Annotated in this window: 50 protein-coding genes and 5 tRNA genes (2 of these 55 cut by a window edge); 39 read left to right on the forward strand and 16 right to left on the reverse strand. The window is 37.9% G+C overall.

All coding sequences use genetic code 11. The features are described from left to right. The 4 genes from HDE68_RS10055 to HDE68_RS10070 all read right to left on the reverse strand — a co-directional run. Positions 1-833 carry the start of a RagB/SusD family nutrient uptake outer membrane protein gene (locus HDE68_RS10055; RefSeq protein ID WP_183881415.1) on the reverse strand. The gene continues 955 nt to the left of window position 1, outside the view, so only the first 833 of its 1,788 coding nucleotides appear in the window; its start codon is at positions 831-833; its stop codon lies off the left edge, out of view. Between the two features lie 27 nt (positions 834-860). Next, positions 861-4,415 carry a TonB-dependent receptor gene (locus tag HDE68_RS10060; RefSeq protein ID WP_183881417.1) on the reverse strand — a complete coding sequence of 1,185 codons (3,555 nt, stop codon included), beginning with the start codon at positions 4,413-4,415 and terminating at the stop codon, positions 861-863. A gap of 176 nt (positions 4,416-4,591) precedes the next feature. After that, positions 4,592-5,641: a FecR family protein gene (locus HDE68_RS10065; RefSeq protein ID WP_183881419.1), complete on the reverse strand. Its 1,050-nt coding sequence runs from the start codon at positions 5,639-5,641 to the stop codon at positions 4,592-4,594. A gap of 67 nt (positions 5,642-5,708) precedes the next feature. Further along, positions 5,709-6,293, reverse strand: coding sequence for a sigma-70 family RNA polymerase sigma factor (locus HDE68_RS10070; RefSeq protein ID WP_183881421.1), 585 nt, complete (start codon positions 6,291-6,293; stop codon positions 5,709-5,711). 559 nt (positions 6,294-6,852) lie between these two features. Between HDE68_RS10070 and HDE68_RS10075 the strand changes: the two genes are divergently transcribed. Then, positions 6,853-7,605 (forward strand): hypothetical protein, encoded by a 753-nt coding sequence (locus tag HDE68_RS10075; RefSeq protein WP_183881423.1) that lies wholly within the window; start codon positions 6,853-6,855, stop codon positions 7,603-7,605. A 137-nt stretch (positions 7,606-7,742) separates the two neighbouring features. Beyond that, positions 7,743-8,495, forward strand: coding sequence for a hypothetical protein (locus HDE68_RS10080; protein ID WP_183881425.1), 753 nt, complete (start codon positions 7,743-7,745; stop codon positions 8,493-8,495). Positions 8,496-8,545: 50 nt separating this feature from the next. Here HDE68_RS10080 and HDE68_RS10085 read toward each other — a convergent pair whose 3' ends face one another. Beyond that, positions 8,546-8,812, reverse strand: coding sequence for a helix-turn-helix domain-containing protein (locus HDE68_RS10085; RefSeq protein WP_183881427.1), 267 nt, complete (start codon positions 8,810-8,812; stop codon positions 8,546-8,548). A 399-nt stretch (positions 8,813-9,211) separates the two neighbouring features. Between HDE68_RS10085 and HDE68_RS10090 the strand changes: the two genes are divergently transcribed. Then, entirely contained in the window at positions 9,212-10,738 is a 1,527-nt protein-coding gene (locus HDE68_RS10090) for a hypothetical protein (protein WP_183881429.1), read from the forward strand. Here HDE68_RS10090 and HDE68_RS10095 read toward each other — a convergent pair. Next, entirely contained in the window at positions 10,728-11,303 is a 576-nt protein-coding gene (locus tag HDE68_RS10095; RefSeq protein ID WP_183881431.1) for a thymidine kinase, read from the reverse strand. The genes HDE68_RS10090 and HDE68_RS10095 overlap by 11 nt on opposite strands. A gap of 101 nt (positions 11,304-11,404) precedes the next feature. On the opposite strand from HDE68_RS10095, the gene HDE68_RS10100 reads away from it, so the two are divergent. Beyond that, complete coding sequence (locus tag HDE68_RS10100) at positions 11,405-12,601, forward strand: hypothetical protein (protein WP_183881433.1); 1,197 nt, start codon at positions 11,405-11,407, stop codon at positions 12,599-12,601. Here the strand turns inward: HDE68_RS10100 and rodA are convergent. From rodA to HDE68_RS10140, 8 genes are all read right to left on the reverse strand, one after another. Continuing rightward, positions 12,594-13,859, reverse strand: coding sequence for a rod shape-determining protein RodA (gene rodA, locus HDE68_RS10105; RefSeq protein ID WP_183881435.1), 1,266 nt, complete (start codon positions 13,857-13,859; stop codon positions 12,594-12,596). The two genes, HDE68_RS10100 and rodA, sit on opposite strands and share 8 nt — an antisense overlap. A 4-nt stretch (positions 13,860-13,863) precedes the next feature. After that, positions 13,864-15,807 carry a penicillin-binding protein 2 gene (gene mrdA / locus HDE68_RS10110; RefSeq protein ID WP_183881437.1) on the reverse strand — a complete coding sequence of 648 codons (1,944 nt, stop codon included), beginning with the start codon at positions 15,805-15,807 and terminating at the stop codon, positions 13,864-13,866. Next, positions 15,807-16,322 (reverse strand): rod shape-determining protein MreD, encoded by a 516-nt coding sequence (locus tag HDE68_RS10115; protein WP_183881439.1) that lies wholly within the window; start codon positions 16,320-16,322, stop codon positions 15,807-15,809. The genes mrdA and HDE68_RS10115 overlap by 1 nt, the downstream gene beginning before the upstream one ends. Further along, complete coding sequence (gene mreC, locus HDE68_RS10120; protein WP_183881441.1) at positions 16,312-17,151, reverse strand: rod shape-determining protein MreC; 840 nt, start codon at positions 17,149-17,151, stop codon at positions 16,312-16,314. Before mreC ends, HDE68_RS10115 begins: the two co-directional genes overlap by 11 nt. 105 nt (positions 17,152-17,256) lie before the next feature. Further along, on the reverse strand, positions 17,257-18,279 hold the full coding sequence (locus HDE68_RS10125) for a rod shape-determining protein (RefSeq protein ID WP_037440490.1): 1,023 nt from the start codon (positions 18,277-18,279) through the stop codon (positions 17,257-17,259). An 85-nt stretch (positions 18,280-18,364) separates the two neighbouring features. Next, a complete protein-coding gene (purH, locus tag HDE68_RS10130) occupies positions 18,365-19,891 on the reverse strand; it encodes a bifunctional phosphoribosylaminoimidazolecarboxamide formyltransferase/IMP cyclohydrolase (protein WP_183881443.1) in 1,527 nt (508 codons plus the stop codon). A gap of 73 nt (positions 19,892-19,964) precedes the next feature. Then, complete coding sequence (gene purN, locus HDE68_RS10135; protein WP_183881445.1) at positions 19,965-20,543, reverse strand: phosphoribosylglycinamide formyltransferase; 579 nt, start codon at positions 20,541-20,543, stop codon at positions 19,965-19,967. 201 nt (positions 20,544-20,744) lie between these two features. After that, a complete protein-coding gene (locus HDE68_RS10140) occupies positions 20,745-22,145 on the reverse strand; it encodes an aldehyde dehydrogenase family protein (RefSeq protein WP_221300705.1) in 1,401 nt (466 codons plus the stop codon). 588 nt (positions 22,146-22,733) lie between these two features. On the opposite strand from HDE68_RS10140, the gene tssD (HDE68_RS10145) reads away from it, so the two are divergent. The 14 genes from tssD (HDE68_RS10145) to HDE68_RS10210 all read left to right on the forward strand — a co-directional run bounded on the left by tssD (HDE68_RS10145) (position 22,734) and on the right by HDE68_RS10210 (position 39,207). Next, on the forward strand, positions 22,734-23,129 hold the full coding sequence (gene tssD / locus HDE68_RS10145) for a type VI secretion system tube protein TssD (protein WP_183881447.1): 396 nt from the start codon (positions 22,734-22,736) through the stop codon (positions 23,127-23,129). Between the two features lie 34 nt (positions 23,130-23,163). Continuing rightward, the gene (gene tssD, locus HDE68_RS10150; RefSeq protein ID WP_041878824.1) at positions 23,164-23,559 is read left to right on the forward strand and encodes a type VI secretion system tube protein TssD; all 396 of its coding nucleotides are present in this window, start codon (positions 23,164-23,166) and stop codon (positions 23,557-23,559) included. Between the two features lie 78 nt (positions 23,560-23,637). After that, the gene (locus HDE68_RS10155) at positions 23,638-25,377 is read left to right on the forward strand and encodes a type VI secretion system Vgr family protein (protein WP_183881449.1); all 1,740 of its coding nucleotides are present in this window, start codon (positions 23,638-23,640) and stop codon (positions 25,375-25,377) included. 25 nt (positions 25,378-25,402) lie between these two features. After that, on the forward strand, positions 25,403-26,242 hold the full coding sequence (locus HDE68_RS10160; protein ID WP_183881451.1) for a hypothetical protein: 840 nt from the start codon (positions 25,403-25,405) through the stop codon (positions 26,240-26,242). Next, the gene (locus HDE68_RS10165) at positions 26,235-27,677 is read left to right on the forward strand and encodes a hypothetical protein (RefSeq protein WP_183881453.1); all 1,443 of its coding nucleotides are present in this window, start codon (positions 26,235-26,237) and stop codon (positions 27,675-27,677) included. Before HDE68_RS10160 ends, HDE68_RS10165 begins: the two co-directional genes overlap by 8 nt. A 10-nt stretch (positions 27,678-27,687) precedes the next feature. Then, complete coding sequence (locus HDE68_RS10170; protein ID WP_183881455.1) at positions 27,688-28,578, forward strand: hypothetical protein; 891 nt, start codon at positions 27,688-27,690, stop codon at positions 28,576-28,578. 377 nt (positions 28,579-28,955) lie between these two features. After that, positions 28,956-29,210 (forward strand): 30S ribosomal protein S20, encoded by a 255-nt coding sequence (gene rpsT, locus HDE68_RS10175; RefSeq protein WP_041878275.1) that lies wholly within the window; start codon positions 28,956-28,958, stop codon positions 29,208-29,210. A gap of 58 nt (positions 29,211-29,268) precedes the next feature. Beyond that, on the forward strand, positions 29,269-29,967 hold the full coding sequence (gene radC / locus HDE68_RS10180) for a RadC family protein (RefSeq protein ID WP_183881457.1): 699 nt from the start codon (positions 29,269-29,271) through the stop codon (positions 29,965-29,967). Positions 29,968-30,049: 82 nt separating this feature from the next. Continuing rightward, a complete protein-coding gene (pheT, locus tag HDE68_RS10185) occupies positions 30,050-32,449 on the forward strand; it encodes a phenylalanine--tRNA ligase subunit beta (protein ID WP_183881459.1) in 2,400 nt (799 codons plus the stop codon). A gap of 54 nt (positions 32,450-32,503) precedes the next feature. After that, complete coding sequence (locus tag HDE68_RS10190; RefSeq protein WP_183881461.1) at positions 32,504-32,794, forward strand: hypothetical protein; 291 nt, start codon at positions 32,504-32,506, stop codon at positions 32,792-32,794. A gap of 31 nt (positions 32,795-32,825) precedes the next feature. Further along, positions 32,826-33,116 carry a cell division protein ZapA gene (locus tag HDE68_RS10195; RefSeq protein WP_041878266.1) on the forward strand — a complete coding sequence of 97 codons (291 nt, stop codon included), beginning with the start codon at positions 32,826-32,828 and terminating at the stop codon, positions 33,114-33,116. 261 nt (positions 33,117-33,377) lie between these two features. Further along, complete coding sequence (rny, locus tag HDE68_RS10200) at positions 33,378-34,940, forward strand: ribonuclease Y (protein ID WP_183881463.1); 1,563 nt, start codon at positions 33,378-33,380, stop codon at positions 34,938-34,940. Between the two features lie 61 nt (positions 34,941-35,001). After that, the gene (locus HDE68_RS10205; RefSeq protein WP_183881465.1) at positions 35,002-35,526 is read left to right on the forward strand and encodes a DUF962 domain-containing protein; all 525 of its coding nucleotides are present in this window, start codon (positions 35,002-35,004) and stop codon (positions 35,524-35,526) included. Positions 35,527-35,877: 351 nt separating this feature from the next. After that, entirely contained in the window at positions 35,878-39,207 is a 3,330-nt protein-coding gene (locus HDE68_RS10210; RefSeq protein ID WP_183881466.1) for a TonB-dependent receptor, read from the forward strand. Positions 39,208-39,310: 103 nt separating this feature from the next. Here the strand turns inward: HDE68_RS10210 and HDE68_RS10215 are convergent, their stop codons facing one another. Beyond that, a complete protein-coding gene (locus HDE68_RS10215; protein WP_183881771.1) occupies positions 39,311-39,544 on the reverse strand; it encodes a DUF86 domain-containing protein in 234 nt (77 codons plus the stop codon). A 159-nt stretch (positions 39,545-39,703) separates the two neighbouring features. On the opposite strand from HDE68_RS10215, the gene HDE68_RS10220 reads away from it, so the two are divergent. Then, complete coding sequence (locus HDE68_RS10220; protein WP_183881468.1) at positions 39,704-40,843, forward strand: DUF4369 domain-containing protein; 1,140 nt, start codon at positions 39,704-39,706, stop codon at positions 40,841-40,843. A 168-nt stretch (positions 40,844-41,011) separates the two neighbouring features. Here HDE68_RS10220 and HDE68_RS10225 read toward each other — a convergent pair whose 3' ends face one another. Further along, positions 41,012-42,763 carry a lysophospholipid acyltransferase family protein gene (locus HDE68_RS10225; protein ID WP_183881470.1) on the reverse strand — a complete coding sequence of 584 codons (1,752 nt, stop codon included), beginning with the start codon at positions 42,761-42,763 and terminating at the stop codon, positions 41,012-41,014. Between the two features lie 112 nt (positions 42,764-42,875). Between HDE68_RS10225 and HDE68_RS10230 the strand changes: the two genes are divergently transcribed. The 20 genes from HDE68_RS10230 to rpoC all read left to right on the forward strand — a co-directional run. After that, complete coding sequence (locus HDE68_RS10230) at positions 42,876-43,766, forward strand: ComEA family DNA-binding protein (protein WP_183881472.1); 891 nt, start codon at positions 42,876-42,878, stop codon at positions 43,764-43,766. Positions 43,767-43,768: 2 nt separating this feature from the next. Next, positions 43,769-44,296 carry an adenine phosphoribosyltransferase gene (locus tag HDE68_RS10235; protein ID WP_183881474.1) on the forward strand — a complete coding sequence of 176 codons (528 nt, stop codon included), beginning with the start codon at positions 43,769-43,771 and terminating at the stop codon, positions 44,294-44,296. Between the two features lie 162 nt (positions 44,297-44,458). Then, the gene (locus HDE68_RS10240) at positions 44,459-45,631 is read left to right on the forward strand and encodes an acyl-CoA dehydrogenase family protein (RefSeq protein WP_221300706.1); all 1,173 of its coding nucleotides are present in this window, start codon (positions 44,459-44,461) and stop codon (positions 45,629-45,631) included. Between the two features lie 172 nt (positions 45,632-45,803). After that, a complete protein-coding gene (gene rpsU / locus HDE68_RS10245; protein ID WP_041878250.1) occupies positions 45,804-45,998 on the forward strand; it encodes a 30S ribosomal protein S21 in 195 nt (64 codons plus the stop codon). A 114-nt stretch (positions 45,999-46,112) separates the two neighbouring features. Further along, positions 46,113-46,997, forward strand: coding sequence for a tyrosine-type recombinase/integrase (locus HDE68_RS10250; protein ID WP_183881476.1), 885 nt, complete (start codon positions 46,113-46,115; stop codon positions 46,995-46,997). A gap of 15 nt (positions 46,998-47,012) precedes the next feature. Beyond that, positions 47,013-47,360: a ribosome hibernation-promoting factor, HPF/YfiA family gene (hpf, locus tag HDE68_RS10255; RefSeq protein WP_041878247.1), complete on the forward strand. Its 348-nt coding sequence runs from the start codon at positions 47,013-47,015 to the stop codon at positions 47,358-47,360. A gap of 173 nt (positions 47,361-47,533) precedes the next feature. After that, positions 47,534-47,606: transfer RNA gene (locus HDE68_RS10260), tRNA-Thr, on the forward strand. A 42-nt stretch (positions 47,607-47,648) separates the two neighbouring features. Continuing rightward, positions 47,649-47,731, forward strand: a tRNA-Tyr gene (locus tag HDE68_RS10265). Positions 47,732-47,747: 16 nt separating this feature from the next. Next, positions 47,748-47,820, forward strand: a tRNA-Gly gene (locus HDE68_RS10270). A gap of 78 nt (positions 47,821-47,898) precedes the next feature. Further along, positions 47,899-47,970 (forward strand) — tRNA-Thr (locus HDE68_RS10275). A 127-nt stretch (positions 47,971-48,097) separates the two neighbouring features. Further along, a complete protein-coding gene (tuf, locus tag HDE68_RS10280; protein ID WP_183881478.1) occupies positions 48,098-49,285 on the forward strand; it encodes an elongation factor Tu in 1,188 nt (395 codons plus the stop codon). 122 nt (positions 49,286-49,407) lie between these two features. Next, positions 49,408-49,478, forward strand: a tRNA-Trp gene (locus HDE68_RS10285). 13 nt (positions 49,479-49,491) lie between these two features. Then, positions 49,492-49,689 carry a preprotein translocase subunit SecE gene (gene secE, locus HDE68_RS10290; protein WP_183881480.1) on the forward strand — a complete coding sequence of 66 codons (198 nt, stop codon included), beginning with the start codon at positions 49,492-49,494 and terminating at the stop codon, positions 49,687-49,689. Positions 49,690-49,698: 9 nt separating this feature from the next. Continuing rightward, positions 49,699-50,241, forward strand: coding sequence for a transcription termination/antitermination protein NusG (gene nusG / locus HDE68_RS10295; RefSeq protein ID WP_041878241.1), 543 nt, complete (start codon positions 49,699-49,701; stop codon positions 50,239-50,241). 69 nt (positions 50,242-50,310) lie between these two features. After that, a complete protein-coding gene (rplK, locus tag HDE68_RS10300) occupies positions 50,311-50,754 on the forward strand; it encodes a 50S ribosomal protein L11 (RefSeq protein WP_037443979.1) in 444 nt (147 codons plus the stop codon). Positions 50,755-50,777: 23 nt separating this feature from the next. Next, positions 50,778-51,476 (forward strand): 50S ribosomal protein L1, encoded by a 699-nt coding sequence (rplA, locus tag HDE68_RS10305; protein ID WP_068403182.1) that lies wholly within the window; start codon positions 50,778-50,780, stop codon positions 51,474-51,476. Positions 51,477-51,478: 2 nt separating this feature from the next. After that, the gene (gene rplJ, locus HDE68_RS10310; protein WP_183865813.1) at positions 51,479-52,000 is read left to right on the forward strand and encodes a 50S ribosomal protein L10; all 522 of its coding nucleotides are present in this window, start codon (positions 51,479-51,481) and stop codon (positions 51,998-52,000) included. Between the two features lie 67 nt (positions 52,001-52,067). Then, positions 52,068-52,442: a 50S ribosomal protein L7/L12 gene (gene rplL / locus HDE68_RS10315; protein ID WP_183865812.1), complete on the forward strand. Its 375-nt coding sequence runs from the start codon at positions 52,068-52,070 to the stop codon at positions 52,440-52,442. Between the two features lie 153 nt (positions 52,443-52,595). Next, positions 52,596-56,399 carry a DNA-directed RNA polymerase subunit beta gene (gene rpoB / locus HDE68_RS10320; RefSeq protein ID WP_183881482.1) on the forward strand — a complete coding sequence of 1,268 codons (3,804 nt, stop codon included), beginning with the start codon at positions 52,596-52,598 and terminating at the stop codon, positions 56,397-56,399. An 87-nt stretch (positions 56,400-56,486) separates the two neighbouring features. Continuing rightward, on the forward strand, positions 56,487-57,671 hold the start of the coding sequence (gene rpoC / locus HDE68_RS10325) for a DNA-directed RNA polymerase subunit beta' (RefSeq protein WP_183881484.1). 3,108 nt of this gene lie beyond the right edge of the window; the window shows 1,185 of its 4,293 coding nt (coding positions 1-1,185); its start codon is at positions 56,487-56,489; the stop codon falls past the right edge of the window.

Below are 57,671 nucleotides of genomic sequence, written 5' to 3' on the forward strand. Positions count from 1 at the left end.
ACTTCTTCAGGATTGTTTTCTTTACTTGGCATGAAATTATCCTCAAAAGAAGGGTTCAGGTCGTATTTTTTGCCACCACTGGTTACCCCTGAAGGAATAACCACATCGAATATGGCTTTAGCATCTGCATATTTCTTCTGATATAAATAAGACTTGGCCAGGTAAGCTCCGGCGGCCCATTTATTTACCCGGCCTATTTCTCCCTGTGTTGCAGGTAGATTTTCATAGGCAAATTTGAAATCACCAGTAATTTTAGACCATAAATCAGTACTGACAGGCTGATTAAAATCTGTTGTAGTTTCATCAATCCAGGGTGCATTGTTCCAGAGTTTCTTAATTTCAAAATAGAAGTGGGCTCTTAGAAACCTTGCCTGTCCGGCAATTGTTTTTCCTTCCTCAGGAGTGATATCAGTTGCTTTCGCCAGAAACTTTAATACATTATTGGTACGGGAAACACCTTCGTATAATGCTTTCCATTTCCCGTTATAATAAGCATTATTAGGATCTGAATAGAAATTTGCAATAGGATCAATAGCTGGCTGATCAGAACCATCGCTACCTTTAGAAGCATCACCACCGGCAATAGATCCAAAAACCCAGTTGCTTGGTGAGCCCTGCCAGGCTTCACCGCCACCTAAACTCTGATTATTTCCCTGCATCCCATATAAGGCGGCATAAGAGCCAATCAATAAGGCGTTAACTCCGTTTTTATTAGCCACCAGTTCTTCAGATACAGAACCTAGAGGAGGCTGCTGTAATGCCTTTTTGCATGAATAGAATAATTGTCCTGTAAAGAGCAGTACAGTTAACAAAATAAATGTAGATTTCTTCATCTTTATATTTTTTAAACCAAAGGGTGATTAAAAGGATAAGTTTAAACCTAATAAGAAAGTACGCTGACTAGGGTAAGAACCATCATCTACTCCATAAGCAGTTTGCTGTCCTGTTTCGCTTGAAGTTCCAATTTCTGGGTCTACACCAGAATATTTGGTGATCGTGAATAAGTTAGCTCCCGACAGGTAAACCCTTAATTTGTTAATTCCTATTTTCTGCAATCTTGCCGAATTAAATGAGTAACCGATCTGTGCATTTTTCAATCTCAGATAAGAACCATTTTCAACAAAATAAGAGTTTGGAACAGCGTTAGTGCTAAAAGAATTTGCTGTTTCCTGAATAGGGGCCTTTGCGTTGTGGTTTTGCGGAGTCCACGAATCATATAAAGCCGTTTTGCTTTTTGCACCTCCAAATGATGGATTAAAATCAGTCCACCACTTTACCTGGTTCCAGATCGAATTTCCCTGAACACCATAGAAGAAAGCACTGAAGTCCCAGTTTTTGTAAGTTATCCCCAGGTTTAAGCCATAACTATAACTTGGGTTGGCATTACCGAGAAAAGTACGGTCATCTGCCGTAATACGGCCATCTCCATTGGTATCCGCATATTTGAAGCGTCCTACACCTATATCTGTCTGGTATACATCGTTCGGGTTACCGGTAGCTTGCTGAGCTTTTTTGTTAGCAGCATCAATTTCCTGTTGAGAATTCCAGAAACCATCTACTTTATAGCCAAAAAACTGGCTTATAGGATGGCCTACAGCATTACGGATAATGTTACTTCCGTCAAAACGACGGGCATCCACATCATAGTAATCAGAGCCGCCAGAAATCTTTTCAATCTCATTGTGATAGGTAGTAATGGTAGCAGTTGCATTCAATTTTACCGAGCTGCTTACTTGTGTGTTTCCTGAAACCGAGATGTCAAAACCATTATTTCTCATTTGGGCGATATTGACAAAAGGGACCTTTGCTGCGCCGCTTGTGGCGATCATCTCTGGATTATATAACAGATCTTTGATGTTTTTACGATAATAATCTGCAGAGATATCAATATGTCCGCCAAATAAAGTAGCATCAAAACCAAAATTTGAATTGATGTTTTTCTCCCATTTAGCCCCGGGATTACCAGTCTGGTTCTGATAAAATCCGGAAACAATATTATTGCCGCCACCAATTGCATAATAAGAAGTTCCTACAGCACTTCCAAATGTAGTAAAGGCATTCCCACCGCTTACATTCAACTGATTTCCCATAATACCATATCCACCTCTTACTTTCAGGTCGGTAATCCATTTAACATTTTTCAGGAAGTTTTCCTGAGATAGTCTCCACCCGGCACTAACTGCAGGGAACCAGCCATATACATGCTCCAGAAATTTAGAGGAACCATCCCGACGGATAGTAGCACCCAGTAAATATTTATCATTATAGCTATAATCAACTCTGCCTATCAGCGAGAATAAAGTATTTGCTGTTCTTGCACTGGTCGTCTTCATTGGACCGCTGCCTGTTGAAAGGTTGGTATAATCCGGGTCAAAAGAGAAATAGCCCTGATTAGATCCTGTAGACACATGTGTGCTCTCTCTGAAAAACTCTGTTCCGGCTACTGCTTTAATACGGTGTTTGCCAAATGACTTGTTAAAAGACAGGGTATTGGTCCAGCTATAATTATACCCATCCAAAGCAGATTCAGTATAAGAATTGATCGTTGAGTTTTCAGCATTCTCATACATCGGATAAACAAATGCGCGGGTAGCACCAGAATAATTTTCTCCTCCAAACTGTGATCTGAGCGTTAGAAAATCAGTCACATCGACCTCGGCAAAAATATTACCGAATAACCTGTTCTGTTGTGATCTGTTATCTTTAGTACGCTCCAGCATCGCTACCGGATTATAAGCATCGCCCAGGTTACCACCATAAGAGCCTGCAAAATTTCCCATAATATCTCTTACAGGGATGATTGGCTGTTCCCTGAAAGCATGACCAATAGCATTGTCTCCGCTTAATCCGGCAATCTGTGGATTATTAGTAATGGAATAAGCAAGGTTTTCACCTACCCTGATTCTTTTACTAATATTATACTGACTATTTGAACGAATGGTATATCTTTTCAGATAAGTATTTAAAAGTGTTCCCTGCTGATTGAAATAATTGGCAGAAAACAAATAGTTACCCTGATCAGATCCTCCGGTTATAGCGACATTCTGACTGGTGATTGACGCTGGTTTAAATATTTCATGATACCAGTCTGTACCTTCCTTATTGGCTTTGCTGATCCGATAAAAACTGTTGTATTCATTGGCTGAAGTATAAAAAGGTTTTAGTTTATAGAGCGCAGGATTTGCTCTTGGATCACCTTCTTTAGCACCTGCAGGCAGAATATAATCAGGCAGCACATAAGCAGGGCCACTTCCATACAAAGAATCCACAAAGTCGGTAGCCCCTGAATTTGTCATGGCCATATGCTTCAGATCTGCCATCTCCTGAGGGGTCAGGATATTCCATACGTTGCCGCCTTTAGGACGTTGAGTGCCATAATAGGCATCATAACTTACCGTTACTTTGCCTTTACCTTTTTTAGTGGTAATCACAATAACTCCGTTTGCAGCTCTCGATCCATAGATTGAAGCAGATCCTGCATCTTTTAAAACCTGCATGGTCTCAATATCATTCGGGTTTAAATCAGCAATGCTTTGCGTAGGCACACCATCTACGACATACAAAGGATTATTGTTCCCGAATGTATTGACACCTCTGATTCTTACCTGGGGTTCTTCTCCAGGCTGTCCTGAACCTAATACGGTTACGCCCGATGCCTGACCCTGTAAAAGATTGTTAACTGATGCGGTAGGTTGTTTGATCATAGACCCAACATTCACTACAGATACGGCGCTGGTCAGGTCCTTCTTTCTTTGTGTACCATAACCTACCACAACGACTTCCCCTAAAGAAGTCAGCTCTTCAACAAGCTGGACATTTAAAGTAGTACGTCCGTTTACAGGAACTTCTTTAGCTGTAAAGCCGATATAAGAGAATACCAGAACAGCATCTGCAGATGGTGCTGTAATGGCATAGCCACCATTGCCATCAGTAGTGGTACCAATTTTAGTACCTTTCACATTGACACTTACGCCGGGTAATGATTCGCCTTTATCGGATGAAACCTTTCCTTTGACAGTGATCTGGTTCACAGACAAGCCAGCTATTGCTGTAGTCTCTTTTTCATAAAGAAGTATCTGATCGTCTTCTACTTTATAATAAATGTTTAATGGACTTAATGCCTCGTCAAGTATCTGGCCTAAAGGTTTATTCACTGCATTCACCGTAACTTTACGCTGTGCTTTGATGACCGTTGAGCTGTATACAAAATTGACTTTGGTTAATTGTTGTATCTCGGTCAGTATCTGTCTGATCTGTCCCTGGTTAATATTAATGGATATTTCTCTATTTAATATTTCCTGCCCTCTGACATTCTTTGCGAATGAGGTGCAGGTGAATAAAATGCCAAGAAAAATTTGTGTCATGGATATCCGCATTGCTGTTTTGATTAAAGCAACAAATCGCTTTTTTTTCATACCTTTAGAAGTTTTTGTTCGTTAATGTGAAAATTTCGTACAGAGATTATTGGCTGGCAATGTTGGGGAACTTTGTCAGCCTTTTTTTTTGAAGAATTTGGTTAGTAAAGCTTCAATTGATCCATAGGCTATTTGATTTTGGTTATTAGTTCAGGTTGGTTAGGTTTGTTGATCGGTTATTTTGTTTTGATAATTATTTTAGTGCCTGATATTTCATAATGTGCTTTTATCGTATGGCACAGCAAGTCTAGTTTCTTATATAAATTCTGTTTGGAAATATCACCGGTGAAGGTATTATTGTAGAGCTCCTGGTCTTCAATAATGATTTCAATTCCATAAGAAGCCTGTAGTTGATTCAGAACCTCTGTCAGCGGTGCTTCGTCAAAAATATAATTTGATTTAGTCGCTTTTTTATCGCCTGCCGGACTTATTGGAATAGGATCTGCTACCAGTGTGGTCTTAAAATCGTCATTGTCCTTTGTATAGGTGGTTTTCTGATTTGGGGTTAATATCACCTTTTTCTCTTGGTCAAAGAGATGTTTAAGATGTAAATGCTGGTCTTCATTTCTGGAAACCATTACTTTTCCAGTTTTTACAATGACCTGTGTCTCTTCAGTATGCGGATTAGCTTTAATGATAAAACTTGTGCCGACTACCCTTGTGATCACATTTTTGTTATAAACGAAAAATGGTCTGTGCGGATTCTTGCTGATCAGAAAATAACCCTCTCCCGATAAAGATACTTCACGTGTTCCTGGCGAGAAGTGCTGCGGATAAGAAAGTGAAGAATTTGGCTGCAATATAACAATACTGCCATCTTCAAGTTTGATTTCTAAAGGAGTAGGGTTGTTATTTTTCTTTTCCAGCATATTAGCCAGAGACTGAAATTTTAAATATTGAGGATTCTGATGATTATATAAAAACAAGTATCCTGTGAACAGGGTAAGTATAGAAATGGCAGCAGCGGCAAACCAGATTATGGCTGGTAAGCGTTTTACTGGTTTTAATTCGTCTTCGAACGACATATCTTCATCACTGATACATGTTTCCAGATTGATCCTGTCCCAGAGCTTTTGTTCTAGTGTAGGTAATTCATTCGGATAAATCTCTTCCAGGTCATCTCTGTCAAGCATTCCGTACAGCTTTTCAATCACAATCAGTTCCTCGTCAGAACATTTGTTCTGAAGATATTTTTCTAATAAAGAATGAAGGGCCTGTCTTTTCATTTGGTTATGCCTTTAAAACTATATGTACGTTTAAAAGGCCCTGTCCCTAAAGAAAAATAAAATAAATTTAAAATTTATGCAGAAAGATGAAAGAAAGGAATAGAAAAAGATACTCTTTTAAATGAAAACGCATGCTTTTAATAGATTGTGTGATATGATATTCCACTGCTTTTTCAGATATATTCAATTGTTGGGAGATTTCTTTGGTAGAACGATTGTCAATCCGGCTCATTTTAAAGATTTCTCCGGTTTTTTTAGGTAATAAGGCAATTCCCTGGTTAAGTGCTTTGGAAAGATCATTTACCAGCACCAAATCATCAGTATTATTGGAGATACTTTGCTTCTGACCATTCATATGATCCTGGTATTTTTCTTTAACCAGTTGAGATTTGTAATGGTTAATGATACTATACTTCAGGCTTCCGTATAAATAACAATCCAAGGAATTTATAGTAATAGTTTCTCTTCTTCTCCAAAGATCTACAAAAAGGTTCTGCGTAAGTTCTTCTGCCAGCTCTTTATGATATGTTTTTATATAGGCGGCCTTGTAAATTCCCATCCAATAACGGGCATAAATTTCCTTAAAAGCTAATCCATCATTAGTTTTTAATAAATCTACCAACAAATTATCGGAGAGACTGGTGTATTTCATTGAAATTATATCTGGCAATAAAATTTAATTATACTTTTAATTCGTTTTAACATCTATTTATTTAATTATAATTCTTAAATGAAAGATAATTTGAGCTATATGTGGAAAATATTAGTGATAACTGCTATATCTTTTAAAACACATCCCCAATCCTTATAAAATTAAACAGAATCTTTATAAAAGAAATCGTTTTATGTATCAAAGGCTTAAGTTAGTAATTTAATCAGTAATAATATTACATCTTTTAGCGCTTTAATTGTTTTTTGTATATGCCGGGTAATTTATTTAACAGGGATGATAATTTTAAAAGTATAATAACCTGTTGATATACTTATGGTTATATGCTGTGTAATAAGATAGGTAGAGTTAAATTTATTTTTACATAGAAAAAATATCTCTTATGATTCTGTGTTTTTAATCAAAACTATTATTTTAGAGGTTTAAGTTCCCTGTTGAACTATTAACAATATTTTGCAGGTTTTTGCAGACCGAATGAAGTTTCATCTTCTCTGAAGAAAGAAGCCTGTTTTTATGTTTAAATCGTAATGAATAATAAAAGATGGAAACAAAAAGACGAATTGAACTCGAGTATACTCAGGAATTCAAAATTGCCTGTAAAATAAATAATTTGAGACCAGAAGACTTGCTGCAATATTTTATAAATCATGTTTCTTTCTATGCTTTTATTGGTGGTAACATGGAGGCAATTTACTTATGGGCAACAACGGTTTGTATTGATTTTAAAGAAGAATATGGAGGAGAGCCACAACCTGTTACTGACCATAGAATACAGGAAATCTCTTTGAAATATATTAAAATGCTTACAGCCTTAAATATGGATGATGGAGCTCCTAAGACTTTAGAACACTATAATAGTGTTTCGATCATGAAAGAATGGTCTGTGGAAATGTCTCCTATTACAAATTATGAAACGTATGTACAGATCAGTGACGAAGTATTGCTGCAGCTGACATTTGATTTTAATCTGGTTTGCAGAATGAATGGGACGGAGATACAGGGACTGCTCCAGTATTTTATTAACAGGATTTCTCTGGCCAGAGAACGGGCCCTGAATCTTCATCGTTTGATTAAAACCGATCCGAGTACCGCGTTCTTATTGCTGTTGATCAGCCAGCATGAAAATGTTAAATATAAGATTTTGCCTCAGCAGGAAATGTATAAGAAATTTGCTGCCAGGTTATTGAAACTTGATGAGCAGCAAGAGGGGGAAAGTAATCTTGAAAATAAAATAAGAAATTATAATATCTTTTATCTGGACTGGTATAATTCATTGAATAAAAACATCAATTGATTGATTTTTCTAATCCTCAGTTCCAGTTAATTTTTTACCTTGATTACCTGATGAAATATCTAAGAGGTATAATACACCAGAAATAGAATCCTGAGTCATGGACATGGTTATGCCTGTGAGTAATAAATGTAAATAATATGAACTCAAAAGAACGACTTAGGTTAACGTATACAGAAGATTTCCAGGTTGCCTGTACAATCAATAATTTGAAATATGAAGATGTTTTGCAATATTTCATCGACAGAGTTTCTTTTTATGCATTTAACGGTGGTGAAATGGAGGCAGTCTCTTTATGGGCTACAAGTATTATGGTTGATTGTAAAGCGGAGGTTAACGGAGAAGTAAAAGCCGAAACTGACCGGAAAGTGAAGCGGGTGTCTTTGAAATACATTCTAATGCTTGGGGATCTCAATGATAATGCTTATCTGTCTACTGTGGATAAGATGAAGGAAAGCTTTCTGCTGATGAAAGAATGGGAAACTGAGATGGCTCCTTTGGTAGATTATCCGGTTGAATTTCAGTTGGATGAATACCGGGTAGTCTCGCTTACATTTGATTTTAATTTGTTATGCCGGATGAATGGTGTTGCTGCAGATCAGGTATTGCAGTATTTTATGAACCATATTTCTATGGCTCAAGAAAGGGCTCTTAATCTCATAGAATTCGTGGAAACTAATTCATGTATGTCTCTTTTCGGAATGATGAGAATGAGTGCTGGCGATAAAAAAAATAAAATACCAATACATCAGGAAGTTCATAAATGGTATAGCGAGAAGTTACTCTTACTGGATGAAAGGTTAAAGACAGAAGGCAGCCTGGAGAAAAGGGTGGCTGTTTACAGGGCATTTTATAAGGAATGGTATAATTCACTGAGAAAAAATATAAATTAACAGGTTTAACAGGATCAATGCGAAATCCGTTAAACCTGTTTAAATTCTCATTATAAGTTTTTATCTTCTTTTTCAATCAGCGCGGTATTCGGCAGGAAATCTTTAGGAGATAAACCGAAATGATCTGCAAATACATTGATATGTTTCAAATTGTATTTTGCAGGATTTCCACTATTCTCAACATTGCCAATAAAAGAAGCTTTAACTCCTATAATGTAGGCAATATCTTCCTGTCTTAATTTCTTATCAGCTCTTAATTTTCTGACGAAATCAACCACATGCTGTTCAATAAGATCGAGTTTTACCTTTCCTTCCATTTGCCGACTAAGTAATTTATATTCTCATTTATAATTTACATCGATATGTGTAATTATCGCGTATTTCTATTATACAAGTTAATTTATTGAAATCTGACAATATAATATTGCTGTTTTTGAGTTGTTTAGTATTTGTAAAGCTTTATTTGTTTTAATGATTGAAGGCAATTTTAACAATATCTGACAGATTTAAAACGGTGTCTGACCATAAATATTTAAAAAATAACCGGCTGAAATTAAAGGATAAGTTACATAAAAAAAAATATGAAGTGCATAACGTTTTATCATTTTTACGAAAGTCTCTACAAAATTTATTATGCTGATCTGATTATACAAAAGTCTTATTAATCACGTTCATTCACTATATTTGTTACATTACAATTGATTTTAAAATTCTAAATGAATAAGACCATCTCTGGTTTATCTGATTTTAAACATTTGGATAGCCTTTTTGTTTCTTTTATAGGCTTTATCCTGATCTTAATTTATACCAAACATTCGGGTGTCGGAATTTCTCCTGATTCTATTGTTTATGTAAGTACAGCAAGAAATATTTATGAACATGGTTCATGGATAGAGTATAGTCAGAAGCCAATGGTCGATTTTCCTTTTTTTTATCCTTTTTTCCTGAGTATAATCACTTTTTTTTCCAGGGCCGATGTCGTTGGTTTTTCGCCATATCTGAACGCTGCGATGTTTGGGGGGATAATTTTTTGTGCTGGTTATCTGATCGGTTCCTTCAGGGAAAGCAGCCGTCTCTATAAAATCGCTATACTTTTATGCATGGCAATCAGTCCTGCATTATTTGAGATCTACACCATGTTATGGTCAGAAACGTTGTTTATCCTGTTAACGATCTTGTTTATTATCGCATTTAAAGGCTATCTCAGGACCTATTCTATGGTAAGCCTGCTTATCTGTGCTTTGATTGCTGCCATTGCCTGTGTGACACGTTATGCAGGAATTACGCTTATCGGAACGGGATTAATGCTCCTGGTTTTTGACCGTTCTTTTGAATGGCGGAAAAAAATACTTCACTGTGCTGTATTTGGCCTTCTGTCGGTTTCTCTGTTAATTGCAAACCTGGTGCGCAACAGACTGGTTTCTGGTGAGCTTACCGGGCCAAGGGAAGCCGGGATAACTTCTTTAAGAGATAATATCTTTTATTACGGAAAGGTAATCTGCGGATGGTTCCCGGTTTTAGAAAGTTACCCGGCAATTTATGTCCTGAGCTCTGTTTTTCTTTTTGTGGTGATTTGTATTGTATTTTTAAGAAGAAGCTGGTTTGCAGAAAATTATGCGACTGCAGAAAATTGCTTCACCGCCTCTTTTATAGTTTATACTGTATTTATTATTGGAGTTTCTACGCTTTCACATTTTGAACAGATCAATAACAGATTTATTTCTCCTGTGTTTGTCCCTTTACTGGTTATCACAACCTGCTGGATACCCGGAACGCTAAGAAAACTGGCTTTGCCACTGCATATTACAGCATTGGCATCTATCGGTCTGGTGACTATTGCTTTTCAGTTTAATGAACTTAAAAAGCTATACGGTATGTACGAAGAGGCCAGGGATTATGGAATAGCTGGTTATGCAGATAATTCATGGAGAAGTTCTCCGATGGCAGGTTTTCTGCGTCAGCATCAGCAACTTTTCAAGCCCGGGTTTGAGGTCTATTCTAATGCAGCAGAAGCTGTTTATTTTAACGGGAAACAAACGGCTTTGTCCTTACCTCACAATGTTGATAAGAAAGATGTCTATGAATTTTTTCTGAAAAAGGGACTATATCTGATCTGGTTCAAAACCATAGATGATCCTGATCTGGTTAGCTTAAAGGAACTGCATCAACGCGCACAGGTCATTAAACAATACAGTTTTAAAGACGGGGACATCTATTTTGTGAAGCCCGGGCCTAATCTTTAGCGTGGAAACATGCTCTGCATCTTGGCTCGTAGCTTTCTTTCTCTCCAAGCAGAATCTTAGCATCACTTGCTACTCTGCGGAAAGAATACATGGCAGGGCTGCCGCATCTGACACAGACTGCATTTACTTTAGTCACTAATTCTGCAACAGCCATTAATGCTGGGACAGGGCCAAAAGGTTTTCCGCTGAAATCCATATCCAGACCTGCAATAATTACCCTTACGCCTTTGTTAGCCAGTTTATTACATACTTCAGGAAGTTCGTCATCGAAAAATTGTGCTTCGTCAATGCCCACCACCTGTGTATCGGCCCTGAGTAATAAAATTGCAGAAGAGTGTGCTACAGGGGTAGCTTCAATCGAATTGTAGTTATGGGAAACGACTGCAGTTTCGTCGTAACGGGTATCAGTTGCAGGTTTGTAAATCTCCACTTTTAACTTAGCGATCTCTGCCCGCTTTAATCTTCTGATCAGTTCTTCCGTTTTGCCTGAAAACATGGAGCCGCAAATTACTTCAATGCTGCCACCATATTCTCCTCTGCTGTAATTTTGTTCGCTAAATAACATGCTGTATTCTGGGGTGTAATGCCCGGCGAATATCGAAATTTTGTAGTACTTTTGAGTGTTTAGTTATCAACATAAATTACCAATTCTTACGTTATAGTACTATGATGAACCAGGAGGATATATTCAAAAAGATAGGGCAGATACTCAATGAGTTAAATGATCAATATCAATATTTAGCTCAAAATCCACTTGAACTCAATGAATTAGAGCTTGAGCTTTTTCTGGCGAATGCCAATTTTTTATCTGATCATGTCCATATCATTAAGAAAATAAATAGTGGTGCTGTGCAGCGGGTTTTATCCGGGCAGGCCGAAACTAAAACCGATCATGTTGTGCAGGATAATTCCCCTGTCCATGAAATATTACCGGCAAAACCTATTCTGGATGATATTTTTAAACTGGATAATGAACCTTCTAATTTTGAATTTATCCTCAATGAAAAACCATCTACAGATAAGTTTGAATTTGAAGAGAAATCTATAGATGCCATATTTGACAGACCATTAAGTAAAGAAGAAGAGCTGATTATTGCTCAGAAGCAAAAACTAAGAGAAATGGATAGTCTGGGGATACAGCCACCAGAAGAGGATGAAGTTGGCCCTGAACCATTTTTAGTATCAGAACCTGTAATAAAGGCTGAAGCCGTGGAAATTCATGATGAGCTACTTTCAAAAGAAGAAATTAAAGACCTTCCTGAAGCGCTGCCTGTTGTGCAGGAGATAACACCTTTGGCAGAACCGGCACAACCGGAAATTATCCATGTTCCTGAACCAGTTGCAGAAAAACCTGTTCCTGTAATTGAGCATGCAAAAGAGGAAATTGAAGAAGAAGCTGTTCCTGCACATATACCTGAGCCAGTTAAAGAAGCTTTTAAAGAGCCGGCTAAAGAACCGATTTTTGCGTTTGAACCGAAACCAGTTCAGGAAGAATTATTTACACCAGTACAAAATAATACCACAACTGAGACTGCAAAACCAATAGCAAAGCCTACACTGAACGATATTCTTTCAGGTAATACAACTAGCCGCAACTTAAACACAGAGAGCAGCAGGGTTCAGATTAAGGACTTAAAACAAGCAATTAGTCTGAATGACAAGATGCGTTATATTAAAGATCTGTTTAATGGGTATAACCTGGCTTATGCAGAAGCGATTGACCTGATTAATAAAATGCCTGACTTCAAATCTGCAGACGAATTTTTACAGCGCAATTATGCAGCTAAAAATAACTGGTCATCCAAACAGGATACAGCAGATCAGTTTTATGAATTATTAAACCAGCGCTTTACCGTTAAATAAAGCCCATTCTATTTGAATCCAGTTTAAGGAAGATAAATAGTAAGACCGTAAAACTCCACAAAGAAGAACCTCCGTAGCTTATAAACGGCAAAGGGATACCGATTACCGGGATGATGCCTATCGTCATCCCTATATTGATAAAGACGTGGAAAAAGATAATACTTGCCACACAATAACCATATACCCTTGAAAATGTAGAACGCTGTCTTTCGGCGAGGTTAATTACCCTTAGAAGTAAAAAGACATATAGTCCTATAACTACCGAACACCCCATAAATCCCCATTCTTCACCAATTGTAGAAAAGATAAAGTCGGTACTTTGTTCAGGAACATAACCGTATTTGGTCTGTGTACCTTCCAGAAAACCTCTTCCTGTCAGCTGGCCGGCACCAATAGCAATTTTAGATTGTATTACGTTATAACCAGCCCCTTTGGGGTCTGTTTTAAGACCAAGCATAATTTCGATACGCGTACGCTGATGCGGTTCAAGAACTTTCTCATAAGCTACTTTTACCAGGAATAAATAACCAATAGCTATGATTGTTGCAAAGATCATGGAGAACATCATCTTCTGTTTTCTGCGGTTCTGATAGATAAAGAATCCGCCAATAGCAGCAATAATAGGGATGAGTATATAAGCAGGCACAAGGAAATCGGCAATAAACAAGACAATCATTCCCAGGAAAATCAAGAGGAAATAACCAGATAAACCTTCACGGTATAAAGGGAACATGAAAGCCAGGAATACCAGCGCAGAACCTGTATCAGGCTGAAGCATAATCAGTAAAAGTGGAAATCCGATGATCAGTCCGGCAAAGAAAATAGATTTGATATCAGTGAATTTGGGATTAAAATTCCCGACATATCTTGCAATCAGCAGCGCTGTACCAAATTTTGCAAGTTCCGAAGGCTGTAACCTGAAAGCCCCTAAAGGAATCCAGGCCTGGTTACCTGCTACTTTCCGGCCTACAACCAGTACTGCCATAAGCAGCAGCATGGTAATCCCATAAACGATGGGGGAGAACACACTGAAAAACTTGGCATCAAGCAACAGAATGGAAAACCCAATGATTAATCCTGTAATGATATAAATCAGTTGTTTACCATAATTACTGGCAAAATTAAATACCGCTGATGTTTCCGGATTATATAGGGAAGCGTAAATATTGACAAAGCCAATGGTACATAAAGCCGTGTAAATCAAAATTGTGATCCAATCTACATTAAAGAAGAAGCGGCTGCCTTGTTGCGTAGTCATTTGCTTAGTTAATAGTTGTTGTTTTAGTAGGGACTATTTTATTTTCTGATGAAGCGGGTAATGTGGCTACAGGTTTAGCTGCGCTATCCGCACTTTTAGGAGCCCATTTAATTTTTGGTTTTGGTACATCAGGCAAAACTACAACTTTCTTCATTGCTTCTGATTGTGCCAGTCTGCTGCCGGATATTTTACCTGTCAGATATTTTTCTGTAATAAAACTCGCTATAGGAGCAGCATAGGCACCACCGAAACCAGCATTTTCTACAATTACAGCGATAGCAATTTTAGGATTATCACGGGGTGCAAAACCAACAAACACAGAGTGATTTTTTCCATGCGGGTTTTGTACAGTACCTGTTTTTCCACAAAAAAGAATATTAGGGATAGCAGAAGCGCGGGCTGTACCATAAGGCGCATTTACTGCATCCTGCATTCCGTCAATTACGGGCTCAAAATGTGAAGCATCAATATCCACAGAGTTTTTAATCAGGTATTCCTTTTTTACTTCTTTCTTTTCCCCAATCCCTTTGATCAGGTGAGGTTTGATATAATATCCTCTGTTGGCAATAATAGCCATGATATTGGCCATTTGTAAAGGTGTGGCACTCATCTCTCCCTGGCCAATAGCCAATGAAATTACCGTAGTATATCCCCAGTGTTTGCCAAATCGTTTGGTATATTCTTCGGAAGTAAATATCCTTCCTTTACGCTCAAAAGGCATATCAAGATCAAGTTTAGAACCTAATCCGAATTTGCGCACTTTAGCAGACCAGGAATCATAAGCCTCAGTTTTGTTTTTGAATTTCTTTTGCGTCATCAGCTTCTGAAACACATAACAGGCATAAGTATTACAAGATCTGGCCAGACCTTTACGCAGTGAAATGTTTCCGTCCACGTGTTCGCAGCTCACAAAGTGATTACCCGCCCAGTAGCCGCCCGGACAATTGAATGTTGTATTGGGGTCTATTACACCTTCCTGCAGTGCGATTAAGTCATCCAGTGGCTTAAAAGAAGAACCTGGTGAATAATATCCCGAAAGCGGCCTGACCAGGAAAGGTCTGTTTGCAGAACGGAAAATATCCATGTAATTATTTCCCTGCTGTCTTCCAACCATCAGATTGGGATCATAAGTAGGGCTGCTGACAAAAGCCAGCACTTCACCAGTACTGGGTTCTATAGCTACAATACTTCCAACTTTGTTCTTTAACAGCTGTTCACCCAATTTCTGAATATCTATATCCAGCGAAGAAACCAATGTTTCTCCAGAAATGGCCAGTGTATCAAATTTACCATTCAGATAACTTCCCTGAGGGACGTTCCTGGCATTGTAAATAGTATTTTCTACGCCACGTTCACCACGCAGTACATCATTATACTGACGTTCCACACCCGATTTTCCAATATAATCTCCGGGGCGGTAATAGCCTTCGCTTTCTTCAATATCTTTATCTGAAACCTCTTTTACATAACCGAAAAACTGTCCGGCAACACTATCCGGATAATGTCTTACGGTTCTGTTCTGTGTCTCAAAACCAATAAAACGGGAAAGTCTTTCCTGTAAAGCAGCATAAGTCTGTACAGATAATTGTTTCTCAAATACTGAGCGCTGATATCTGGATTGATTTCTGGCCTTATTGAAACGCTTGTGAAAGCCATCCATGTCAATACCAATAATTCTGCATAAAGCCAGTGTATCAAAAGGTTTAACCAGGTTAGGAGTGACCATCAGGTCATATACAGGTTCATTCTGAACCAATACTTTGCTGTTTCTGTCTGTAATAACACCGCGTGCCGGAAAAGTATATTTTTTACGCAGCACATTACTGTTTGCAGATAAGAAATAACGGTCACTGGCTACTTGTATATAGAAAAGCTGCCCCATTAAAATGAGTGCAATGACTATAAAAAGACCTTGTATAATATATTTTCGGTTGAAAAGATTCTCCATTAGCGCATTTTTCTATTATAGAAGATAAATTCTATTAATATAACAGTGAATAAAGTAAAGATACCGCTAAGCAGGCATCTTAACAAAGTGTAGGAGAGTTCTGTTAATTTAAAAGCTTCTAATAAGAAAAGCACAAGGTGATGGGCAAATGTACATAGTAAGGCATAAAGACCAAACCATTTAAAACCCATATTACCTAAAGTAGGCTCAGGTTCATCAAAGTTATCACGGCTAACGGTAACCGAAATAAATAAGATCCTTACAAAAACCAAGGTTACACAGGCTGCTGCATGTACACCTAAAGTATCATAAAACGCATCCAGTGTTAAACCAGTACCAAAAGCGATGAGGTACAAAATAGGGTTAGGGATACTGAAGGGAAGCAACAGTAAAAATAAGATATAAGTGAAAGGCGTCGCGAGATCATAAAAGCTCAGGTTCCTCAACAAAAGAATTTGTATGGAAAGCAGGATGAACCACCTTAAGATATTGATTAATATAATTCTACTGTTCATTCGGCAATTTTGATTCTAATGCTTTTTCTTCCTCTGCGAATTTATCTTTGATTACATACACATATTGTAAGGTACTGAAATCATTAAAAAGATTTATCTGGATGGTGAGGAAATTATCCCCGGTCGAGATCCCTCTGTTACTGATTGTTCCTACCTGTATTCCAGGAGGGAATGATCCAAAACCAGAGGTGATAACGGTATCCTTTAATTTGACTTTGAAATGGTTAGGGACATCTTTGATATAAGCTGTTCTGTAATCTGAATTGCGGTCACCCCAAACCAGTGAACCCAGTGCTTTTGTTGATTTAATGCTTACACTGATTTTAGCATCTTTATTTAAAAGAGACTCTATAGTAGCCAGGTGGGGAGAAACATCACGGATAATACCAACTACACCTCTGCCTGCAGAGATGACAGCCATTCCGCTTTCTATACCATCCAAAGCCCCTTTGTTAATGGTAATAACGTTATTCCGGAGTGTGATAGAGTTTTTGATTACCCTGGCTGCAAGGTAAGTATACTGAACATGTGTGGCTGTATCTTTAACTACTGTGTTTTTAGCACTGTCAATATTTTTAAGCGCTAAAAGTGCGGTGTTTAGTTTTGCATTTTCAAGTGCAAGACTGTCATTTACCGAGCCCAGGTTCATGTACTTTTTAAATACATTTAATTTTTCATAAGCATGACCTACAACCTCATTGGTAGAGTTAAAGGTCACACTTCTTTGGTAAGCATTGTTTTTAACAGTAAGGATGATACCAATGGTAAAAAAAATGACAAACAGAAAAAATGCGTTATATCTGTTAATGAAAATCCAAAGGTTACGCATATTTCTTCATTCTGTATTGAAATACAGCTCTCATCTTTATTTAAATGATAAAATGTGAGCAGTTTTGAAGCTGCTCACATTTTTATGCTGTATATGATGATTAATTTATTGCATTAAAAACTTATAGCCACCGATATTTTTCAGTGCAATACCTGTACCACGAACAACCGCACGTAAAGGATCTTCTGCTACGTGTACCGGAAGTTTAGTTTTGGCTGCCACACGTTTGTCCAGTCCGCGTAATAACGCTCCGCCACCTGTCAGGTAAATACCTGTCTGGTAAATATCTGCAGAAAGTTCTGGTGGGGTAATCTCCAAGGCTTTTAGAATTGCTTCTTCAATTTTAGAGATAGACTTGTCCAGACAGTGTGCAATCTCAGTGTAAGAAACTGTAATTTGTTTCGGTACACCAGTCATTAAATCTCTTCCCTGTACAGCGAAATCTGCTGGTGGATCTGATAATTCAGGTAAAGCCGCACCAACTTCAATTTTGATTTTTTCTGCTGTACGGTCACCAATCATAATGTTGTGCTGACGACGGATATAGTTGACGATATCCGAATCAAAGTTATCTCCCGCAACACGGATAGACTGATCGCATACAATACCAGACAAAGCAATTACAGCGATTTCAGTCGTACCACCACCGATATCGATGATCATGTTACCCATCGGCTCTTCTACGTCAATTCCGATACCTACAGCTGCAGCCATTGGCTCGTGAATTAAGTAAACCTCTTTAGCTCCGGCGATTTCTGCCGAATCTCTTACTGCACGTTTTTCAACTTCAGTAATTCCTGATGGAATACAGATTACCATTCTCAAAGATGGGAACATCCAGCCTTTTCCACCATTCAGCATACGGATCATACCTTTGATCATAGCCTCAGCAGCATTAAAGTCGGCGATAACACCATCTTTCAGTGGCCTTACGGTACGGATGTTGTCGTGGGTTTTACCCTCCATCTGCATCGCCTGACGGCCTATTGCGATAATTTTATTTGTTTGTCTGTCAAAAGCAACTATTGAAGGCTCATCAACAACCACTTTATCATTGTGTATTATCAGGGTGTTGGCGGTGCCTAAATCGATGGCAACCTCTTGTGTGAACCAGTTAAATAAACCCATTTATAGGTGGATAAGTTATTATTAAAAATTCTATATACTATTTAATGTAAAACTACGGCTTTTTATTGTATTCGCAGCTAAAAAATTAGTGCTTGAAATGTCTGATGCCGGTGGTTACCATTGCGATACCTTTTTCATTTGCTTTGTTGATAGAATCAGCATCTTTAATTGATCCGCCTGGTTGAAGCACTGCTGTAATACCCGCATCAGCTGCAATTTCAACACAATCAGGGAAAGGGAAAAAGGCGTCTGAAGCCATTACCGATCCGATTAAGCTAAAGTTGAAAGCTTCTGCTTTTACAATTGCCTGCTTCAAAGCATCAACTCTCGAAGTTTGTCCGACACCGCTTGCCAGTAAAGTATTGTCCTTAACAAACACAATTGTGTTCGATTTAGTATGTTTTACAATTTTATTTGCGAAAAAAAGATCTTTTAGCTCGGCAGCTGAAGGTGATTTTTCAGTTACAGTAACCATTTGATCTGGTCCTTCAACGATTAAATCTTTATCCTGCTCAATTACACCATTCAATAAAGTTTTGAATTGTTTTTTTCCTAATTCAACGTGATTACGCTGTAAAATTACTCTGTTCTTTTTCGCTTTGAACAATTCAATGGCTTCTGGCTGATAAGAAGGTGCGATTAGCACTTCAAAAAATAATTTATTGATTTCTGTAGCTGTAGCCAGGTCAATTTCACGGTTTGCAATCAATACACCACCAAAAGCAGATACAGGGTCACAAGCTAAGGCATCATCCCATGCTTGTCCGATGGTTTCTCTCGAAGCAATACCACAAGCGTTAGTATGTTTTAAAATAGCGAAAGTAGGCTCGATAAATTCATCGATCAGACTTACTGCAGCATCAACGTCAACTAAGTTATTGTAAGAAAGTTCTTTTCCGTTTAATTTGGTAAACATTTCATCCAGGTCTCCGTAAAAAACACCTTGCTGATGTGGATTTTCTCCATAACGAAGAGTTTTTGCCGTATTGATACTCTGTTTGAATAAAGTAAGCGGTTCTTCTGTATTGAAGTAGTTGAAGATCGCTGTATCGTAGTGAGAAGAAGTATGGAATGCTTTTTTAGCATAAGCTTTACGCTGTGCCAAAGATGTTTCTCCGTTTTGTTCTTCTAATTGTTGTTGTAAGGTTGCGTAATCATCTTTTGATGCCAGGATAACTACGTCATTAAAATTCTTGGCAGCAGCTCTGATCAGAGAAATACCGCCAATGTCAATTTTTTCAATGATTTCCTCTTCCGAACCACCTGCTTTAAGTGTTTCTTCAAATGGATATAAATCAACGATAACCAGGTCGATTTCAGGGATTTCATATGCTGCAATCTGCTCCTTGTCTTCCTTTAGGTTTCTGCGGTTTAAGATACCACCGAATACTTTTGGGTGCAACGTTTTAACCCTTCCGCCTAAAATAGAGGGATAACCGGTCAGATCTTCAACAGCTGTAACAGGCAAATTCAAGTCTTTAATGAACTGTTCTGTTCCACCTGTAGAAAACAATTGAACACCTTGCTGTGCTAGCAAGCGAACAAGTGGTTCTAGACCGTCTTTGTAATATACTGAGATTAAAGCGTTTTTGATCTTTATTTGTTGACTCATTGGGTGTGATTTTTGAGCCGCAAAATTATGATTTTTAAGCGATAAATTTCAGAGAGAAATGATAAAAAACGTCTTATTTTTTTATCTTTTTCAAAATAGTCTCCACAATCCTGGGATAATGTTGGTGTTCAAGCTGTTGTCCCTTGAATTTTACCATTTCCAAATTGTCGTCTTTATCAATTTTATATTTGGCCTGATAGATATATTCACCTTCATCATAATTTTCATTTACGTAATGAATAGTGATGCCGCCTTCAGTTTCGCCTGCCGCCAATACTGCTTTATGAACATGATCTCCATACATTCCCTTTCCTCCAAATTTAGGAAGTATAGCAGGGTGGATATTGATAATGCGCCCAGGATATTCTGAAATCAGATTTTGAGGAATAAGCCATAAGAAACCTGCAAGGACAATCAGGTCAATATCCAGGTTTTTTAATAAATCAATTATAGAATCGGTCTGATAAAACTCTTTTCTGTCAAAAATATGTGAAGGAATCTCGAAATTATCTGCACGCTGTAAAACGTATGCATCAGGATTATTGGTTAATACCAGTGCAATTTCTACTTCAGGACTGTGTTTGAACAGTTCCATGATTTTCTGGGCATTGGAACCCGAACCGGAGGCAAAGATTGCTATACGTTTTTTCATTCGTTGTTTATTGTTCTTTAATGGTATTCAAGCTGGCTACGCCGGTTTTCATTCGTTGTTTATTGTTCTTTAATGGTATTCAAGCTGGCTAAGAGTAACTGAACCCATATAACGTTGTTTTTTGTCAAAAATAGTATTTTGAGTATTGAATGAAAGGGTTTAATCAGAATATATTCATTTTTTAACGTAAAACGTTAATAATCACATCAGTTTCTCCAGTATTTTTAAGACCCATCCCTTTTTGTCATAAGGCGGATAAATCATTTTTGAGATATTCATTGAGGATTGAAAAACTACTGCTCTTTCGTGTGAGAATGTTTTGAAGCCAAAAATGCCATGACAACTGCCTGTTCCACTTTCATTCGCTCCGCCAAATGGTAAATGAGAATTTGAAATGTGGATTAAGACATCATTGACACATGCCCCGCCCGAACTTGTACTTTTCAATAAATGCTTAATGTTAGCCTTACTTTCACTAAATATATAGATGGCCAGCGGTTTGCTTTTCTCATTGATCATCCGGATGGGGGTATCAGGGTTTGTATAAGGTATAACTGGTAAAACAGGGCCAAATATTTCTTCCTGCATAATTTTACAGTCAAAATCGACATTTCTTAGTATTGTAGGATAGATAGTGTGTTCTAATAGTACAGAATCACCTCCCCAGGCAATTTCTGCACCTTTATTTACTGCGTCTTTAATCAGGGCCGTTAATCGATCGAAATGCCTGATGTTAATAATCTTTGCATATGCTGATTCGTTGATCAGTCCATTTTTATTCAGGAACATGTCCTGAGCTGCCGATTTATAAAAGGATATAAATTCTTCAATTTTTGATTCATGTATAAGTACATAATCAGGAGCAATACAAGTTTGTCCGGCATTGATCAGCTTGCCCCAGGCTATTTTTGTCGCTGCATTTTTAATTTTTGCAGTCTCATCAATAATAACCGGTGATTTTCCACCTAATTCCAGTGTAACCGAAGTGAGGTGTGCTGCAGCTGCTTTCATCACTATCTTTCCAACAGCAGTACTTCCTGTAAAAAAAATATGATCAAATGGAAGTTCCAGCAAAGTCCTGGAAACAGATTCATCACCTTCAAAACACGCGATCTCATTTTTGTTAAACGCTGCTTTAATAATTTTTGCAATTACAGCACTTGTTGCGCTACTGAATTCTGAAGGTTTTAATATCACACAATTACCAGCCGCAATAGCTGAAATCAAAGGGCTCATTGTTAATTGAAATGGATAGTTCCAGGGAGAGATAATCAGACAGACACCTTTGGGTTCATAATAAATTCTATTTCTGGCCATGAAGTTGACTATGCTCTTGGCTGCATATCCGGGCTCCATCCAGCTTCTGAGGTTTTTGATAGCAAAGTCTATTTCGCTTGAAATAAAGATCAGTTCTGTAACCGCAGTCTCAAATTTGCTTTTCCTTAAATCAGTTTGCAGCGCACCATAGATTTCGCTCTTATACTTTTCTATGGTTAGTTTCAATAAGTGTAATTTATCAATCCGCTCAGTAGCTGTGCTCAGTCTGAGCGCATACTTGTTTTGTTTCTGAGCTTCAAAAACAGTATTGATTATCTGTGTCATTACCCGATTGCTGTTGTTAATAACATGTTAAGTTATCAATTTAATTTTTAAGGTTAACCTGAATTTATGAAAAGACAGGCGGTGCAATATATAGCTGGATAGTCAAACCTGATTGTAAGTAACGAAATCAGGTTACAGGACGTGTGAGCGCAATGTCTACCCATACACACGCTATATTAAAACTATACGGAAATTATGAACAGGCTATATACTCCTTATCATTGATACGACATTGAAGCGGGGTTGATACGGGGGGGGGATACTGATTATACCTGACGCCTCTAACTCCCTTATAAATATTGATGAGGCTATAGCGTTAACTTGAAAATGACCAGTTGTATGTCTGTATTTTACTACAAAGTGTTACTTTTTTGAACATTTAATTGTTTTAAACTGTCTGAAAACAAGTGTGATAGCTTGTTTTTCTTAGCGATTGATATTTTTATTTTGAGATAATACTTGTTCAATACCTATCTAAATCCATTTTTTTAAAATATATTTTCTTAATGGTCTGATTAGTAGTTGTTAATGGCAGAATTTTTGTCGTGGATCTTGTAATTAATTTTAACAACCCTAAAACTAAAAGTTATGGCTTTCAAAGCAAGATTAAACTTTTCGGGCAAGGAGTACGATGTGCTTCACTGTGCCTATTCTCTAAACCGTGATGTGGATGCAAAAGGAAGGCCCTCTTCCGGAGTGTATGGTGGAACGATCGATATCGAACTCGAATCTACCGACGATACCTCAGTTGTTGAAGCAATGGTAAACAACCAGTACAAACCTTTAGCAGGCACTTTACTGATTAAGAAATCAGAAGAAGATGCCAAGATGAAGGAAGTTCATTTTGAAGACGGGTATATTGTGAAATATACCGAAGGAATCAACATCACTGGAGATGATCCAATGACATTGAAGTTCCAGATCTCTGCCCGTAAATTAAAACTGGGTAATGCAGAGCACACTAATGACTGGCCTAAGGCTTAATTGTAAAGGAGTTTAACATTTAAAGAAAATTATCATGGCATTTAAAACCAGATTGACTCTAGGGTCGAAAGAATTTGATGTGCTGCAGTGCAGCTACTCATTAAACAGAGATGTGGATGCAAAGGGACGTCCATCATCAGGGGTTTACGGTGGAACTATTCACCTGGAAATTGAATCAACTGAAGATACTTCGGTGATTGAATCCATGGTCAACAATCAGTACAAGCCACAGGCGGGTACCATTGTTTTCAAAAAGGGTGAAGAAGATGCAAAGATGAAAGAATTGCATTTTGAAGATGGTTACATCATTCAGTACAACGAGGGGATTGCGGTAAACGACAATACCCCAATGACTTTAAGTTTTGTGGTTTCTGCACGTAAACTTAAGATTGGTAATGCTGAGCATACCAATGACTGGCCAAAAGCTTAATAAAACAGGCTAAATTGAGTATTGCCGGAAGCATTTTTGTCTTCCGGCAATATTTTTTTAACGACTCAAAACTACGTTATGGTAAATAAACTAGTAGTAGACATCAGCATTGAGCAGGTGTCTGTAACGCATTTCAGCCGCTTTACACTGGATCAGCATTTCAATAAACATCATAGTTTCGAACTCCATATTAATCATGACCAGGTTGAAGAAACCGGAGGTATTACACTTGCAAAATCTAAAGACTTTATAGGCAAGAGTATAACGGTACAGTTTGGGCGATTGGGAGAATCGGGTATTGTTTTTACAGGAATAATTACCAAAGTAGAGATTGCGCAGACTCATGGTTTCAGGGGGGATATTGTCATCACTGGTTATAGTCCTGATATTCTATTAGACAGGGGGCCGGATCTGGGATCTTATTTAGGTAAAAACCTGAAAACAATCTTACAGCAGGCAACGAATGATACGCCGCAGAATGATCTTGATTTTCAAATCAATCCGGCAAATCAGGCTACGATTGATTATATCATACAATATAAAGAAAGTGATTTTGATTTTATCAACAGGCTTTCAGCAGAATATCATGAATGGTTTTATTATGACGGTAGTGTGCTGCGTTTCGGTAAGCCCGATAAGCTGGAGGAAATTGCACTGATTTACGGGCGTGATCTTCAAAGCTTGCAATATGGGATGCAAATCGCCCCGCTTAATTATAAAAAATTTGCTTACCATTCTCAGCAGGATGAATTACTGAGTGCCCGGCCTGCATCGGCAAGCTCTGGTTTATCAGATGTTGCTCATGCAATTTCTGCTTCTAATAATGTTTATAGCAAACAGTTCAACCAGCCATTAAGTGTAAGGGTTAACTCTCAAAAGGAGATTGAGACTTTTGTGAATGAGGAGCAGAAAGCTTTGATTTCGGGTTTAGTAAGTATTGCTGCAAAAGGGGATAATGTGAAAGTAGGGATAGGGAAAATCGTGGATATCAGTACCAGTATGCATAATGGGACAGATTTTCAGGTAGAGGATTTTGGGCGGTTTATCGTAACAGCTATACATCATGAAATTGATGGCGTAGGCCATTATCACCATACGTTTGAGGGAGTTGCGGCTGATAGCGAGAGACTTCAGGCACAAAAGGTGCAGAAGCCATTTGCCGATATGCAATTGGCAGATGTGGTGGATAATAATGACCCTCAGGGGCATGGCCGTATCAAAGTCAGGTTTAAATGGGCTTGTCAGGTCAATGATCCTACAGAATGGTTAAGGGTAATGACGCCGGATGCAGGAAGCAGTGATAAAGTAAGTAAGAACAGAGGTTTTGTATTTATTCCTGAAGTTGGTGATCAGGTTGTTATTGCTTTTGAAGAAGGTAATATTGCAAGGCCTATAGTAATGGGAAGCGTATTTCATGGGAAAAGCGGAACTGGAGGAAGTGATCAGAATAAAAACAAAAGTCTGACAACGAGAAGCGGGAGCACGATCTCATTAAATGATTTAACCGGAAGCGTTTTAGCTGCAGATGCTTTGGGTAATCATTTTAATATGGATGGGGCTGGTAATATAGATGTTAAAGGCAGCGAGTCTAAAAAGATTGATATAGGTGAAGGCCAGGCACTTTTAAAAATGGATAAAGCTGGAAATGTGATGATTGAAGCAGCTACGGAGATAAAATTTAAAGTAGGGGATTCTATTGTAACGATAAGTAGCAAGGGTATCAGTTTAGACACCCCGGGAAGCAATTCAATTAAGAGTTCTAATAATTCTATCAAAGGAAAAGGTACGTGGGATGGTGGTGATGTATTTATAAATTAATAACAGATTTTTTGGATTAAATTACATGGGAAAAACACATTCTGCTGCTATACATTTATTGAAGCCTTTTAGAAAAAAATATTTATTTACTATTACAAGTAATTTAAGTATCGGCGGTATTGTGAGCGAAAGCAAGGTCGAGGTAAGATGGATGCTGGAATTGAAAAAGATATTAGCTGATGGCTACCATTTTGAGTTTATAACGATAGATAATACGATGGTGTATACCAATAATGATGGTTTTATAGAGATCCATCATCTCGTTAATCAACTGCAAAAGGCATTAAATGAAGTGGAGTTTATCTCGGATTTTCAGGGGCGGATAAAACAGATACTCAATAAAGAGGTGATCCGTGAGAAATGGGAATCAGTAAGGAAAGAAGCTTTGGCCTATAATAAAAACATGTCTTCATTGAATGATCTGTTTGCATTGCAGTCAGAAAGCTTTAATAACGGGGACGCGTTAAATAAAATGATCGGTGCATTGGAATTTTTTGAGTTTTATTTTAGTGTAATCTACGGTAGATCGTTTCCATTCCGTACAAAAATCAGGAAAGGAAATGTCTTTAAAACAACTGAAATACCATTTGAGGTATCGGGATCTTCGGTCATAGATAATGAAGGAAATATTTCTATATCTTTTAGAAATAATGAGGTTGTATTAAAGGATGACGAGTTGAAAAAAGCGTATGGTAACTTTCCTTTTATAGATATAAAGGAAATTAAACCTGATTTTAAATATAGTTCTGATTATGTTCTCGATAGTGAAAATGGATACGTCAGGGAAGCTTTAATTGTATTTAAAGAATATATTTCACCGGAACTAAATGCCGCAATAATTTATAAAATAAATTCATATGGCTGAGCAGGAGACTGAAAATGTAACAGGGATAGAAACCCTGCATGAGAACCATTATTTAACTTGTTCTTCTGGTCTTGCACCGGCCCGGATGGTGAGTACTCAAAGGGTCGTGAAAACCAAAGAGAATTATTATTATCTGGTTAAGGATGATACGGCAACGTCGAATCTTGGTGATTTTTGCTGCCGTTGGACAGTGGTTTTGGCGGCTGCGATTGCTGCCGCCGGAATTGTGACAGGCGGGGCCGCTTTAGTCGCTTTGGCTGCAGTAGCGGTTGCTGCAAGTATGGCGATGTGCGGAGGGCTTGCGGCTCCGTTTAGAAAATGGACGAACTATCGTTCTAACAGAAGTTTTGGCAGGATTGATGCTTATTCTTTAACCGCACACTCTCAGATGACTTGTCCGATTGGCGGCGTGATTACCTATGCACCTGGAATTACTGGTTTTTGGAGTGCTGCAGCTTATACTGCTCGGAACACGACATGGGCTGTTTTTGAAGGTTTTATGTGGGGGAAATTAGCTGGTGCAGGGGGGAATTTTGTTAAAGCTTTTGGAGGAACAGCTTCGGCTTCTGTAAAAACTGCGCTCGTTAATTTTTTGACTTTGCAGGCTGGTGCAAGGGTTATCGGTGTAGCTGATCAGGTGGGGTTTGAGGGGATGTTGCGTAATGGTAAAAGTTTAGCTGAAAGTGGAGATGAGGCAATTGCAGGGTTAACCATACTTGAGCAGCCTTTTGTTAATTTTTACAAAAAAGTAAACAGTGGTTATTATACCGGGCATTATGCGGAGAATACGGCAGATGAAAATGGGCATGGAGCGGGCTCTTTGCTGACAGATTTATACTATATGGGACTGGCTGTCACTGCACATGGTGCAATGGCTGCAAGTGCAAAGACAAACCCAAATATAGCTTCTGGAATTGTGAAGCAGGGCATTCAGAAATTTAATGTGTTAGCCAAGGGGAGATTGTTTGAGCGGACTAGTCTGGAGTCGCTTGGTATGACTTCTATATATGATAGTCCCGCTTTGCGTGCGCTTTGGGATCAGGCCAGAGAAAATCTTCTGCGAAATGAGAATCAGCATTTAAAAAACTATCTTGAAGGAAAAAGAGGTAAGATTGATCCGAATAATAGAAGAAGTGCTTCTTATGAAAGAAAAGCATTTGATGCAATGAGAACTGAGCTTAACAGGCTGGCGAATCAACGCGGACAGCAGCTTCCTGGCGGACCTATTCATCATAATAACTGGAGTATTGAAAAATATTCAGACAATGCTATTGATTCTAAAAATCTATATCCGAGTGAAAGTACTTCACAGCATATGGATGCACATAGAGCAACAACTTCTGGTCATATTACCAGAGATCCAATTTCGCCGCAACATGAAAAACCACTGTATCAATATAATCCAAAACCAATTGATGATAATGACAACGATTAAAGCATAAATAATGGAAGAGGTTTTAAAAAAATTAGAAGTAGACCAAAGAATAATAGATTTGGCTATGGGAAGGATTCCATTATATAGCGAATATAGTGGGTATAATTATTTCGGTAAATTCAATGAAGACAAATCGTTCCCGCAACCGCCATTTTTTATTCCAATAGTTATAAATTATGACAGTACTCCAATTTCATACGGCATTATAAACCATTGGTTTGTTGAGCGTGGCCGCTCTTATGGTGATATGGATTTTGCTAAAGAATTTGAAGTTGGTGAATTTGCGCTAACTGCAGATCAATTTTTAGATAGCCTGCTAATTGAAGAATATGATAATCTGTTTGAGGAGGGGCATTTAGATGAAGTGAGAAGAGACTTTAAATCATCTGCTCCCCCAGATTTAGTTCTTAAATTAAGTAAAAATGACGGGTTTAATAATTCTGATCTTCCTTCTTTTTCTGATTTCAGGCCGATTGGTTATTTCACTGAATCTGAACAGGGCTTGTATAAAGGAACTTCACCCACAAATAACGATTTTCTAATTCAAAAAAATCTGAACAATGCCTGCTACTGTGAAATTGCCCATAAAGAATGGATCGGTTATGTAGAAAAAAAAGGGGGTTTCAGCTTATTTAAGAAGAAGTCTCCATACGAAACAGTTGAAAATATACCTGAGTGGTTAAGGTCAGGATCAAATAAAAAGGAATTATTTGATCAGTATATACAAAAGCGGGAATTGGGACACGCCTGGTTAACTATTAATGGTCCTGGGTTCACTCCAATTGAAGTAGCTAAGCGGTTACTCATTCTTAAAGAGCATACCCAGGAAGAAGGCTTTCATCTTTGGGCAGATTACTGGTGTGATAAATATGGGGATGTTGATGATTTTATTTTTATGTAAGCTTTAATGTCTTATATATTATACTGTTTTTGATTGTTAAGCCGATTAATCTGTATAATCGGCTCGAATATATAATTGACAACATAAAGAATGGGCTAAATTCACTTATTTTTAGATAAGTTATATGAATTAGCCACTCTGTTTGCGCAAGTGTCAGGTGAAATAGAATATATATGATCAGGGGTCAATCACCGGATATTAGGGAGGAAAGCCCCCTCTACTTCATATTAAGCTATAATCAAAATTATTTTAAATATTTGTGATATCGTTTTGCATATTAAAAACATAAGTTCTATATTTGCAGTCCGAAAAAGGATAAACAAGGTTTGTTTTTAATTATCAGGCCTTTACATATAAAAATATTATTATACTAAAAAATGGCAAATCATAAATCATCTTTAAAAAGAATCAGAGCAAACGCTACTAAACGTTTACGTAACAGATACCAAGCAAAAACTACTCGTACTTTTGTTAAAAGATTACGTGCATCTGTAGATAAAAAATCAGGTCAGGAGTTATTGCCTAAAGTGATTTCTATGTTAGATCGTTTAGCTAAGAAAAATGTTATTCACAAAAACAAAGCTGCAAACAACAAATCTAAGTTAACTAAATTTGTTAACGGCTTAAAATAGTAATAACTTTACAATATTGTAAACGGGATAGGCTTTGGCTTATCCCGTTTTTTTGTTTATGGTAAAATATGAACAAAATCTGAATATCAAATCTTTAGCACTGGCCGAGCGGCCACGTGAAAAGTTAATTCTGAATGGCAGAAGACACTTGTCGGATGCAGAGTTAATTGCAATTCTAATCCGTTCAGGGCATACAAGTGAGACGGCTGTAGAAGTTGGACAGCGGATACTTTATAATTATAGCAATGACCTTGATTTACTGGGCAGAGTTTCGGTCGAAGACCTGACTATGTTTAAAGGAATAGGTAAAGTAAAGGCATTGTCAATTATTGCTGCCCTGGAACTCGGACGGCGAAGAAGAGAGCAGGCACCCGCTCAATTACAGCAGATCCATTCTTCCAATGATGCTTTTGATCTGCTCCGGCCTGTACTGGCCGATCTGGACCACGAGGAATTCTGGATGCTGATTATGAATAAAGCTAACTTTGTGACTTGTAAGCATATGATCAGTAAGGGTGGACAAGCCAGCACAGCCGTTGATCCTAAAATCATTTTTGAAAAGGCACTCAAAATGAAAGCGGCCTATATCATTCTCGCACACAATCATCCTTCAGGTAACTGTCAGCCCAGTAAAGAAGATGTTGCTGTGACCAAAAAACTGGTTGAAGCGGGGATGCTGATGGATACACCGATACTTGATCACCTGATTATTACCAATACAGAGTTCTTTAGTATGGCCGATCAGGAAATTATTTAATACCAATTCCCTATGTTTCTGTCCTAATAAATATACTGCAAAGCATTATTTTATATCTTTGCATTTTAGAATAAAATATAACATGAAGATATCATATAACTGGCTTAAACAATTCATACAAACTGACCTTAACCCACAGGAGCTTTCACTGATACTGACCAATATTGGTCTGGAGGTAGAAAGTCTTGAAAAAGTACAACCGGTGGCAGGCGGTCTGGAAGGATTAGTGATAGGCCATGTGCTTACATGCGTTCAACATTCCAATGCGGACAAGCTGAGGGTTACTACTGTAAATGTTGGGGCAGCAGAAGCAATACAAGTTGTATGTGGTGCGCCAAACGTAGCAGAAGGCCAGAAAGTTGTTGTGGCTACTGTTGGTACAACAGTTTATCCGAATGAAGGTGAGCCTTTCAAAATCAATAAATCAAAAATCAGAGGCGAAGTTTCTGAAGGAATGATTTGTGCGGAAGACGAGATCGGTTTAGGAGGTTCTCATGCCGGTATTATGGTGCTTGCTGAAGATGCAGTTATCGGACAGCCAGCTAAAGACTATTTCAAAATGGAAGATGATTACCTTTTTGAAATAGGATTAACGCCAAACAGAGCTGATGCAGCTTCACATTTAGGTGTGGCAAGAGATTTAGCAGCTTACCTGAGAATCGACTTGAAAATGCCGGAGATTGATTCTTTTAAAACAGCTAATGAAAACCTGACTGTTGCAGTTGAAGTAGCTGACGCTGTTGCCTGCCCTAGATATAGCAGTGTTTCAATCAGTGGGGTGACAGTTAAGACTTCTCCTGACTGGTTACAGGATAAATTAAAAGTTATCGGCATACGCCCGATTAATAATATAGTAGACATTACCAATTATGTACTGCATGGTTTAGGCCAGCCGCTTCATGCTTTTGATGCAGATCAGCTGGCAGGTAATAAGATCATTGTACAAAAGGTTGCTGAAGGAACTCCATTTGTAACTCTGGATGGTGTAGAACGTAAATTATCTGCAGAAGATCTGATGATCTGTGATGCAGAGAAACCTGTAACTATTGCCGGGGTTTACGGAGGTAAGAATTCTGGTGTAAGTGCTGAGACTAAAAATATATTTTTAGAGAGTGCTTATTTCAATTCAGTATCGGTACGTAAAACAGCGAAAAGACATGGCCTGAAAACTGATGCTTCTTTCCGTTATGAGCGTGGTACTGATCCGGAAATGACAATTACAGCTTTAAAATTTGCTGCACTGTTAATCCAGGAACTGGCGGGAGGAGAGATATCTTCTGTGATTTCTGATTTATATCCAGAACCAGTTGCTCCTTTTGATGTAGAGGTTACTTATAAAAATATTACCGGACTGATTGGTGCGGCTATTCCTGATCAGGAAATCAAAGCAATTATTACCTCACTGGGTATTACGGTTGCTGCTGAAACTCCTGAAGGTTTATCTTTAAAAGTTCCAAGCTTTAAAGTAGATGTTACCCGTGAATGTGATATCACCGAAGAAGTTTTAAGAATCTACGGATATAATAATATTGAGATTCCAGGTAAGATCAATGCTTCACTGACATTTTCTGCCAAGCCAGACAGAGAGCAGACACAACATGTGGTTGCTGATATGTTAACAGCTAACGGATATCTTGAAATCTGGTGTAACTCTTTAACTAAAGGTGTTTATTCTAAAAATGAAGAAGAAGTAGTTAGGATTTTAAACCCTTTAAGTTCAGATCTGAATGTGATGCGTCAGAGTTTGCTGATGCCGGCACTGGAAAGTGTTGCCTATAATCAGAACAGAAAAAACGGGGATGTTAAATTCTATGAATTTGGCAAAACTTATCATTTGATAAATGAGAAGTATGTTGAACGTCCAAGATTATTGCTTGTGCTTTCAGGATCTGATCAGACAGAACAATGGAATCAGAAACCTGCTCCGGTAAGTTTCTACAACTTAAAAGCTGCAGTGGATGCAGTGATCGGCAGATTGGGAATTACAAACTACCAGACTGAGGAAATCAGTGATGAGAACTTTGCTTTCGGATTGAAATATTTCAGAGGGCCACAGCCGATTGTAAGTTTTGGTGCGGTAACAGCGGCAGATAAAAAACAGGCGGATGTGGATAAGGATGTTTATTATGCAGACTTTGACTGGGCTTTATTATTGGATATCGTTAGAAAAAACAAGGTAATCAGTAAAGAAATCCCTAAATACCCTGCAGTAAGAAGAGATCTTTCTATGCTGGTAGATACGGATGTTACTTTTGATACTTTGAAAACTATAGCTTTCAAAACAGAAAAGAAACTGCTTAAGAATGTTCAGATATTTGATGTCTATGTGGGTGATAAATTACCTGAGAACAAAAAATCTTATGCATTGAACTTTACCTTGCAGGATGAGCAGCAGACATTAACTGACAAGCAGATTGATGCAGTTATGCAAAAGATTATAGCTAACTTAGCCCAAAGTGCGAAAGCAGAGATAAGAAAGTAATTTTATTTGTTACTTTTAGGAATATTATAAATACTATCAATTTTTAAATAAAAGATGTCTTCGGTTGCAGAACAATTAGATTCAGTATTACTTAAAGCAGCTCGGCTTATCGAGCTCTGTAATGCATTACAAGAGGAAAATGAGTTGTTAAAGCAGGAGAATTCATCTGTAAAATTAGCCTTGAATGCTGCTAAAATTAAAAACTCAGATCTTGATGAAAAGATGAGAGTACTTAAATTGGCGAAAAGTATTGAAGGAACAAGCGAAAAGACACTTGATATAAAGCAAAAAATTAACGATTTTGTGCGTGAAATCGATAAATGTGTAGTGTTGCTTAAAAAATAGGGATTACACGAAATTGAAACAAAGCTAAGAAATGGGAGAAATCTCGATAAAAATAACTATCTCGGACCGTATTTATCCTTTAAAAGTGAATATGGAGGAGGAAGAAATTGTAAGGCGGGCAGCCAAAATTATTAATGAGCGTATAAAGGACTATCAGGAAAATTATGCGGTCAGAGATAAACAGGATTTGCTATCCATGGCGGTGTTGCATTATGCAACGGCTGTATTAAGGGTAGAAAATAAAGTGCAGGATCAAGATACTGCGGTAGCTGAAAAAGTTGAAGAATTAGATAGTTTACTGAACGATTTTTTTACCAAATAGGATCGTCCTTTAATTTCAAAAGCGTAATAAAGATTTAACCGTTGTTAAATTTTAGTTTCATTGTTTCGTAATCTTTAAATGCAGGCAGGGTAGCTGGGATCAGCTGCTGTTAATCGTTGCATGTATTTAGAGCGGTAAGACAGGGAAATAAAATTTAACAGCGGTTTTTTTTTAAGTTAAAATTGAACAATGGTAATGAGAGGCTTGCATGAGCATACAGGATTAAGTGATGTTTATGCACGTTTATATATATAAATTAAAATGGAAATAATAGGAATAATTGGATATGTACTGGCCAGCTTAGTTGTTGGTATACTGGTGGGCAGATATTTACTGCGCAGCCTGTTAAAAAAACAGGAGATTGCAGCACAGTCAAAGGTGAAGAAAATTTTAAAAGAGGCTGAAAGTAACGCTGAGATTTTAAAGAAAGACAGATTACTGGAAGCAAAAGAGAAGTTTCTGCAATTAAAAACTGAGCATGAGCAGGAAGTAAACGCTAAAAATAATCAGGTAAACCAACGTGAAAATGCGATTAAACAGAAAGAACAATCTGTAAACCAGCGTCTGGAAAACATGAACCGCAAGGAACAGGAACTGGATAACAGCAAGAAAAACCTGGAGAAACAGACTGATATTGCCATTAAAAAACAAGAAGAAGTTGACTTGCTGAAAAATCAGCATGTGAAGCAACTGGAAACAATCGCAGGATTAAGTGCTGAAGAAGCAAAAAACCAGTTGGTTGAAAATATGAAACAGGAGGCCAGAACGCAGGCAATGATCCAGGTAAAGGATATCGTTGACGAGGCCAGGCTTACTGCAACTAAAGAAGCTAAAAAAGTCGTGATCCAAACCATACAGCGTACTGCTGTTGAAGCGGCAATTGAAAATACGGTATCTATCTTTCATATTGAAAGTGATGAGATCAAAGGTCGTGTAATTGGACGTGAAGGAAGAAATATCCGTGCGCTTGAAGCTGCTACCGGTATTGAGATTATTGTGGATGATACTCCTGAGGCGATTATCCTTTCAGGTTTTGATCCGGTAAGAAGAGAGATCGCCCGTTTAGCTTTACACCGTCTGGTAACTGACGGACGTATCCACCCTGCACGTATTGAAGAGGTGGTTGCTAAAACCAAAAAACAAATTGAAGATGAGATTGTCGAAATCGGTGAACGTACAGTAATCGATTTAGGTATTCACGGTCTGCACCCTGAGTTAATCAGAATGGTTGGACGTATGCGTTACCGTTCTTCTTATGGACAGAACTTATTACATCACTCCCGTGAGGTAGCTAACTTCTGTGCAACAATGGCAGCAGAATTAGGCTTGAATGCTAAAATGGCTAAACGTGCAGGATTACTTCACGATATAGGGAAAGTGCCTGATGATAACCCTGAATTGCCTCACGCTATTTTAGGTATGCAGCTTGCAGAGAAGTATAAAGAACATCCTGAAATTTGTAATGCTATCGGTGCCCACCATGATGAAATCGAGATGACTTCTATGATCTCACCGATCATACAGGCTTGTGATGCAATTTCTGGTGCCCGTCCTGGTGCAAGGCGTGAAGTAGTTGAAAGTTATATCAAACGTTTAAAGGAATTAGAAGAGCTTGCGCTTTCTTATCCTGGTGTTGAGAAGACTTTTGCTATCCAGGCTGGTAGAGAATTAAGAGTTGTAGTTGAAAGTGAAAGAGTAACGGATCAGCAGGCTGAATTATTAGCGGCAGATATCTCTAACCGTATCCAGACTGAAATGACTTACCCGGGTCAGATTAAAGTTACTGTGATCAGAGAGACCCGTTCGGTTGCCTTTGCTAAATAATCTAAAAAAAATATACTGATGAAGCGATAGATTATTCTATCGCTTTTTTTATTTTTATAGTATGAAGAAACAGAAATCCCCGGTGGGAAAATTGGAGCATAAGAAAGAAGTAGATATTCTGTTTGATACCTACTCAGAAAGTCATCAGAATCCATCTAACGAGCTGATTCATTGGGTCTGTGTACCTTTAATCGTATTTAGTATATTGGGCCTGATCTGGTCTATCCCTTTTCCTTATCTGGGTTTTCTGGGAAAATATAATGGCTTTGTGAACTGGGCTTCTTTTTTAATTGCCTTTTCTGGGTATTATTATTACCGTCTTTCGCCTGTACTTTCTTATATGATGATCCTGCTGATCTTCGCAGCTGCATTTGTTATTGTACAGCTGGAGAAGTGGGCACTGGCAGGCGGACCTGCACTTTGGCTGGTTTGTGCGGTGATTTTTGTACTCTCCTGGATTGGTCAGTTCATTGGACACAAAATAGAAGGTAAAAAGCCCTCATTTTTACAGGATGTTAAATTTCTGTTAATCGGACCAATCTGGTTGTTACATTTCATCTGTCTTAAGGTTGGATTGAAATATTAACTCTACACGTTTTAGTTAACTGGCTATGCCAGTGTTAGTCTGGAAGGTTAAAAAGGAAGCCGCTGAGTAATCACTCAGCGGCTTCCTTTTTACGATATATTCGGATTTGTAGCGACTTAACGTAATCTTAATATTGAGGAAATATTATTTTAAGGCTTACAGGGAGCCTGGCGAAATATTATTTAGCCTCTGTATGCTGGTTTTAGCGTTTTAACAAGGCATTTTAATACGGTTTTAATCTTTTTTTAATTCATCTATAATTTGATATTAACTGATTGGCTCGTTAATGTGAAATTAATATTAACGTCACATTGCTCACCTAGTTTTACAAAAAAAACAGAAGCAAGAAAAATGAAAAAATTTCTAACAATTAATCTCTCCTGCGTAATGCTAACCTTCCTCCTTTTTATGGGGTTAGGTGTGAGCGCGCAGGTAACGACATCAAGCGTTAACGGTAAAATTAAAGATGCGAAGGGACAGACCATTCCTGGAGCAAGTGTTTTAGTGTTACACGTTCCTACTGGAACTAAATATGGTGCAGTTACAGGATCTGATGGATATTTCCGTATTAATAACTTAAATCCTGGAGGACCTTACAAAATCACAGTTACTTATGTAGGTTACAACAAACAGGAAAAAGAAATCAACAGCCTTGGTTTAGGTATCGATCAGCGTATGGACTTCACTTTAACAGATGAAGGACAACAACTGAGTGAGGTTACTGTTAAAGGTAGAAAAGGTGGTGTTAAAGTTGGTGCAGGTACACAGATCGGCGAAGAGCAGATCAAAAACATGCCTACAGTTAGCAGAAGCTTAACGGATTTAACCCGTACTACGCCACAAGGTAGCAAGGACAACTCTTTTATGGGTACCAACTTCAGATACAACAACGTAACTATTGATGGTGCTATTAATAATGATGCTATTGGTTTCAGTCCTTCATTAGGGGGGCAGAGTGGAAGTTCTGGTATGCCAGGTAGCAGTACAAGAACAAACCCGGTATCAATTGATGCGATTCAGGATGTTCAGGTATTATTAGCTCCTTACGATGTTAAGATTGGTAACTTTACTGGTGGTAGTGTGAATGCGGTAACGCGTTCTGGTACAAATGATGTATCGGGATCTGTTTATGGTTATGGCCGTAATGCAAGTTTGATTGGTAACAACAAAACTGGTGATGGTTCAAAAGAGCCTTCTGCTTTCCATGATTACCAGACTGGTTTCAGATTAGGTTTCCCGATTATTAAAAATAAATTATTCTTCTTTACCAATGAGGAGATCACCCGTCGTCAGGATCCTGTGATCTTAGGAGCTGGTTCTCCTGATATGAAAGTTCTTACTTTAGATCAGGCGCAGCAGATATCTGATTTGATGAAAAACAAATATGGTATTGATGCCGGTGCATTTAAAGCTACCGATAACTATTCAATCTATGCCAGATCAAATAAGTTCTTTAACCGTGTAGATTGGAATATCGATGATAAAAATCAATTGACTATCCGTAACAACACGATTACTTCTGAAGCGACTAACTTAGAACGTGACCAGTCAAACTTCAGATTTGGTGGTATTGATTATAAACAAACAAATAACCAGAGTTCAACTGTTGCTGAATTAAAAAGCAGAATCAACAATGATATGTCGAACAGTTTAGTAGTTGGTTATTCAAATATTCATGATTTTAGAACACCAACGTCTAACCCTGCATTACCTCAAATTGAGATCGGCGGAGCAAATGGTGGAACGATATTTTTAGGTACTGACCGTGAAGCCAGTATCTTCAACATGAAACAAAAGACTCTTGAATTTACAGATAACTTTACTTTAACTAAAGGAAAACACACATTTACTTTTGGTACACACAATGAGTTATATAATATTACTTATGGTTTCGTGAATTCATGGAACGGCCGTGTAGCTTATGCCAATATACCTGACTTCTTAGCAGGTGTTCCTAGTCGTGTTCGTACTAACTACAATTATGCTGATAATTCAAGGGATAACATTATGGCTAACCCACCAGCACAATTCAAGTTAAATATGTACAGTGTTTATGGTGAAGATCAATGGCAGGTAACTGATCGTTTCAAACTAACTTACGGTTTGAGATTTGATTTAGCTGATATGCCAAACAAACAACCTTTAAGTTCAAAAACTACTGGTGCACCAGTTGATCCTAATTATGGTACTACTTTTACTTACACTCAGCCAAGCCAGATTAAAAATAGCTTCTTTGGACAGGTCCAAGTTTCTCCTCGTGTTGGATTTAACTTCGATGTGTTAGGCGATCAAAGTCTGATCATGCGTGGTGGTAGTGGTTTATTTACTGGTAGAGTTCCTTTTGCATGGTTAGGTTATGCTTATTATAATAATGGGGTAACTTATGGTGCATATGATAATAAATCAAGTCAAGTTGCATTTGCTCCTGGAAGCGATCCTATCAGAGATGCGTTGACTGGTAATGGTGAAGCTGGATTTGTTTCTAAACAAGTAGATAAAAATGGTAAGCCAATCAATGTAAGTGATGCAAATGGTCAAACTCAGGTAGATTTAATTGATAACAATTTCAAAATGCCAAAAACATGGAGAACAAGTTTAGCTTTCGATTATAAAACTGAGAATCAGTGGAAATTTACTGTAGAAGGTATTTATACTAAGGTTATCAATGATTTGAAATTCCAACAGATCAATATTACAGATAAACCTACATATTTAGTCTATGACACTCAACATCAGCAACCAATTTACAATGCTAGTAACACGAATAATCCGTTATACACTAACGCATACTTATTGTCTAATACAAGTAAAGGTTACCGTTACAGTATAACGGGTCAGGTTTCTAAATCCTTCCCTTTTGGTTTAGATGTGATGGCTGCTTATACTTATGGACAGTCTAAAGATGTGACCAATGGTATCAGAAACTCAATGGAATCTAACTGGCAGTTGAACCAGGCTTTAAGCCCAAACAATCCTCAGTTAGCTAACTCTAACTTTGATATCCGTAACCGTATCGTATCTACTGTTAACTATAGATTTGCATGGGATAAAGCGAATAAATATGTGTCGAGTTTCTCTCTGTTCTATAGCGCACAGTCTGGTTCTCCATACTCATATGGATTCCTGAATACTACAATCAACGGAACAGGTCAGAACGTAAGTTTAGCTTATATTCCTAAAGCGGGCGAAACTATTAACTTCTTTAAAGATATCGCAGCAGTTCCACCAAGTGGTACATCTGCAGGATCTCCGGCAATTTCTGCAGCGACACAAGCAGCAGCTTTTGATTCTTATATTGATGGTGATAAATATCTTAAAACAAGAAGAGGTAATTTCACTGAAAGAAATGCAGCGCGTACTCCATGGAATACACAACTTGATTTCCGTTTTACTCAGGATATCAGAATCATAGAAAACGGTAAACATAAACATACTTTAACGTTCACTTATGATATTGTTAACTTGACTAACTTGTTAAACAAAAACTGGGGAGTTCAGTATTTCTCTCCTAATACGTATAACTCAATGGCAAGTATTGGTCTGAGCCCTGTTAAAGGTGCTGCAGGTAACGCTACTACTTACCCTACTTATACCTTCAATAAGGATAATGCAAGTAACTACTCAAAAGACTTCTTTGCTTCAAGATTCCAAATGCAATTTGGCTTGAGATATAGCTTCTAATAAATACTCTCTTTGAAGAGAACATAATTAAAACCCCTTATCTATTTATTTAGATAAGGGGTTTTTTGTTTATTCAGTTTTAAAATCAAATTGATTTAAAGAATTAGCTCGCTGAAATGATTTCTGCGATATCATAATCTATTCCAAAATAGACATGTATTAAATGATTTCTGGTTGAATTGATCTTTCTCCACTCAATATCAGGATATAGTGTTTTGAATTCAGGATCAACTTTTGCGCTTGCTTCGCCAATTATTTCTAAGCTTCTGACAATTGCTCTTGATAAAATAGGATCATTAATTACACTTTCCTTGTTTTTTCCATTTGTTGAATTAATTACAAAGGAGGTTTCTTAAAGAATATGCTTGAGTAATTTAATGTTAGAGGGGGTACATAATTCAGGCTGTTGAAATCGGTCCTTATCCCTCAAAATCTGCTATATTAGACCCGAAATGATGATTTATTCATCTGATAGAAAGATATAGTCACGGAATTTATGAAGCGTATAGTTTTAAGTTTATTGATCTCCATTGTGGGAGCAGGAGCGGTATTGGCTCAGCAGAAAGGTTTTACGATCAAAGGAAAGATAGGAAGCCTAAATGCTCCTGCAAAAGTCTATTTCGTTTCTCATGAAACAAAGACCCTGGATTCAGCGATATTAAAGAATGGAACCTTCCAATTTAAAGGTATAGTAAAGAAACCAGGGTTTGCAGATTTGAGTTTAGACCGCTATGGTGTTGGAAAGGATAATATTGACCTGGAAAATAATACGGATGAGCTAACCTTTTTTTTAGATAATTCAGAAATCACTGTGAATGCTCAGGATTCCCTGATACGGGGAAAGGTTACGGGTTCAAAGCGGAATGATCAGTATATGGCCTATGATAAATATATAGGTGGGACGGTTACTGCTGCCTATAAAAATTACCGGAACAGGATTTCTCCTTATTTATGGAACTCATACCCTTTTACTAAAGAATTTGATGAGTATATGTACCGGTTTAAGACCAGACGTTTTGAAAAGCAATTAAAGTTTATCGATGAGAACCCTGAATCTTTATTCAGCCTGTATGCGCTGACAGATATTATTAGTATGGGTTTTGATAAGGATATGAGTAAAACAGGTGCTGCTTACAGATCTATGGATGTAAAACTGCGTAATACTCAAGAGGGGCTACGTATAGGCAGGCTTATTCAAATCAGGAGTCAGGGAGCTGTAGGTACTATGGCACCTGATTTTACTTTGTATGATGTCAATCATAAACCGGTTACACTATCTGCTTATCGGGGTAGCTACGTGGTCCTGTATTTTTGGGTAACCGGTAATGATCTGATTAAAGCAGAAAACTATAGAATGAGCAAAGCTTCGGGATTGTATAAGAACAAGAAGTTTAAGATTATCAGTATTTCTTTAGACCCTGAAAAAAAGAAGAGGGTATGGGAGAAAGAAGTGAGAGAAAATAATTTACCATGGGTTCAGGTATGGGGGCTGAAATCCGGGCCGCTCGCTACAACAAAGCTATATGGGAATTTAGGGACTCCGGTAAGTATTGTTGTTGATCCGGATGGAAAAATAGCGTTGAAAGACCTGAATAGCCATGAATTACAGTATCAGCTGGCAGAATATATGAAATAGCCGATGTGTTATTAATGTATAGAAATGTTTAATACAGATAATCAATCCTTAATCATGACTTAACATGTGGCCTCTATATTTGTGATGTAAATATTTGGTTAGTATTTATCAAGTTTAGGTTTAGTTGATAACAAAATAGCCCGGGTGGATGTCCGGGCTATTTGTTTTTTAAAAGTTTTTACCAATTTTCTCCAGCATCTCTGGTGGAATACTTTGCATATCCACCACAAGAAATCCATCCAGACAATCTGAAAATTTCGGATCTATATTGAAACAAATGATTTTTGCATTCAGGTTAAGATACTGTCTTAACAATACAGGGATCTTAATATGCGTATTTTCGATGTCAGATATCAAGACATCAAGATCTTTCAATGAATCACTGCTTTCAATAAGCAGGTCTTTATCTATAGCAGACAAATCTGCCTTGAATTTATTTCTTGGTTTTACATATTGTCCCAGTTCATAATCAAAGTGATTTTTGGTAATGAAATCTACGATCAGTGATTTAGAAAACTTAGAGAAGTTATTACTGATACTTACAGGGCCAAACATGTAACGGTATTGCGGATTATCTAAAAGATATTTTAAGATACCTTTCCATAATAAGAACAGGGGCAGGGCTTTCTGCTGATATTCTTTACGGATCCACGAGCGGCCCAATTCAATTCCTTGTTGTAATACAGGGTAAAATGGTTCTTTGATCTTAAAGAGTTCAGAAAGATAAAATCCTCTTTTCCCTAAGGTATTTAATATTTCATCACCTTTTCCAATCCGGTAAGCACCAACAATGTTCTGCAGGTCTTTATCCCAGATAAATAAATGATGATAATAGATATCATAATTATCAAGGTCTATTTTTTTATTTGAGCCTTCCCCTACTTCTCTGAAAGTGATTTCTCTTAAACGACCGATCTCTCTTAAAACATTTGGAATATTTGCCGAAGGACTGATATAAACCTCATAGTTTTTTTCTGACCATACACGGTAAGTTTCCAGCTCATCAATCTCTTCAACGATACTTGCTCTTGAAGTCTCTTCAATGATAGGTTCAGGTGTTTTTCTGATCTTGAAAAGATTGATTGGATTAAACAGCTTTTTTTCCTGTTCTATACTTGTGCCCAGGGCATAAGTACGTGCACGAAGGAAATCCAGTAGTTTATTGGTATTGTTACGGTAGGAGATATCCTCAATATGGATAGGCTTACCTATTCTGACTTTAATTTTTAATCCTTGTTTATTTAAGAACTCGGAAGGTAATTTCGCTGTACGCAGTGTAGGATGTATGAAACTAAGGATGTTGAACAGCACGCCGTTGTTACCATGGAAATAAATAGGTACTACGGGAACTTTTGCACGGGCAATTAGTTTTCCAACGACAGGATGCCATAAACGGTCTGTGATTTCCTGTTTGTCAAGGCTAAAGGTTGATACCTCACCTGCAGGGAAAATCCCGATTGGAACACCATTTTGCAAAAGATCGAAAGTTGCTTTTAATCCGCTGATGCTCGAAGAATGCTGTACATTTTCGAAAGGGTTTACAGCAACAAAAAACTCATTCAGGTTAGGAATCTTCTGAAGGATGAAATTAACCATGACTTTGGCTTCGGGACGCACAGTACATAATAACTTGACTAATGCAAGACCTTCTATACCGCCATAAGGATGATTGGCAATTGCAATAAAACCTCCGGTTTTAGGGATGTTCTTCAAGTCATCCTCATCGAAATCAATAGATACCCCAATTGTTTCCAGTATCTTATCTACAAACTCTAAACCATTAAAGTGCTGGTTTTGGGAGAAAACTTTATTGATATCGTTTAATTTCATGACTTCCATCAGCAGATCTGCCAGTCCCGGAACACCGAGTTTATCAATTTTAGTGGCCTTAGCAAATTCTTTGGTGGTTATGATCTTCATATCTGTTTTTAAAGGGGGGAATCAGACGCATGTTGGTCTTCTAAATTTAAACACGCGCGTGAATCAATCTCAAAAATAAGATTTATATTCTTAAATAACGGAAGTACATTGTATGGAGATGAGAAAATGGCTAAATATATATTTTAATTTCTCCAAACGAGAATATAATGGCTTACTGGTGATGCTTGGACTGATCGGATTGATCCGGATGACTCCGGTAGTCTACGATTTTTTTGTGGAGGATAAATGGGATCAGCATGCAGAAGCTTCTGCTATCAGAAAATTGACAATGATCAAAAAGAATCCGAAGGTTATGAATAGACAGCCTTCTGTTCCGGGTAAAGATTTGAAGCTTTTTAATTTTGATCCTAATACAATAGGGGCACAGGAGTGGCAGTTACTGGGTTTATCTGCTAAACAAGCTGCTGTAATCTTAAGATACAGATCAAAAGGCGGGCGTTATTTTAAAAAGGAAGATCTGCAGAAAATGTATGTGATCAGTCCCAAACTCTATGAAAAACTTATACCTTATATAGTGATTGAAAAAACAAAGGAACCCGGGCATCATCTTTATCCTGAATATACGCATCCTGCGAAGCAGAAACCGGCATTAATCGCACTGAATACTGCAGATACTTTACAATTGCTGGAAATTAAAGGGGTGGGGCCGGCTTTTGCAAGAAGAATTTTTAATTACCGGCAGCGTCTTGGTGGTTTTTATAAAAAAGAACAGCTGCTGGAAGTATATGGACTGGATAGTTTAAAGTATAATGAAATCAAAGATCAGCTGATACTGGATGAACAGGCACTGACCAGAATTAACCTGAATACAGCAATGTTTGATGATTTAAAGAATCACCCCTATTTAAAGTATAAACAGGTCAATGCGATCATTCAGTTTCGAAAACAACACGGAAATTATGGTAATATTGCGGACTTAAAAAAGGTAGCTATTTTATCTGCTGAAACGATAGAGAAGTTAGCTCCGTATATTTCTTTTTAATCATGATTGAAACAAAAATAAAACAGGTGGTACGCGATGTAAACGATTTTCCTAAAGCTGGTATCGTTTTTAAAGACATTACTCCAATTTTAAAAGATGCAGTTTTGTGCGGTGAAATTACTACTGCGCTTGCTATGCAGCTTTCGGCGGTTAAAATTGATGTTGTTGCCGGAATTGAAAGCAGAGGTTTCCTGTTTGGAATGTCTTTGGCCAATTTACTGAATGTTCCGTTTGTACCCATCCGCAAAGCTGGCAAGTTACCTTATAAAACTATACAGCAGTCTTATGACCTGGAATATGGAAGTGCTACACTTGAAATGCATGAAGATGCAATTTTACCAGGACAGCATGTATTGATCCATGATGATTTACTGGCAACCGGTGGTACTGTTGTTGCTGCTTCTAAACTGATTGAGAAGCTGGATGCAGTTGTGGCAGGCTACTCTTTTATTATCTCGCTTGACTTTTTAAACGGAAAAGATAGATTAAAAGCGTTTTCTGCAAACAATTTCGCCTTAGCTTCCTATTAAAAGCTATAAATATTTGAAATTAAATTGCTGTCGTTTTAGCGGGTCTATACTTGTGCTATACTGTAAAATGAACTGAATACTATTTCGTTCTGTTTCCGGGCAAATATTCAACTGCTGCTTTGAGCTTATATTCTCTATACTTGTCGTATTCAAATATAAAACATGCAAGACACGTTGGCAGAAAATACAGGTTTCAGTTTTAGTACTTCAGAAAATCAGCTGATGATCAGAAGTATGGTTAAAGATTTTGCGGAAAAAAATATCCGCCCTCATGTAATGGAGTGGGACGAGGCACAGACTTTTCCTGTGGAAGTTTTTAAGAAACTGGGTGAGCTGGGAATGATGGGTGTATTAGTCCCTGAAGTTTATGGTGGTTCGGGATTTGGCTATCAGGAATATGTGGACGTAATTGTAGAGGTTGCTAAAGTCTGCGGTTCTATTGGTTTATCTCTTGCAGCACATAATTCTTTATGTACCGGGCATATTCTTGCTTTTGGAACAGAAGAACAAAAACATAAATGGCTGCCTAAACTGGCAACTGCCGAGTGGATTGGTGCATGGGGATTAACTGAAGCTAATACAGGTTCTGATGCTTTGAGAATGATGACTACGGCTACTTTAGACGGTGATCATTATGTCTTGAATGGTGCGAAAAACTGGATTACACATGGTAAATCGGGTGATATCGCAGTAGTAATGGTACGTACAGGTGAAAAGGGAGATTCTAAAGGTATTTCAGCAATTGTGGTTGAACGCGGAACTCCGGGTTTTTCGGCTGGTAAAAAAGAGAATAAGTTAGGGATGCGTGCATCTGAGACTACAGAAATGATATTTGATAACTGCCGCGTACCTGTAGCTAATTTACTGGGTAATGTAGGCGAAGGTTTTAAACAGGCTATGAAAGTGCTGGATGGTGGAAGGATTTCTATTGCTGCATTGTCATTGGGTATTGCAAAAGGTGCTTATGAAGCGGCACTGGCTTATGCTCAGGAAAGACATCAGTTTGGACAGCCGATATCAAGCTTCCAGGCGATCAGTTTTAAACTGGCGGATATGGCTACTGAAATTGAAGCAGCTGAATTATTAATCAGACAATCTGCTGATCTGAAGAACCGCGGACAGAAAATGACTAAAGAGTCTGCGATGGCTAAGTATTTTGCCTCAGAAGTTGCTGTAAGAGCGGCTACTGAAGCTGTACAGATCTTTGGCGGGTATGGGTATACGAAAGATTTCCCTGTAGAGAAGTTCTACCGTGACAGTAAATTATGTACTATAGGAGAGGGGACTTCTGAAATTCAGAAGATTGTAATTGCCAGAGAGATATTAAATAAATAAGAACGGCCTGGATCTAAAACAGCTGTTATCATACAATAAGACATATTCTAACCAAATATATTTTACCAATCCAGTTTACGAAAGTAGACTGGATTTTTTTATACTTGTTTTATAAGGTTTTATGTTCTACCTTTGCAATCCTTAAAACAACGAGAGGAGGTATTTTAACGTTATGATCATAATTAATATTAAAGACGGCGAATCACTTGATAAAGCCCTTAAACGTTTCAAAAAGAAATTTGAAAAAACTGGTGTATTGAGAGAACTACGTAGCCGTCAGGCATACGAGAAAAAATCTGTAGCTCGTCGTACATTAGTTAAGCACGCGATTTATAAAGAAAATATGCACTTAGAAGGAAAGATCTAATTTTTTCTTTTATTTTCTAAATATTTTAAAGCGCCGTCGGATTTTTCCGATGGCGCTTTCTTTTTATATACAAAATTGCGTACATTCACTTTTACAGGATAACAATTGTAATCAATGTCAGTAGAATCCTACCTAAACTACCTTCAACACGAGAAGCGCTATTCTCTGCATACCGTTACGGCCTATCGGACGGACCTGGTACAGTATAATGAATATATTGAACAAACTTATGAAATGAAGCCTGAGCAGGCTAAATATGTTCATATCAGGGACTATATTGTACATCTGATGGAAGATAAGGTTGGCGCAAATTCTATTGGCCGTAAATTATCCAGTCTGCGCGGGTTCTATAAATATCTTTATCGCCAGAAAATTATTCTGACCAGTCCGATGACTATGATCAGAGCACCTAAAACACCTGAACGCTTACCTGTATTTATTGATGAACAGAAGCTGGACCATCTGCTGGACTCAGGAGAGTTCTTTGACGAGACTTTTTCATCTGTACGTGATAAAATGGTCATTGAAATGCTTTTTGGTACAGGCATGCGCCTGGCTGAGCTTTTAGGTTTGAAAGAAACAGATATTGACTTTTACCAGGAATCTGTGAAGGTTTTAGGAAAAAGGAAAAAAGAAAGAATTATTCCTGTGACTAAACAGCTTATTAATCAGCTAAAAGAGTACATTGAGCTAAAATCGTTACAGAAATTTAATAACAAAACGGATGACTTGTTCGTTACTAATAAAGGAACGGCAGTTTACCCGGTCTTTATTTATAAGATTGTAAAAAGTTATTTGACATATATATCTACACAAGATAAGAAAAGTCCCCATGTGTTGCGTCATTCGTACGCGACCAGCCTGCTGAACAGGGGAGCAGATTTAAATGCGATTAAGGAACTATTGGGGCATGCGAGTTTAGCAGCTACCCAGGTCTACACGCATAATTCTATAGAAAGATTAAAATCAATATATAAACAGGCCCATCCAAAGGCATAAAAAAAGGAGGACAACATGAAAATTACAGTTCAATCAATCCATTTCAATGCAGATCACAAATTATTAGACTTTATTCAAAAGAAAGTTGATAAACTGGAACAGTTCCACGACCAGATCATAAGTGGCGAAGTTTATTTGAAATTAGAGAACGTAGACGATGAGGCTAACAAAATAAGTGAAATAAAACTAATGGTTCCGGGCGGAATTTTGTTCGCAAAGGAACAATGCAAGTCTTTCGAAGAAGCGACAGATTTGTCAATTGAGTCGTTAAAAAAGCAAATAACAAAACATAAAGAAAAAAATAGAATAAAAGTTTCTGAGCTTAAGGCGGTATTAAATGCCGATGAAGTGTCTGATTATTAGGAGTCTATTTTTCGGAATTTTAAATATGAAACCGGCAGATTACAATCTGCCGGTTTTTTTTTGAAAATAGTTTTGCAAGTATAAAATATTCTTGTAGATTTGCATTCCAATTCGGAACAGGGGTTAACCCATAAAGAGTTGGTTTGTTCTGTGAATGTTTAATAAAATAATAAGCCTCCTTAGCTCAGCTGGTAGAGCAACTGACTTGTAATCAGTAGGTCATTGGTTCGATTCCGATAGGAGGCTCTTTTAAACCTGCATCTTTATGATGAGACGGTTTAAGGGAATGGGGGGATACCAGAGTGGCCAAATGGGACAGACTGTAACTCTGTTGTCGCAAGACTTCGAAGGTTCGAATCCTTCTCCCCCCACTTTATAATAATAAAAGCGAAAGTAGCTCAGTTGGTAGAGCGATAGCCTTCCAAGCTATAGGTCGCGAGTTCGAACCTCGTCTTTCGCTCTTGATTCAAAGAGCAGTCGGCAGGATGGTCACAGTTTAAATGCCAGACCGGTATTGAAGATTGTGAAGGGAATAAAAGCCGACGTAGCTCAGCGGTAGAGCACTTCCTTGGTAAGGAAGAGGTCATGGGTTCAAGTCCCATCGTTGGCTCAGGAATAAAGATAAAAAAGCTTTGTTAAATCTGTTTTTATATGCAGAATCAACAAGGTTTTTTGTATTGAATTGTATCAAAACAATAATTAAAAATAAAAGTTAACCTACTAATAAGTATAAAAACATGGCAAAAGAAAAGTTTGACCGCAGCAAGCCGCACTTAAACATCGGCACTATCGGTCACGTTGACCACGGTAAAACAACCTTAACAGCAGCTATCACTAAAGTGTTATCTGATGCTGGTTTATCTGAGGCGCGTTCATTTGATTCGATTGACTCTGCTCCAGAGGAAAAAGAAAGAGGTATCACTATTAACACTGCACACGTTGAGTATTCAACTGCTAACCGTCACTATGCTCACGTTGACTGTCCAGGTCACGCGGATTACGTGAAAAACATGGTTACAGGTGCGGCGCAAATGGATGGTGCTATTATCGTTGTAGCGGCTACAGATGGTCCTATGCCACAAACTCGTGAGCACATTCTATTGGCTCGCCAGGTAGGTGTACCTTCATTGGTGGTTTTCATGAACAAAGTGGATATGGTTGACGATCCTGAATTACTAGAATTAGTAGAGATGGAAGTTCGTGAATTATTATCTTTCTATGATTTCCCAGGTGATGATATCCCAGTTATTCAAGGTTCTGCTTTGGGTGGATTGAACGGTGATGAGAAATGGGTAGCTAAAATTATGGAATTAATGGATGCTGTAGATAGCTACATTCCAATTCCTCCACGTTTAACTGACCTTCCTTTCTTAATGCCTGTTGAAGATGTATTCTCGATCACTGGTCGTGGTACTGTTGCAACTGGTCGTATTGAGCGTGGTGTAATCAACTCTGGAGATCCAGTTGAGATCTTAGGTATGGGTGCAGAAAATCTTAAATCAACTGTAACAGGTGTTGAGATGTTCCGTAAGATCCTTGATTATGGTGAAGCAGGAGATAACGTAGGTTTATTATTACGTGGTATTGAGAAAACTGATATCCGTCGTGGTATGGTTATCTGTAAACCAGGTTCTGTAACTCCTCACACTGATTTCAAAGCTGAGATCTATGTATTATCAAAAGCAGAAGGTGGACGTCACACTCCATTCTTTAACAAATACCGTCCACAATTCTATTTCCGTACCACAGACGTTACTGGAGAGATCACTCTTCAAGAAGGAACTGAAATGGTTATGCCAGGTGATAACGTTACAATCAATGTTAAATTGATCAACGCAATCGCAATGGAAAAAGGACTTCGTTTCGCTATCCGTGAAGGTGGTAGAACAGTAGGTGCTGGTCAGGTAACTGAAATCGTAAAATAATTACTTAACTGTCCTTCGGGTCACTAAGCAATTAAATAATATTACAAAGTATCCGGACGTTATAGTCTGGATACTTTGTTCCAAAAATGTTTACATTAACCTTCAGGGGTTGATTCTTATACACGGGAATAGTTCAACGGTAGAATAGAGGTCTCCAAAACCTTTGATCAGGGTTCGAATCCTTGTTCCCGTGCAAAAACTTAGATATGGCTAGCATAGTTCAATTTATTAAAGAATCGTATGAGGAAATGACCCAGAAGGTTACCTGGCCTACATGGGGAGAACTGCAAAGTTCTGCAGTGCTGGTTTTGGTAGCTTCGTTTATTATTGCAGTGGTTATTTTTGCAATGGATAAGGGATCTACTTTTGTGTTAGATACTTTTTATAAATCACTTTCTAATTAATAGAACTAAATGAACGATCAGCTAAAATGGTATGTAGTTAGGGCGGTAAGCGGAAAAGAGAAGAAGGTAAAACAATACATCGATTCAGAGATCAGTCGTTTAGGTTTTTCTCATCTTGTTCCGCAGGTATTAATCCCTATGGAAAAATACTACCAGATGAAAGAAGGAAAGAAGATTGCAAAAGAACGCAACTTTTATCCTGGTTATGTTTTGATTGAAGCAACTTTGGACGGTGAGTTAGAACACATTATTAAAAATGTGAATAGCGTTATCGGTTTCTTAGGGGATAAAGGTGGAAATCCTGTTCCTATGCGTCAGGCAGAAGTTAACCGTATCCTGGGTAAAGTAGATGAAATGAGTCAGCAGGGTGAGACTATGAATGTAGCTTACTATGTTGGTGAGAACGTCAAAGTAATGGACGGTCCTTTCAATGGCTTTACTGGTGTGATTGAAGAGGTTAACGAAGAGAAGAAAAAACTAAAAGTAATGGTTAAGATTTTCGGAAGGAAAACTCCTCTGGAACTTAACTATATGCAAGTAGAAAAAGAGTAGAATAAAAATCTTAAATGTTACATGCTTCCAACATTTTAACATTGAGTATTACAATTAACAAATCAGAAAATGGCAAAAGAAGTCAGTGCGCTTGTTAAATTACAAATCAAAGGAGGAGCTGCAAATCCATCGCCACCAGTAGGACCTGCATTAGGTGCTAAAGGTGTTAACATCATGGAATTTTGCAAGCAATTTAATGCTCGTACCCAAGATAAGCCTGGTAAAGTATTACCTGTTGTAATTACTGTTTATGCTGACAAGTCTTTCGAATTTATCATCAAAACCCCGCCGGTTGCTATCCAGTTAAAGGATGCTACTAAATTAGCGAGTGGTTCTGCTGAGCCCAACCGTAAGAAAGTTGGTTCGGTGACTTGGGATCAGGTTAAGTCAATTGCTGAAGATAAAATGACTGATTTAAATGCATTCACTATCGAGTCGGCAATGAGTATGGTTGCCGGTACAGCACGCAGTATGGGAATCACCGTTAGCGGCGATGCACCCTGGACAAATTAATTAACAAAAAACAGTTTACAACAGTGGCTAAATTAACAAAAAATCAAAAAAAGGCACATGCTAAACTAGAATCTGGTAAAACGTATTCTTTACAGGATGCGGCTGCTTTGGTAAAAGAAATCACTACTACTAAATTTGATGCTTCGGTTGATATCGACATCGCTTTAGGTGTTGATCCGCGTAAAGCGAATCAAATGGTACGTGGTATCGCTACTTTACCACACGGTACAGGTAAAACTGTACGTGTATTAGTTCTTTGTAATCCTGATAAGGAAGACGAAGCTAAAGCGGCAGGTGCAGATTTCGTAGGTTTAGACGAATATGTTGCCAAGATTGAAGGTGGATGGACTGATGTTGACATTATTATCACTACTCCTGCTTGTATGGCAAAAGTAGGTAAACTGGGCCGCGTTTTAGGTCCACGTAACCTTATGCCAAACCCAAAATCAGGTACTGTAACTAACGAAGTTGGTAAAGCAGTAACTGACGTAAAAGGCGGTAAGATTGATTTTAAAGTTGACAAAAGTGGTATCATTCATGCTTCGGTAGGAAAAGTATCATTCCCAGCAGAAAAAATATATGAAAATGCATTAGAAGTTCTTCAAGTAATTTCTAAGCTTAAACCATCTGCTGCTAAAGGAACTTATTTTAAGAGCATTCATGTTTCTTCTACAATGAGTCCTGGAATCGCAATCGAAACAAAATCAGTAGCAGGGATCTAATTATGAACAGAGAAGAAAAACACGAAGTAGTTTCGGCTCTTCAAGAGAAGATGCAGGACTTTGGCAATTTTTATATTGCTGATACATCAAGCTTATCTGTTGAGAAAATTAACAACATCCGTCGCAAATGTTTCGAAAGCGGTATTGAAATGCAAGTTGCTAAAAATACTTTAATCAGAAAAGCGATTGAAGGATTGGAAGGCGATAATTCAAGTATTTTTGAAGCATTAAAAGGCCAGTCAGCATTATTATTCTCAAGAACAGGTAATGGTCCGGCTAAGCTGATCAAAGCCTTGAGAAAAGGATCTGACAAACCACAGTTGAAAGCTGCGTTTATTGACACAGCAATCTATGTTGGAGATAATCATTTAGATGCATTAGTAAGCTTGAAATCAAGAGAAGAGCTTATTGGAGACATCATTGGCTTGCTACAATCGCCAGCTAAAAATGTTATTTCAGCACTTAAATCTAGTGGTGGTAAAATCGCAGGAATTGTTAAAACTCTTCAGGAAAGAGAAGGTTAAGGAACACCTTATAAGTTTCATATTATTATAAATTATTTTTCACGTCAAATTTTAAAAACTCTATAAAATGGCAGATTTAAAAGCGTTTGCTGAGCAATTAGTAAACTTAACAGTTAAAGAAGTTAACGAATTAGCTCAAATCCTTAAAGACGAGTATGGTATCGAACCAGCTGCTGCTGCAGTTGCTGTTGCAGGTCCTGCTGGTGATGCTGCTCCTGCAGCTGAAGAAAAATCTACTTTCGATGTTATCTTGAAAGAAGCTGGTGGTTCTAAATTAGCAGTTGTTAAGTTGGTTAAAGACTTAACTGGATTAGGTTTGAAAGAAGCTAAAGATTTAGTTGACGGTGCACCAAAAGAATTAAAAGCTGGTGTTTCTAAAGACGAAGCTGAAGCTTTGAAAAAACAATTAGAAGAAGCTGGAGCTGTAGTTGAGATTAAGTAATCACTTAATTTTAATATAACTTTAAACATAGACTCCGACTGTACAGTCGGAGTCTATACCTGTTTATATACATTTCATCTAAGTTTGGTTGGTGAGATGTTCACGGCAAACCAAACAAATAGTTTATTCTTAAACTAAATTAACTTTAGTACCTTGGCAAATAAAGTCGACCAAAGAGTAAATTTTGCACGTAGTAAGCACATCATAGATTACCCGGATTTTCTAGATGTACAGTTGCAATCATTCAGAGAATTTTTCCAGATAGAAACTACTTCAGACAACCGTCATACAGAGGGCTTGTTTAAAGTGTTTGCTGAAAACTTTCCAATCACTGATTCCAGAAATATTTTCGTTTTGGAATTCCTTGATTATTTTATTGACCCGCCGCGCTATGATATACCTGAGTGTATTGATCGTGGGTTAACTTATAGTGTTCCGTTAAAGGCAAAGTTGAAATTGTCTTGTAATGATGCGGAGCACGAAGATTTTGAAACTATCATTCAGGATGTATATCTGGGAACTATCCCATATATGACCCCTAAGGGTACATTCGTAATCAATGGTGCAGAGCGTGTAATTGTTTCTCAGTTACACAGGTCTCCAGGTGTGTTCTTCGGCCAGAGCCGTCACACAAATGGTACCAAGCTTTATTCTGCACGTGTGATTCCTTTCAAAGGATCCTGGATCGAGTTTGCTACTGACGTAAATAACGTCATGTATGCGTATATCGACCGTAAGAAAAAGTTCCCGGTTACCACGTTATTACGTGCTATTGGTTACGACTCTGATAAAGACATCCTTGAATTGTTTGACTTAGCTGATGAGGTTAAGGTTAGCAAATCTGGTTTGAAAAAATATATCGGACGTAAGCTTGCTGCGAGAGTTTTAAGAAAATGGGTTGAAGATTTTGTAGACGAAGATACTGGTGAAGTAGTTTCGATAGATCGTAACGAAGTGATCTTAGACAGGGATACTGTTTTAGAAGACGAGCATATTGATATGATCATTGACGCTGGCGTTAAAACTATTATCTTATCTAAAGATGATGGTGCTAGTCAGGCTGATTATACTATTATATATAATACATTACAAAAAGATACTTCAAACTCTGAAAAAGAGGCTGTTGAAAACATCTACCGTGCTTTGCGTAACGCAGAACCACCTGATGAGGAAACTGCAAGAGGTATCATTGAGCGTTTATTCTTCTCGGACAAACGTTATGACTTAGGAGATGTTGGTCGTTACCGCATCAACCGTAAGTTGAAAATGGATACTCCTGATCACGTTAAAGTATTAACAAAAGCAGATATTATTGCAATTGTTAAATACCTGATCAAATTAATCAACTCTAAGGAAGAGGTCGATGATATTGACCACTTGTCAAACCGTCGTGTACGTACAGTAGGTGAGCAGTTATATGCTCAGTTTGGTGTAGGTCTTGCGCGTATGGCACGTACAATCCGTGAGCGGATGAATATTCGTGATAATGAGGTTTTCACACCAACAGACTTAATTAACGCCCGTACTTTATCGTCGGTTATTAATTCATTCTTTGGTACTAACCAGCTATCACAGTTTATGGACCAGACCAATCCTCTTGCAGAGATTACGCACAAGCGTCGTCTTTCGGCATTAGGCCCAGGTGGTCTTTCCCGTGAAAGAGCTGGTTTCGAGGTGCGTGACGTTCACTATACCCACTACGGTAGGTTGTGTACAATTGAAACACCAGAGGGACCAAACATTGGTTTGATTTCATCTCTTTGTGTACATGCGAAGATTAATACATTAGGATTTATCGAAACTCCATACAAAATCGTAAGAGACGGTGTGGTTGCTGTAGATGAAGATGTAATTTATCTTTCTGCTGAAGATGAAGATGGTAAAACTATCGCACAGGCAAACGCTGCTTATGATGATAAAGGTAATTTCACCACTGCACGTGTTAAAGCACGTTATGAGGGTGACTTCCCGATTATTGAGCCTGAGAAATTAGACTTAATGGACGTGGCGCCAAATCAGATTACTTCGATTGCTGCTTCATTGATTCCTTTCCTTGAGCATGATGATGCGAACAGAGCCCTGATGGGTTCCAACATGCAACGTCAGGCCGTACCATTGTTACGTCCTGAAGCTCCGATTGTTGGTACTGGTCTTGAAGGTCGTGTTGCACGTGACTCAAGAACATTGATCAATGCTGAAGGTGATGGTATTGTTGAATATGTTGATGCAAATGAAATTACTATCAAATATGTAAGAAACGATGCAGATCGTTTAGTATCATTTGAAGGTGATAGCAAAACTTATAAATTAATTAAATTCAAGAAAACCAACCAGAATACTTGTATCAACTTAAAACCAATTGTTAAAAAAGGTCAGAAAGTTGTTAAAGGACAAGTACTTTGTGAAGGTTATGCAACTGAAAACGGTGAACTTGCTTTAGGCAGGAACCTTAAAGTAGCGTTCATGCCTTGGCAGGGATATAACTTTGAGGATGCGATTGTAATCAGTGAACGTATTGTTCGTGAAGACATTTTCACTTCATTGCATATTGAAGAGTTTGAATTGGAAGTACGTGATACAAAACGTGGAGAAGAGGAATTAACACCAGATATCCCTAACGTTTCTGAAGAAGCTACTAAAGATTTAGATGAAAACGGTATCATTCGTATCGGTGCTGAAGTAAAAGAAGGCGATATCCTTATTGGTAAAATTACACCAAAAGGTGAGTCTGATCCTTCACCGGAAGAGAAATTATTACGCGCTATCTTTGGAGATAAAGCAGGTGATGTGAAAGATGCATCCTTGAAAACTCCTCCTTCGATCAGAGGTGTTGTAATTGATACTAAATTATTCTCAAGAGCTAAGAAAACTACTAAAGCTGAAGAAAAAGCAGCGATAGAGAAATTAGACAAGAGATATAATCTGGCTACAACCAATCTTAAAAATGAGTTGGTTGACAAATTGTTCCAGATTGTAAATGGTAAAACTTCTCAGGGTATTTTCAACGTTTACAAGGAATTATTATTCCCTAAAGGTGCTAAGTTCACTCAAAAAAGTTTAGCTGATCTTGAATTCGCTCACATTAATCCATACAAATGGACTACTGATGACGATAAAAATGATCAGATCAAAATTTTGATCCACAACTATGGTATCCGTGTAAACGAAGAACTGGGTGCATATAAGCGTGATAAATTTGCCATCAGTGTTGGTGATGAATTGCCTTCAGGTATTGTGCAGATGGCTAAAGTTTATGTTGCTAAAAAACGTAAACTAAAAGTAGGGGATAAGATGGCTGGTCGTCACGGTAATAAGGGTATTGTTGCCCGTATCGTTCGTGATGAAGATATGCCGTTCCTTGATGATGGAACTCCTGTTGATATCGTGTTGAACCCACTGGGTGTACCTTCACGTATGAACCTTGGACAGATCTATGAAACTGTATTGGCATGGGCCGGTAAAGAATTGGGTGTGAAATTTGCAACTCCGATCTTTGATGGTGCTAAGCATGATGAAGTTGAAGAGTGGATCGCTAAAGCTGGTGTTCCTGCTTCAGGAAGAACTTATTTACATAATGGTTTAACAGGTGAGCGTTTCGACCAGCCAACTACAGTAGGTATTATCTACATGCTGAAACTTGGACACATGGTTGATGATAAAATGCACGCCCGTTCAATCGGACCATATTCATTAATTACACAACAACCATTGGGTGGTAAAGCTCAATTCGGGGGTCAGCGTTTTGGTGAGATGGAGGTTTGGGCATTAGAAGCATTTGGTGCGGCTAATATTCTACAAGAGATCCTGACTGTGAAGTCTGATGATGTAATTGGTAGAGCCAAAACTTATGAAGCAATTGTAAAAGGCGAAAACCTGCCGACTCCAGGTGTACCGGAATCATTCAATGTACTGGTACATGAGCTGCGCGGATTAGGTTTAGATATTACGTTAGACTAATGTTGAATTTTTTAATGTCGGAATGGGACCTGTTCAAACAGGAGCCCATTCTGACTTTTTAAATTTTCAAATTCAAACAACAGAGCTATGTCTTACAAAAAGGATAATAAATTAAAAAGCAATTTCACCTCGATTACCATTAGTTTGGCATCGCCGGAGGCTATTTTAGAGCGCTCTAGTGGTGAGGTGTTAAAACCTGAGACTATTAATTATCGTACTTACAAACCTGAACGTGATGGTTTGTTCTGCGAGCGTATTTTTGGTCCGGTAAAAGATTACGAATGTCACTGTGGTAAATACAAACGTATCCGTTATAAAGGTATTGTTTGTGACCGTTGTGGTGTTGAGGTAACGGAGAAAAAAGTACGTAGAGAGCGTATGGGACACATTAACTTAGTAGTTCCTGTTGCGCATATCTGGTATTTCCGTTCATTGCCAAACAAAATTGGTTACTTATTAGGCCTTCCTACCAAAAGATTAGATTTGATCATTTACTACGAGCGTTATGTAGTTATTCAATCTGGTTTAATGGAAGAACAGGGTATCCAGTATATGGATTTCCTGACTGAGGAAGAGTACTTAGATATTCTTGATAAATTACCTAAAGAAAACCAATACTTAGACGATAAGGATCCTAATAAATTCATCGCCAAAATGGGTGCTGAAGCATTAGAAGATTTATTGAAACGTATTGACTTAGATACTTTATCTTATAACTTACGTCACCAGGCTGCAAACGAGACTTCTCAGCAACGTAAAAACGAAGCATTAAAACGCTTACAGGTTGTTGAAGCTTTCCGTGGTGCAAGAACACGTATTGAGAATAATCCAGAATGGATGATTATCAAAATTGTTCCTGTTATTCCACCAGAATTGCGTCCGTTAGTACCTCTTGAAGGTGGTCGTTTTGCTACTTCAGATTTGAATGATCTGTACCGTCGGGTGATTATCCGTAACAACCGTTTAAAGCGTTTGATCGAGATTAAAGCACCAGAGGTTATTTTACGTAACGAGAAACGTATGTTACAGGAAGCTGTAGATTCGTTATTCGATAACTCACGTAAAGTAAATGCGGTAAAAACTGAAGGTAACCGTGCTTTGAAATCTCTTTCAGATATTCTGAAAGGTAAACAAGGTCGTTTCCGTCAAAACTTATTGGGTAAACGTGTGGATTATTCTGCGCGTTCGGTAATTGTTGTAGGTCCAAACCTTAAATTACACGAATGTGGTTTACCTAAAGATATGGCTGCTGAGCTATTCAAACCGTTTATC

The organism is Pedobacter cryoconitis, from assembly GCF_014200605.1.
In the GTDB taxonomy this organism is placed as follows: Bacteria; Bacteroidota; Bacteroidia; order Sphingobacteriales; family Sphingobacteriaceae; genus Pedobacter; species Pedobacter cryoconitis_B.

Bases quoted from the DNA above. Each gene is read 5' to 3' on its own strand.
- HDE68_RS10060 (WP_183881417.1), bottom strand. From the start codon at position 4,415: ATGAAAAAAAAGCGATTTGTTGCTTTAATCAAAACAGCAATGCGGATA.
- HDE68_RS10065 (WP_183881419.1), bottom strand. From the start codon at position 5,641: ATGAAAAGACAGGCCCTTCATTCTTTATTAGAAAAATATCTTCAGAAC.
- HDE68_RS10070 (WP_183881421.1), bottom strand. From the start codon at position 6,293: ATGAAATACACCAGTCTCTCCGATAATTTGTTGGTAGATTTATTAAAA.
- HDE68_RS10075 (WP_183881423.1), top strand. From the start codon at position 6,853: ATGGAAACAAAAAGACGAATTGAACTCGAGTATACTCAGGAATTCAAA.
- HDE68_RS10080 (WP_183881425.1), top strand. From the start codon at position 7,743: ATGAACTCAAAAGAACGACTTAGGTTAACGTATACAGAAGATTTCCAG.
- HDE68_RS10085 (WP_183881427.1), bottom strand. From the start codon at position 8,812: ATGGAAGGAAAGGTAAAACTCGATCTTATTGAACAGCATGTGGTTGAT.
- HDE68_RS10090 (WP_183881429.1), top strand. From the start codon at position 9,212: ATGAATAAGACCATCTCTGGTTTATCTGATTTTAAACATTTGGATAGC.
- HDE68_RS10095 (WP_183881431.1), bottom strand. From the start codon at position 11,303: ATGTTATTTAGCGAACAAAATTACAGCAGAGGAGAATATGGTGGCAGC.
- HDE68_RS10100 (WP_183881433.1), top strand. From the start codon at position 11,405: ATGATGAACCAGGAGGATATATTCAAAAAGATAGGGCAGATACTCAAT.
- rodA (WP_183881435.1), bottom strand. From the start codon at position 13,859: ATGACTACGCAACAAGGCAGCCGCTTCTTCTTTAATGTAGATTGGATC.
- mrdA (WP_183881437.1), bottom strand. From the start codon at position 15,807: ATGGAGAATCTTTTCAACCGAAAATATATTATACAAGGTCTTTTTATA.
- HDE68_RS10115 (WP_183881439.1), bottom strand. From the start codon at position 16,322: ATGAACAGTAGAATTATATTAATCAATATCTTAAGGTGGTTCATCCTG.
- mreC (WP_183881441.1), bottom strand. From the start codon at position 17,151: ATGCGTAACCTTTGGATTTTCATTAACAGATATAACGCATTTTTTCTG.
- HDE68_RS10125 (WP_037440490.1), bottom strand. From the start codon at position 18,279: ATGGGTTTATTTAACTGGTTCACACAAGAGGTTGCCATCGATTTAGGC.
- purH (WP_183881443.1), bottom strand. From the start codon at position 19,891: ATGAGTCAACAAATAAAGATCAAAAACGCTTTAATCTCAGTATATTAC.
- purN (WP_183881445.1), bottom strand. From the start codon at position 20,543: ATGAAAAAACGTATAGCAATCTTTGCCTCCGGTTCGGGTTCCAATGCC.
- HDE68_RS10140 (WP_221300705.1), bottom strand. From the start codon at position 22,145: ATGACACAGATAATCAATACTGTTTTTGAAGCTCAGAAACAAAACAAG.
- tssD (WP_183881447.1), top strand. From the start codon at position 22,734: ATGGCTTTCAAAGCAAGATTAAACTTTTCGGGCAAGGAGTACGATGTG.
- tssD (WP_041878824.1), top strand. From the start codon at position 23,164: ATGGCATTTAAAACCAGATTGACTCTAGGGTCGAAAGAATTTGATGTG.
- HDE68_RS10155 (WP_183881449.1), top strand. From the start codon at position 23,638: ATGGTAAATAAACTAGTAGTAGACATCAGCATTGAGCAGGTGTCTGTA.
- HDE68_RS10160 (WP_183881451.1), top strand. From the start codon at position 25,403: ATGGGAAAAACACATTCTGCTGCTATACATTTATTGAAGCCTTTTAGA.
- HDE68_RS10165 (WP_183881453.1), top strand. From the start codon at position 26,235: ATGGCTGAGCAGGAGACTGAAAATGTAACAGGGATAGAAACCCTGCAT.
- HDE68_RS10170 (WP_183881455.1), top strand. From the start codon at position 27,688: ATGGAAGAGGTTTTAAAAAAATTAGAAGTAGACCAAAGAATAATAGAT.
- rpsT (WP_041878275.1), top strand. From the start codon at position 28,956: ATGGCAAATCATAAATCATCTTTAAAAAGAATCAGAGCAAACGCTACT.
- radC (WP_183881457.1), top strand. From the start codon at position 29,269: ATGGTAAAATATGAACAAAATCTGAATATCAAATCTTTAGCACTGGCC.
- pheT (WP_183881459.1), top strand. From the start codon at position 30,050: ATGAAGATATCATATAACTGGCTTAAACAATTCATACAAACTGACCTT.
- HDE68_RS10190 (WP_183881461.1), top strand. From the start codon at position 32,504: ATGTCTTCGGTTGCAGAACAATTAGATTCAGTATTACTTAAAGCAGCT.
- HDE68_RS10195 (WP_041878266.1), top strand. From the start codon at position 32,826: ATGGGAGAAATCTCGATAAAAATAACTATCTCGGACCGTATTTATCCT.
- rny (WP_183881463.1), top strand. From the start codon at position 33,378: ATGGAAATAATAGGAATAATTGGATATGTACTGGCCAGCTTAGTTGTT.
- HDE68_RS10205 (WP_183881465.1), top strand. From the start codon at position 35,002: ATGAAGAAACAGAAATCCCCGGTGGGAAAATTGGAGCATAAGAAAGAA.
- HDE68_RS10210 (WP_183881466.1), top strand. From the start codon at position 35,878: ATGAAAAAATTTCTAACAATTAATCTCTCCTGCGTAATGCTAACCTTC.
- HDE68_RS10220 (WP_183881468.1), top strand. From the start codon at position 39,704: ATGAAGCGTATAGTTTTAAGTTTATTGATCTCCATTGTGGGAGCAGGA.
- HDE68_RS10225 (WP_183881470.1), bottom strand. From the start codon at position 42,763: ATGAAGATCATAACCACCAAAGAATTTGCTAAGGCCACTAAAATTGAT.
- HDE68_RS10230 (WP_183881472.1), top strand. From the start codon at position 42,876: ATGGAGATGAGAAAATGGCTAAATATATATTTTAATTTCTCCAAACGA.
- HDE68_RS10235 (WP_183881474.1), top strand. From the start codon at position 43,769: ATGATTGAAACAAAAATAAAACAGGTGGTACGCGATGTAAACGATTTT.
- HDE68_RS10240 (WP_221300706.1), top strand. From the start codon at position 44,459: ATGCAAGACACGTTGGCAGAAAATACAGGTTTCAGTTTTAGTACTTCA.
- rpsU (WP_041878250.1), top strand. From the start codon at position 45,804: ATGATCATAATTAATATTAAAGACGGCGAATCACTTGATAAAGCCCTT.
- HDE68_RS10250 (WP_183881476.1), top strand. From the start codon at position 46,113: ATGTCAGTAGAATCCTACCTAAACTACCTTCAACACGAGAAGCGCTAT.
- hpf (WP_041878247.1), top strand. From the start codon at position 47,013: ATGAAAATTACAGTTCAATCAATCCATTTCAATGCAGATCACAAATTA.
- tuf (WP_183881478.1), top strand. From the start codon at position 48,098: ATGGCAAAAGAAAAGTTTGACCGCAGCAAGCCGCACTTAAACATCGGC.
- secE (WP_183881480.1), top strand. From the start codon at position 49,492: ATGGCTAGCATAGTTCAATTTATTAAAGAATCGTATGAGGAAATGACC.
- nusG (WP_041878241.1), top strand. From the start codon at position 49,699: ATGAACGATCAGCTAAAATGGTATGTAGTTAGGGCGGTAAGCGGAAAA.
- rplK (WP_037443979.1), top strand. From the start codon at position 50,311: ATGGCAAAAGAAGTCAGTGCGCTTGTTAAATTACAAATCAAAGGAGGA.
- rplJ (WP_183865813.1), top strand. From the start codon at position 51,479: ATGAACAGAGAAGAAAAACACGAAGTAGTTTCGGCTCTTCAAGAGAAG.
- rplL (WP_183865812.1), top strand. From the start codon at position 52,068: ATGGCAGATTTAAAAGCGTTTGCTGAGCAATTAGTAAACTTAACAGTT.